Origin of the sequence: Archangium minus (assembly GCF_044360475.1) — a bacterium.
GTDB lineage: Bacteria > Myxococcota > Myxococcia > Myxococcales > Myxococcaceae > Archangium > Archangium minus.
Genome location: NZ_CP043494.1, coordinates 3,215,854 through 3,273,524, shown reverse-complemented (window position 1 = coordinate 3,273,524; position 57,671 = coordinate 3,215,854). Strand labels below are relative to the sequence as shown.

At 67.1% G+C, this 57,671-nt stretch carries 46 protein-coding genes (1 of these 46 running past the window's edge); 17 read left to right on the top strand and 29 right to left on the bottom strand.

The window, feature by feature from the left end; genetic code table 11:
- Together tolB and F0U60_RS13370 are read left to right on the top strand one after the other, a co-directional pair.
- On the top strand, positions 1 to 675 hold the 3' portion of the coding sequence (gene tolB, locus F0U60_RS13375; RefSeq protein WP_395818931.1) for a Tol-Pal system beta propeller repeat protein TolB. It extends 612 nt beyond the left edge of the window; 675 of the gene's 1,287 nt are visible here — the last part of the coding sequence; its start codon lies beyond the left edge, outside the window; it ends in the stop codon at positions 673 to 675.
- A 155-nt stretch (positions 676 to 830) separates the two neighbouring features.
- Positions 831 to 1,583 (top strand): SDR family NAD(P)-dependent oxidoreductase, encoded by a 753-nt coding sequence (locus F0U60_RS13370; RefSeq protein WP_395818929.1) that lies wholly within the window; start codon positions 831 to 833, stop codon positions 1,581 to 1,583.
- Between the two features lie 92 nt (positions 1,584 to 1,675).
- Here F0U60_RS13370 and F0U60_RS13365 read toward each other — a convergent pair whose 3' ends face one another.
- The 3 genes from F0U60_RS13365 to F0U60_RS13355 all read right to left on the bottom strand — a co-directional run bounded on the left by F0U60_RS13365 (position 1,676) and on the right by F0U60_RS13355 (position 4,809).
- Positions 1,676 to 2,491 (bottom strand): sterol desaturase family protein, encoded by an 816-nt coding sequence (locus F0U60_RS13365; RefSeq protein ID WP_395818926.1) that lies wholly within the window; start codon positions 2,489 to 2,491, stop codon positions 1,676 to 1,678.
- Complete coding sequence (locus F0U60_RS13360) at positions 2,488 to 2,793, bottom strand: hypothetical protein (protein ID WP_395818924.1); 306 nt, start codon at positions 2,791 to 2,793, stop codon at positions 2,488 to 2,490. The genes F0U60_RS13365 and F0U60_RS13360 overlap by 4 nt, the downstream gene beginning before the upstream one ends.
- 66 nt (positions 2,794 to 2,859) lie before the next feature.
- Entirely contained in the window at positions 2,860 to 4,809 is a 1,950-nt protein-coding gene (locus F0U60_RS13355; RefSeq protein ID WP_395818921.1) for a lipoxygenase family protein, read from the bottom strand.
- A gap of 153 nt (positions 4,810 to 4,962) precedes the next feature.
- On the opposite strand from F0U60_RS13355, the gene F0U60_RS13350 reads away from it, so the two are divergent.
- From F0U60_RS13350 to F0U60_RS13335, 4 genes are all read left to right on the top strand, one after another.
- Positions 4,963 to 6,147 carry an aminotransferase class V-fold PLP-dependent enzyme gene (locus tag F0U60_RS13350; protein ID WP_395818918.1) on the top strand — a complete coding sequence of 395 codons (1,185 nt, stop codon included), beginning with the start codon at positions 4,963 to 4,965 and terminating at the stop codon, positions 6,145 to 6,147.
- A gap of 13 nt (positions 6,148 to 6,160) precedes the next feature.
- On the top strand, positions 6,161 to 7,090 hold the full coding sequence (locus F0U60_RS13345) for a Ppx/GppA family phosphatase (protein WP_395818915.1): 930 nt from the start codon (positions 6,161 to 6,163) through the stop codon (positions 7,088 to 7,090).
- Complete coding sequence (locus tag F0U60_RS13340; protein WP_395818912.1) at positions 7,087 to 8,346, top strand: spinster family MFS transporter; 1,260 nt, start codon at positions 7,087 to 7,089, stop codon at positions 8,344 to 8,346. Before F0U60_RS13345 ends, F0U60_RS13340 begins: the two co-directional genes overlap by 4 nt.
- 116 nt (positions 8,347 to 8,462) lie before the next feature.
- Positions 8,463 to 9,533, top strand: coding sequence for an NADH:flavin oxidoreductase/NADH oxidase (locus tag F0U60_RS13335; RefSeq protein ID WP_395818909.1), 1,071 nt, complete (start codon positions 8,463 to 8,465; stop codon positions 9,531 to 9,533).
- A gap of 54 nt (positions 9,534 to 9,587) precedes the next feature.
- Here F0U60_RS13335 and F0U60_RS13330 read toward each other — a convergent pair whose 3' ends face one another.
- Positions 9,588 to 10,352, bottom strand: a complete 765-nt coding sequence (locus tag F0U60_RS13330) for an arylamine N-acetyltransferase (protein ID WP_395818906.1) — start codon at positions 10,350 to 10,352, stop codon at positions 9,588 to 9,590.
- Positions 10,353 to 10,404: 52 nt separating this feature from the next.
- Between F0U60_RS13330 and F0U60_RS13325 the strand changes: the two genes are divergently transcribed.
- The 3 genes from F0U60_RS13325 to F0U60_RS13315 all read left to right on the top strand — a co-directional run bounded on the left by F0U60_RS13325 (position 10,405) and on the right by F0U60_RS13315 (position 13,638).
- Positions 10,405 to 10,965 carry a hypothetical protein gene (locus F0U60_RS13325; protein ID WP_395818904.1) on the top strand — a complete coding sequence of 187 codons (561 nt, stop codon included), beginning with the start codon at positions 10,405 to 10,407 and terminating at the stop codon, positions 10,963 to 10,965.
- 96 nt (positions 10,966 to 11,061) lie between these two features.
- Positions 11,062 to 12,891: a Tox-REase-5 domain-containing protein gene (locus F0U60_RS13320; protein WP_395818901.1), complete on the top strand. Its 1,830-nt coding sequence runs from the start codon at positions 11,062 to 11,064 to the stop codon at positions 12,889 to 12,891.
- A gap of 12 nt (positions 12,892 to 12,903) precedes the next feature.
- Positions 12,904 to 13,638, top strand: a complete 735-nt coding sequence (locus F0U60_RS13315; RefSeq protein WP_395818898.1) for an Imm52 family immunity protein — start codon at positions 12,904 to 12,906, stop codon at positions 13,636 to 13,638.
- Between the two features lie 275 nt (positions 13,639 to 13,913).
- Here the strand turns inward: F0U60_RS13315 and F0U60_RS13310 are convergent, their stop codons facing one another.
- On the bottom strand, positions 13,914 to 16,172 hold the full coding sequence (locus F0U60_RS13310; protein ID WP_395818896.1) for a hypothetical protein: 2,259 nt from the start codon (positions 16,170 to 16,172) through the stop codon (positions 13,914 to 13,916).
- 24 nt (positions 16,173 to 16,196) lie between these two features.
- Positions 16,197 to 17,534 carry a lysophospholipid acyltransferase family protein gene (locus F0U60_RS13305; RefSeq protein ID WP_395818893.1) on the bottom strand — a complete coding sequence of 446 codons (1,338 nt, stop codon included), beginning with the start codon at positions 17,532 to 17,534 and terminating at the stop codon, positions 16,197 to 16,199.
- A 171-nt stretch (positions 17,535 to 17,705) separates the two neighbouring features.
- Between F0U60_RS13305 and F0U60_RS13300 the strand changes: the two genes are divergently transcribed.
- Complete coding sequence (locus F0U60_RS13300) at positions 17,706 to 18,446, top strand: expansin EXLX1 family cellulose-binding protein (protein WP_395818890.1); 741 nt, start codon at positions 17,706 to 17,708, stop codon at positions 18,444 to 18,446.
- A gap of 17 nt (positions 18,447 to 18,463) precedes the next feature.
- Here F0U60_RS13300 and F0U60_RS13295 read toward each other — a convergent pair whose 3' ends face one another.
- The 17 genes from F0U60_RS13295 to F0U60_RS13215 all read right to left on the bottom strand — a co-directional run bounded on the left by F0U60_RS13295 (position 18,464) and on the right by F0U60_RS13215 (position 43,292).
- Entirely contained in the window at positions 18,464 to 21,520 is a 3,057-nt protein-coding gene (locus F0U60_RS13295; RefSeq protein WP_395825228.1) for a POTRA domain-containing protein, read from the bottom strand.
- Between the two features lie 35 nt (positions 21,521 to 21,555).
- Entirely contained in the window at positions 21,556 to 25,494 is a 3,939-nt protein-coding gene (locus tag F0U60_RS13290) for a translocation/assembly module TamB domain-containing protein (RefSeq protein WP_395818886.1), read from the bottom strand.
- Between the two features lie 5 nt (positions 25,495 to 25,499).
- Positions 25,500 to 26,441, bottom strand: a complete 942-nt coding sequence (locus F0U60_RS13285; RefSeq protein WP_395818883.1) for an ExeA family protein — start codon at positions 26,439 to 26,441, stop codon at positions 25,500 to 25,502.
- 24 nt (positions 26,442 to 26,465) lie between these two features.
- Positions 26,466 to 29,681, bottom strand: a complete 3,216-nt coding sequence (locus F0U60_RS13280) for a tetratricopeptide repeat protein (protein ID WP_395818881.1) — start codon at positions 29,679 to 29,681, stop codon at positions 26,466 to 26,468.
- Between the two features lie 176 nt (positions 29,682 to 29,857).
- Positions 29,858 to 31,243 (bottom strand): acetyl-CoA carboxylase biotin carboxylase subunit, encoded by a 1,386-nt coding sequence (accC, locus tag F0U60_RS13275; RefSeq protein WP_395818878.1) that lies wholly within the window; start codon positions 31,241 to 31,243, stop codon positions 29,858 to 29,860.
- Between the two features lie 40 nt (positions 31,244 to 31,283).
- Complete coding sequence (gene accB / locus F0U60_RS13270) at positions 31,284 to 31,889, bottom strand: acetyl-CoA carboxylase biotin carboxyl carrier protein (protein ID WP_395818876.1); 606 nt, start codon at positions 31,887 to 31,889, stop codon at positions 31,284 to 31,286.
- A 32-nt stretch (positions 31,890 to 31,921) separates the two neighbouring features.
- Positions 31,922 to 32,500: an elongation factor P gene (efp, locus tag F0U60_RS13265; RefSeq protein ID WP_395818873.1), complete on the bottom strand. Its 579-nt coding sequence runs from the start codon at positions 32,498 to 32,500 to the stop codon at positions 31,922 to 31,924.
- Between the two features lie 104 nt (positions 32,501 to 32,604).
- Positions 32,605 to 32,967 carry a roadblock/LC7 domain-containing protein gene (locus tag F0U60_RS13260; RefSeq protein ID WP_395818870.1) on the bottom strand — a complete coding sequence of 121 codons (363 nt, stop codon included), beginning with the start codon at positions 32,965 to 32,967 and terminating at the stop codon, positions 32,605 to 32,607.
- 41 nt (positions 32,968 to 33,008) lie between these two features.
- Positions 33,009 to 33,671 carry a hypothetical protein gene (locus F0U60_RS13255; RefSeq protein ID WP_395818867.1) on the bottom strand — a complete coding sequence of 221 codons (663 nt, stop codon included), beginning with the start codon at positions 33,669 to 33,671 and terminating at the stop codon, positions 33,009 to 33,011.
- Between the two features lie 36 nt (positions 33,672 to 33,707).
- Positions 33,708 to 36,446, bottom strand: coding sequence for a type IV pilus secretin PilQ (gene pilQ, locus F0U60_RS13250; RefSeq protein WP_395818864.1), 2,739 nt, complete (start codon positions 36,444 to 36,446; stop codon positions 33,708 to 33,710).
- 66 nt (positions 36,447 to 36,512) lie between these two features.
- Entirely contained in the window at positions 36,513 to 37,082 is a 570-nt protein-coding gene (locus F0U60_RS13245; protein WP_395818862.1) for a pilus assembly protein PilP, read from the bottom strand.
- 50 nt (positions 37,083 to 37,132) lie between these two features.
- Positions 37,133 to 37,747 carry a type 4a pilus biogenesis protein PilO gene (locus tag F0U60_RS13240; RefSeq protein WP_395818859.1) on the bottom strand — a complete coding sequence of 205 codons (615 nt, stop codon included), beginning with the start codon at positions 37,745 to 37,747 and terminating at the stop codon, positions 37,133 to 37,135.
- A 14-nt stretch (positions 37,748 to 37,761) separates the two neighbouring features.
- Positions 37,762 to 38,436 carry a PilN domain-containing protein gene (locus tag F0U60_RS13235; RefSeq protein ID WP_395818856.1) on the bottom strand — a complete coding sequence of 225 codons (675 nt, stop codon included), beginning with the start codon at positions 38,434 to 38,436 and terminating at the stop codon, positions 37,762 to 37,764.
- A 30-nt stretch (positions 38,437 to 38,466) separates the two neighbouring features.
- Positions 38,467 to 39,549 (bottom strand): type IV pilus assembly protein PilM, encoded by a 1,083-nt coding sequence (gene pilM, locus F0U60_RS13230; RefSeq protein ID WP_395818854.1) that lies wholly within the window; start codon positions 39,547 to 39,549, stop codon positions 38,467 to 38,469.
- 215 nt (positions 39,550 to 39,764) lie between these two features.
- A complete protein-coding gene (locus F0U60_RS13225) occupies positions 39,765 to 41,183 on the bottom strand; it encodes a sigma-54-dependent transcriptional regulator (RefSeq protein ID WP_395818851.1) in 1,419 nt (472 codons plus the stop codon).
- 50 nt (positions 41,184 to 41,233) lie between these two features.
- Positions 41,234 to 42,355, bottom strand: a complete 1,122-nt coding sequence (locus tag F0U60_RS13220) for a sensor histidine kinase (protein WP_395818848.1) — start codon at positions 42,353 to 42,355, stop codon at positions 41,234 to 41,236.
- 16 nt (positions 42,356 to 42,371) lie between these two features.
- Positions 42,372 to 43,292 carry a prepilin peptidase gene (locus F0U60_RS13215; RefSeq protein ID WP_395825225.1) on the bottom strand — a complete coding sequence of 307 codons (921 nt, stop codon included), beginning with the start codon at positions 43,290 to 43,292 and terminating at the stop codon, positions 42,372 to 42,374.
- A 307-nt stretch (positions 43,293 to 43,599) separates the two neighbouring features.
- Here F0U60_RS13215 and F0U60_RS13210 point away from each other — a divergent pair, with 307 nt between their 5' ends.
- The 4 genes from F0U60_RS13210 (at position 43,600) to F0U60_RS13195 (ending at position 46,991) form a co-directional block, all read left to right on the top strand.
- Complete coding sequence (locus tag F0U60_RS13210; protein ID WP_395818846.1) at positions 43,600 to 44,253, top strand: prepilin-type N-terminal cleavage/methylation domain-containing protein; 654 nt, start codon at positions 43,600 to 43,602, stop codon at positions 44,251 to 44,253.
- A 103-nt stretch (positions 44,254 to 44,356) separates the two neighbouring features.
- Positions 44,357 to 45,256, top strand: coding sequence for a hypothetical protein (locus F0U60_RS13205; RefSeq protein WP_395818844.1), 900 nt, complete (start codon positions 44,357 to 44,359; stop codon positions 45,254 to 45,256).
- Complete coding sequence (locus F0U60_RS13200; RefSeq protein WP_395818841.1) at positions 45,256 to 46,224, top strand: ABC transporter ATP-binding protein; 969 nt, start codon at positions 45,256 to 45,258, stop codon at positions 46,222 to 46,224. The genes F0U60_RS13205 and F0U60_RS13200 overlap by 1 nt, the downstream gene beginning before the upstream one ends.
- Positions 46,224 to 46,991 (top strand): ABC transporter permease, encoded by a 768-nt coding sequence (locus tag F0U60_RS13195; protein WP_395818838.1) that lies wholly within the window; start codon positions 46,224 to 46,226, stop codon positions 46,989 to 46,991. The genes F0U60_RS13200 and F0U60_RS13195 overlap by 1 nt, the downstream gene beginning before the upstream one ends.
- Positions 46,992 to 47,016: 25 nt before the next feature.
- On the opposite strand, the gene F0U60_RS13190 is transcribed toward F0U60_RS13195, so the two are convergent.
- From F0U60_RS13190 to F0U60_RS13165, 6 genes are all read right to left on the bottom strand, one after another.
- Complete coding sequence (locus F0U60_RS13190; RefSeq protein ID WP_395818836.1) at positions 47,017 to 48,411, bottom strand: sigma-54-dependent transcriptional regulator; 1,395 nt, start codon at positions 48,409 to 48,411, stop codon at positions 47,017 to 47,019.
- 22 nt (positions 48,412 to 48,433) lie between these two features.
- The gene (locus tag F0U60_RS13185; protein ID WP_395818832.1) at positions 48,434 to 50,035 is read right to left on the bottom strand and encodes a nitrogen regulation protein NR(II); all 1,602 of its coding nucleotides are present in this window, start codon (positions 50,033 to 50,035) and stop codon (positions 48,434 to 48,436) included.
- A gap of 13 nt (positions 50,036 to 50,048) precedes the next feature.
- Positions 50,049 to 51,308, bottom strand: coding sequence for a type II secretion system F family protein (locus tag F0U60_RS13180; protein ID WP_395818829.1), 1,260 nt, complete (start codon positions 51,306 to 51,308; stop codon positions 50,049 to 50,051).
- A 51-nt stretch (positions 51,309 to 51,359) separates the two neighbouring features.
- Positions 51,360 to 52,469, bottom strand: a complete 1,110-nt coding sequence (locus tag F0U60_RS13175) for a type IV pilus twitching motility protein PilT (protein ID WP_395818826.1) — start codon at positions 52,467 to 52,469, stop codon at positions 51,360 to 51,362.
- Between the two features lie 46 nt (positions 52,470 to 52,515).
- Positions 52,516 to 54,219 carry a type IV-A pilus assembly ATPase PilB gene (gene pilB / locus F0U60_RS13170; protein ID WP_395818823.1) on the bottom strand — a complete coding sequence of 568 codons (1,704 nt, stop codon included), beginning with the start codon at positions 54,217 to 54,219 and terminating at the stop codon, positions 52,516 to 52,518.
- Positions 54,220 to 54,373: 154 nt separating this feature from the next.
- Positions 54,374 to 55,300: a bifunctional riboflavin kinase/FAD synthetase gene (locus tag F0U60_RS13165; RefSeq protein ID WP_395818820.1), complete on the bottom strand. Its 927-nt coding sequence runs from the start codon at positions 55,298 to 55,300 to the stop codon at positions 54,374 to 54,376.
- A 92-nt stretch (positions 55,301 to 55,392) separates the two neighbouring features.
- Here F0U60_RS13165 and F0U60_RS13160 point away from each other — a divergent pair, with 92 nt between their 5' ends.
- The 3 genes from F0U60_RS13160 (at position 55,393) to F0U60_RS13150 (ending at position 57,641) form a co-directional block, all read left to right on the top strand.
- Entirely contained in the window at positions 55,393 to 56,013 is a 621-nt protein-coding gene (locus F0U60_RS13160; protein ID WP_395818817.1) for a tRNA (guanine(46)-N(7))-methyltransferase TrmB, read from the top strand.
- Positions 56,014 to 56,122: 109 nt separating this feature from the next.
- Positions 56,123 to 57,178, top strand: coding sequence for a diguanylate cyclase (locus tag F0U60_RS13155; protein WP_395818814.1), 1,056 nt, complete (start codon positions 56,123 to 56,125; stop codon positions 57,176 to 57,178).
- Positions 57,179 to 57,224: 46 nt separating this feature from the next.
- Positions 57,225 to 57,641: a hypothetical protein gene (locus F0U60_RS13150; RefSeq protein WP_395818812.1), complete on the top strand. Its 417-nt coding sequence runs from the start codon at positions 57,225 to 57,227 to the stop codon at positions 57,639 to 57,641.
- The last annotated feature ends 30 nt before the right edge of the window (positions 57,642 to 57,671 follow it).

Here is a 57,671-nt window from a genome sequence, read left to right as displayed (position 1 = left end):
GGGCCGGATGGGACGCTGGGCTACACCTCGTACCAGCAGGGCAAGCCGGACCTGTACGTGAGGAGGCCCGGCGGTGACACCGTGCGCATCAAGACGTCCGAGGGGCAGATGGCCACTGGCATCTCCTTCTCTCCGGATGGCAAGCGCATCGCGTATGCGCTGGCCGAGGAAGAGAGCGCTCAAATCTGGGTGGCCGAGGTGGATGGGGACAACGCCAAACAGCTCACCGACACGCGCTTCGGCATCAACACCAGCCCCTCGTGGTCGCCGGACGGCAAGCGCATCGCCTTCGTGTCCAACCGGGGCGGCTCGCCGCAGGTGTACGTGATGAACGCGGACGGCTCGGGCGTGAAGCGGCTCACCTTCCAGGGCAACTACAACCAGACGCCGGACTGGTCTCCCCGTGGAGACCTCATCGCCTTCACCGCGCGCGACGAGCGCAACGCGTTCGACCTCTTCACCGTCCACGTGGACAGCGGGAAGATCACCCGCCTCACGCAGGATCAGGCGAACAACGAGGAGCCCAGCTTCTCGCCCAACGGCCGCCTCATCCTCTTCACCTCCACGCGCAACGGCGGGTCGCAGCTCTTCGTGATGACGGCGGATGGCAACAACCAGGTGCCGCTGCCCGCGCAGGAGAAGGCCGCGATCACCACGCCTGACTGGGGCCGCTGAGTCCACTCGCGAGTCCTCCAGAAGAAGCCCTGGGCCGAGGCTGGCTGTGACCAGCTTGACACATGCAGTCCCGGCCCTTGAGCATCCCTCTACCCAGGCACGGAAGTGGAGCCCATTCCCGCGGCTCCCTCCCACCGCCCGGAAAGGGGGAGCACATGTTACTCAAGGACAAGGTCATCATCGTCACCGGCGCCACCTCTGGCATCGGAGCCGCCACTGCAGTCGAGGCGGCCCAGCAGGGAGCAAAGGTGGTGCTTGCTGGCCGCCGCGCTGACAAGGGCGAGGAGCTGGTGGGTCGCATCCGCGCCAACGGAGGCACCGCGCTCTTCGTTCGCACGGACGTCTCACAAGAGGCCGACATCGAGGCGCTCATCGCGCGCACCCTCCGCGAGTACGGCAGGCTGGATGGCGCCTTCAACAACGCCGGCATCCCGGGCCCCATCGGAAAGCTCGCCGACCTCCCCCCGGCGGAGTACCGCCAGCTCATGTCGATCAACCTGGACGCCACCTTCCTCAGCATGCGCTACGAAATCCAGGCCATGAAGAAGAACGGCGGCGGCTCCATCGTCAACTGTGCCTCCATCCTCTCGCACGTCGCCGCGAGCGGATTTGGCGCCTACGTGTCTGCCAAACACGGGCTCATGGGCATGACCAAGGCCGCGGCCCTCGACTATGCGACGGAGCGCATCCGCGTGAACTCCGTGCTACCCGGCCCGATCGATACGGAAATCTGGAGCCACATCGAGCAGGGCGAGCCGACCCGCCAGGCCTTCGTCGCTGGCGTGCCGATGCAGCGCTCAGCCCGCTCGGAGGAAGTGGCGAAGCCTGTGCTGTTCCTACTGTCCGACTGGTCGACGTACATCACCGGCACGGCGCTCGTCATCGACGGCGGATATTCGGCCCAGTAAGCAGTCCCCTCGGCCCATGACATCCGGCTGCTGCCCGCTCGTACCCGACGGGCAGCGGCCCTCTCCATCCATCGAAGCCCTGATTCGCGCCCTCAGGATGGCTGCGTGCGTTCCTGGGCTTTCCTGCCGGGGAACACCAGGTCGCGCAGGGGGAGGAAGAGCTGCGCCAGATAGCCGCGGGGGAACGGCTCGGCAAGCCCGAGCGCCCACCGCTCCTCGCCCGTCGGCCGGTGGTAGGTCCCGAAGAGCCAGTCCATATACGGCGCGAGGTTGGCGAAGTTGTGCCGGGTCTGCTCGACACGCGCGTGGTGCCAGTGGTGCAGCTCGGGCGCGCCGAAAAGGAAACCTAGCGGGCCCAGCGGCAGCCGCACATTGGAGTGGATGAAGATGGCCCACATCCCCCGGAAGGCCGCCACCATGGTCAGCGGCCCCAACGGGATACCCAACACGAAGGCCGGCAGGTTGCACACGAACTGCGTGGTGAGCCCATCCAACGGGTGCTCGCGGTGCGCTGCCATCCAGTCCAGGTGCTCCACCGAGTGGTGCACGGCATGGAAACGCCAGAGCCAATCCACCTCATGGCACAGGCGGTGCCACCCATACACGCAGAGGTCGCAGAGCACCGTCGCCTCGACCACCTGGAGCCACGTGGGCTGAAGGGCCACCGCCGCTCGCAGGCCCGCCAGCGCCTCCGGTTGCAGGAGGGGCCGGGCGACCATGATTGCAAGCACCGAGAGCGGCGCCCACACGAAGTACTGGCCAAGGAAGAAGGCGAAATCCACGCCCCAGGCCGGACGCAGGATGCGCTGGCCGACACGCGCGGAGAACGCCCACTCCAAAGGCCAGAACGCGACGCCCAGCATCACAAACGCCAGCGCCGTGTCCGTCAGGAGTTGCTGGAAGGTCATCGCCTCTGCTCGTCAGACGCGCCCGCCAGGGTTCCCGCGTCGGTCCCCGCATCGGCCTCCAGCTCGTCCCCGAACGCACGCGTTCTCTCGTTGAACTCCGAGATCGTCATCGTCCTCACTCCGCCATCGGCATTGCCCGCCAGCGCCTCGGGCGACGCGCCGAACAGCCTCCGGACCTTCGTTCCAGGCATCAGGGTCGAGCTCGCCGTCAACACCACAATGGCAAGGATGAGCACCGCACCGCAGAGGGCGAGCACCCTGATGATTCCGATGACCACTTTGCCTGCCGCACTCCTGGCCATGTCTTGAATTGCTCCTCGAGTCCGTGAAGCCAGCGGCCCGGTGACCGCTGGCTTCGCACGGGCGTGTCAGATGTTGATGCTTTGGGGGATGTTCGTCGGGATGAGATAGGGATAGGGCCCGTAACGGTTCGCGTTGCGCTGCTCGATCTCCTGGCCGATCTGCTTCAGCTCTTCCTTGAACGTGTGCAGCGCCGCCATCACCTTTAACCCCTTGAACCAGAAGGGCCGGTACTGCCCCAACCGCGTGTAGTAGACCCCACCGAGCAGGGAAAGGAAATCGAGCTGCTCGGCGGCCATGTCCAGCGGGGGGTACTGGTCCAGCGAGGGATTGAGCGCGGCGTCGGCAACAGACAGCGGCGCGGCCCGGTAGGCAGCGCCAGGCGCCAACGGGGTGAAGGTCATCAGCCCCGCCTGCGCGAAGTTCACCGCCGCGTGCTGCGCGCTGGAGGTGAAGAGGATCATGGTCAGCGCCTGGCTCAGGTACTCCACCGTCGACAGCTTGCCCTGACCATCCTCGCCGAAGCCGCGCACCCGGCCGCCGTCCTCCGCCACCAGCTCGGCGCTCCACTGCTGCAGCGCCTGGTCCTGGGTGACGGCCTCGTCCGAGGCGTAGTGAATGCCCACGTAGGCGCGGACCCACCGCTCGATGGCACCCCACACCTGCAGCGCGTCGTCACGGTAGGGGTACTCCAAGCCCGCGTCCGTCACCCCACGCTGCTCGAGCTGCTTGGGCAGCATGCCCCGGTTGAAGTCGTAGTCAGAACCCAGGAGCGACTGGACGGTGAGAGTCCGATCGGCCTGGATGGTTCCTCCCAACAACATGTCCACCTGATGGCCCGGCGCGATGAGCGTGGATTGGGCCGAGTCGTTGATGGACAGGGTGCCCTCGAAGTGCGGGAGCAACAGTTGGCCCACCGGGTGGCCATCCGGCAACTGCCGGTGGGTAGCGATTACAAAGGGCTCGATCAGCAGGTGCGTGCGTCCCAGGTGCGAGAACATCTCGTGATGGTTGAAGTCCGCGACCTGGACGGTTGTCTTGGCCCACTGCCAGGCCTCGCCGTCCTCCGGAGTGAAGAGGGGGTAGGCACGCGGATCCTGCCCGCAGCGAATGGCCACCGGCTTGAGCTGGCGCGCGCCGGTGCCTCGCGGGAGCGCGAACAGGGCCTTGGGGGCGAAGCAGTACTTGGGCCCGTCCGGGAAGTTGCCATTGATCACCCCAGCCAACTCCCGGTAGTCCGCCACGTACAGCCGCCCCTCAACCAGGGCTCGCTGCACCGAGTCTCCCGAGTCCCCGAGGATGCGCTGGAATTGGGCGTCGGTGATGGCGAGGTCCGGATCGAGCGTGGTCAGCTTCTGGATGACGAGCGGATTGAAGCCGGCCACACGCATCCAGGCGAACGTCGCATCCTCCTGGAAGCTGCCCGCGGCCCAGGGCAGGCTCTGCGAGGTGAACAGGTTGAGGTAGTCCTGCAACGAATTGGGGCGCCCCGTCGGTTTGGCGAGCACGGCGTCCACCACCACCTTGAGGATCTCCACAGGGTTGGTGATGTTCATCTGACCCACCCTGCGGGCGATGCGCTCGCTGTGCGCGAGGAACTCGCCCATGTCACCCAGCACGCCCAGGCCCTTGAGGATTTCACCTTCGGCACGCTCCCAGGGTGAGCCGTTCTCCTCGATGGACTCGAGGTTCAGCGCATCCAGGTTGCTGTCCTTCGGTAGGCGGGACATGTCCACCTGGCCAAGGCCGATCTTCCCGAGGTCGAGCGTCAACGCGCTGGCCGGAGCCGGGGCGCTGGAGGAGGACCCCTGCTCTCGCTGCGCCTGCTGCCACTTCCATTCGAGCCGGTTGCGGGCGATTTGGAGCACCTGCCAGATGACCTTGAGGTACCAGGTGAAGGACGGCTTCTGATCCTTGGGAAGCGTCTGCACCATCGCTAGCGGCTTCACGTAGGTGTAGTTGTACTGGTACTCAGAGGCGTTCGGGTTGAGGGGTTGGACGCTGGCTGCAGTGGCCATGAGATCTCCGGTGGAAGAGACGGGCGGAGAGCGAGCGGGAGGACACCGAATCCTCCATGAGTCTGTCCGAGAGGGTCCGGTTTCGTCCATCCACCCCCCCACAGAGCAGGCTCGCTGACATGTCAGCTGTGAGGGTCTACATTCCGCGTGCACATGGACGCGTCCCCCTTCCGCTCTCACTGGTCGCTCGATCCCGAGGTGACCTTTCTCAACCACGGCTCCTACGGCGCCTGCCCCACGCGGGTGCTCGAGGAGCAGTCCCGACTGCGCGCTCGCATGGAGGCCGAGCCGGTGCGCTTCCTCCACCGGGAACTCGAAGCCCTGACTGACGCGGCCCGCGCCTCGCTCGGGGCCTTCCTGGACGCGGACCCAGATGACCTCGCGTTCATCAACAACGCCACCACGGGCGTCAACACGGTGTTGCAGTCGCTGCGCTTCGCCCCCGGCGATGAGCTGCTCACCACGGATCACGAGTACAACGCCTCCAAGAACGCGCTCGACTTCGTGGCCAGTCGCTGGGGCGTGAAGGTGGTGGTGGCGAAGCTGCCCTGGCCCGTGCCCTCGCCCCAGGCCGTGGTGGACGCGGTGCTCGCTCATGTCACCGAGCGCACCCGGCTGCTGCTCATCGACCACATCACGAGCCAGACGGCCCTGGTGCTTCCATTGGCCACGCTCGTGCGCGCGATGCGAGAGCGAGGCGTGGAGACGCTCGTGGATGGCGCCCACGGACCCGGGCAGGTGCCCCTGTCCCTGCGCCAGCTCGGCGTCGCGTATTACTCGGGCAACTGCCACAAGTGGCTGTGCGCGCCCAAGGGAGCGGCCTTCCTCTACGTGCGCAGGGACCTGCAGCCGAACCTCCGCCCCGTCGTCATCAGCCACGGGTACAACTCGCGGCGCAAGGACCGCTCCCAGTTCCGCCTGGACTTCGATTGGCTCGGGACGAACGACCCCACCCCTTTCCTCTGCGTACCCAAGGTCCTGGAGGTGATGGGCGGCATGCTGCCCGGCGGTTGGCCCGAGGTGATGGCCTCCAACCGGGACAAGGCGCTGGCGGCTCGCGCCTTCCTGTGCCAGCGGCTCGGAGTGGCCCCCCAGTGCCCGGAGGACATGGTGGGCTCCATGGCCACCGTGCCCCTCCCGGACGGCTTCCCGGAACTGCCCTCGGTGCGCGGGTTGGATCCTCTCCAGGACCGGCTCTTCTTCGAGCACCACATCGAGGTCCCCATCACCCCCTGGCCCCGGCCGCCACACCGTCACGTGCGCGTGTCGGCCCAGCTCTACAACTCACACGCGGAGTACCAACGCTTGGCGGAGGCTTTGGAGGCGCTGCTAGGCTGATAAGCTCCGGCGGATGCCTCGTTACGCCACCATCGATGTGGGGACCAACTCGGTCCTCCTGCTCGTCGCCGACCGCCAGCCCGATGGCCGCTTCCAGGCCGTTCAGGAGCGCGCCGAAATCACCCGCCTGGGCCGTGGCGTGGACAAGAGCCGCCGCCTCTCGCCCGAGGGCATGGACGCCACCCTCCAAGTGCTCTCCGACTTCGCCACCGAAGCGCGGAACCTGGGCGCGGAGGCCATCGCAGTCTCCGCCACCAGCGCCGCACGCGATGCGGAGAACGGCGCTGAGTTCCTCTCCGCCGCCAAGGCCCGCGCCGGTGTCACGGTGGAGATCATCTCCGGCGAGCTGGAGGCGCAGCTGTCCTTCACCTCGGCGTACACGGACTTCGGGCGCCAGGCCTCTGGGCCGCTGGTGGTGGTGGACATTGGCGGCGGCTCCACCGAGTTCATCTACGGCGACGCGCAGGGCCGCGTGTCCTTCCGGCACAGCTTCGACGTGGGCTCGGTGCGCATGACCGAGCGCTACGTGCACGCGGATCCGCTGACGGCCGAGGACCGGGCCCGCGTGGAGTCGCACCTGCGCGAGACGTTCTCCTCGATGCCCCCCTGCCCTCCGGGCGCGCAGCTCGTGGGCATCGCCGGTACGGTGACGACGCTCTTCGCCGTGCAGCACGCCATCGACCCGTATGACTCCGAGCGCGTGCACGGTGGCACCCTCACGCTCGTGCAGTTGGAGGCGCTGGCGGACAAGCTGTGCCGGCTGCCCCTCGCCGAGCGCCAGAAGCTGCCCGGCCTCCAGCCCAAGCGCGCGGATGTGATTCCCGCCGGAGCGCTCATCCTGCTCGAGGGCCTGCGGGCACTCGGGCTCGAGCGCTGCCTCGTGAGCGACCGCGGCCTGCGCTGGGGCCTGCTCGCGCACCGTTTCGGAGTTCCCCATTCATGAGTCACCCCACCGCCGTGGCCACCCCCACCGCCCCCGCTCCCACCGCCACGCGCACCAGCTATTACGCGCTGCTCATCCTCTCGCTCATCAACCTGGTCAACTACCTCGACCGGTACATCGTCACGGTCGCCCTGCCCTACATCAAACAGGACTTCCAGCTCACCAACACGCAGGCGGGCTACCTGGGCAGCTTCTTCATGCTGGTGTTCATGCTGGCCTCGCCGGTGAGCGGATTCCTCGGGGACCGTCTGCCGAGGCGCTACCTGGTGGCCGCGGGCGTGCTGCTGTGGAGTCTGGCGACGGGGGCCTCGGGGCTGGCCACCACCTTCTTCATGCTGATGGTGGCCCGGGCTGCCGTGGGTATCGGCGAGGCGGGGTACGGCGCGGTGGCCCCGTCCATCATCTCCGACCTCTTCCCGAGAGAGCAGCGCACGCGGGTGCTGTCCTTCTTCTACATCGCCATCCCCGTGGGAGCGGCGGTGGGGTACGGGCTGGGCGGGTGGCTGAGCCAGGCCTACTCGTGGCACATGGCCTTCTTCGTGGGCGGCGCGCCGGGCCTCGTGCTGGGCGCCATGGCCTTCTTCATGCCCGAGCCCCAGCGCGGTGCCATGGACGGGCCCGAGGCCCAGACGAAGCTGCCCTTCCTCGTGGGACTCAAGGGCCTGGCGAACAACTGGGCCTTCTGGTGGACCACGGGGGGCTACACGCTGATGACCTTCGCCATTGGAGGGCTCGGGTACTGGCTGCCCACCTTCCTCGTCAGCGAGCGTGGGATGACCCCGGGCGATGCGGGCTTCACCTCCGGCGCCGTCACCGCCACGGCGGGTCTGTTGGGAACGATCGCCGGAGGCTGGCTGGGCGACAAGATGGACCGGAAGATGGCGGGCGGAGGCCTGCGCATGTCGGGCGTGGGGCTGCTGGTCGCGGCGCCCCTCATGTACCTCTCGACGAAGGTGGACTCGCACGCGCCCATGTTCGCCATCATCTTCCTGGCGCAGTTCTTCATCTTCCTCAACAGCGGTCCCATCAACGCGGCCATCGTCAACGGCGTGCCCTCCGCGTTCCGCGCCTTCGCCATGGGCCTCAACGTGCTGTTCATCCACATGCTCGGCGACGCCATCTCGCCCACCGTCATCGGCAAGGTGGCCGACCTGAGCAGCCTGAGCTTCGCCATTGAGCTCAACGCCGTGCCGGTGCTGCTGGGCGGGCTCGCGCTGCTGATGGCTGGCAAGCTGTTCAAGCACGTCACCACCTGAAGTGTCGCAGGCGCTTCAGAGCGCGAGAGAATCCGCGACATCTCGCTCAAGGCGTCCCAGTATGCCCCGCCCGAGCCGGGCTCTTCCCGACTCGAAGTCGACATGCTGGAGGAACCATGAGCAGCGTGCTGTTCACCCCGCTGACCCTGCGTGGGGTGACGTTCAGGAATCGCATCGCCGTGTCACCCATGTGCCAGTACTCGAGCGAGGACGGTTTCGCGAATGACTGGCACTTCGTCCACCTGGGCACCCGGGCCGTCGGAGGCGCGGGGTTGATCATCTTCGAGGCCACCGCCGTCGAGGACATCGGGCGCATCTCGCCGCAGGACCTCGGCCTCTGGAAGGACGAGCACATCGCGCCGCTCGAGCGCATCACGCGCTTCATCCACGAGCAGGGTGCCATCGCGGGCATCCAGCTCGCGCACGCGGGGCGCAAGGCGTCCACGAAGCGCCCCTGGGAAGGCGGGGGCCCCATCGCCCCCAACGAGAAGAATGGATGGAAGACCGTCGCACCGAGCGCCGTGCCCTTCGATCAAGGCTACTCGGAGCCCGAGGCGCTCGACGACGCGGGCATCCAGCGTGTGCTCCGGGCCTTCGTCGCGGCCGCCGAGCGCGCTCGCACCGCGGGGTTCCGCCAACTGGAGATCCACGCCGCGCACGGCTACCTGCTGCACGAGTTCCTCTCGCCCCTGTCCAACCGCCGCACGGATCGCTACGGAGGCTCGTTCGAGAACCGCGTGCGGCTCACCCGCGAGGTGGTGCAGGCCGTGCGCAAGCGCTGGCCCGAGGAGTTCCCCCTCTTCGTGCGCTTCTCCTGCTCTGACTGGGTCGAGGGCGGCTGGACGCTCGAGGACACCGTCGCCCTCTCGAAGCTGGTGAAGGAGGACGGAGCGGACCTCATCGACTGCTCCTCGGGCGCCATCGTGCCCGGGGTGAAGATTCCCGCGGGGCCCGGCTACCAGACGCCCTTCGCCGAGCGCATCCGCAAGGAGGCCGGAATCCCCACCGGCGCCGTGGGCTTCATCCGCTCGGCGTTCCAGGCGGAGCACATCCTGCGCACGGAGCAGGCGGACATGGTCATCCTCGCGCGCGAGCTGCTGCGCAATCCGTACTGGCCCCTGCAGGCGGCCCGCGAGCTCCATGCGAAGGTGGCATGGCCGCCGCAGTACGAGCGCGCTCAGGACTGAGGCGAACTGGAGACGGCCTGGGAGAACTGGTGGCTCGGGTAGAGCCCTCGTGGGCTACTCGGGCCGCCGCATCCGCGGCATTCCGAAATGTTCGAGCAGGGCCTGCTCGAACTCCTCCGCCCCGAGCATCCGCTCCGTCCGCTGCCCTACCTCGGTGACGATGAGCCGATTCCCGCTCAGGGTCACCCGACCGGTGGCCGTCTTGCGCGTGCACAGCCGGTTCTTGAGGAAGAACGAATCGGGCGAGGTCTGGTGGTAGCGGCACATCCCCGCGAACGCCTCCAGCCGCCTTGGCACGCGCGAGAACACATAGAGGAGCATCCACGCCCCGTCCGGCTTCTGTCTCGAGAGAGCCCAATCGTTCCCGTGCTGCTCCAGACGGAACAGCTGACCTCCGGAAGTCCACTGCCCCGTCGAAAGGGGAAGCGGCTCCGCGAAGCCGTCACCAAAGCCCACGTCGACGAGCCACGGACCGTCGTCCAGGGTGACCTCCAGGAGGAGGTGGTCGAACTCGGGGCCGGTGTCCTGGACGCCATCCGTGGATACCCGTCCGGACAGGTACGTCACCTGGAAGCCCAGGGCACGCAGGAGGGCGGCGAACAGGCCATTGAGCTCGTAGCAGAACCCACCGCGGCGGTGCCGGACGACCTTGTCGAAGAAGGCCGCCTCGTCGAGGACGATGGGCCGTTGGCTGTGGATGTCCAGGTTCTCGAAGGGGACAGATTCGAGGTGCCGCAGGTGCAACGCGCGCAGGGTCTCCAGCCCGGGCTCGCGAGGCCCCTCGTAACCCAAACGCTGAAAGTACTGGCCAATGTCCATGACGCCCCCCGAAGCCGGCTTCGAAGTCCGGCCCGGAGTATAAAATGAGACCATGCTCGAGTCCGCCACGCTCCAATCCGGCATCTCCCCCGATGCACTCCCCGCGCCATCCGAGGGACCCGGCGTGCCGTGCGATCGCTGCGGCACCTTCGTCCAGGGAGCGCCCGAGCAGATCGGCCCGCGCCGGGTCTGTGAAGCCTGCGCCGCACTGCTCCGCAAGGAGATCAGGCTCTACCCCACCTGGTACATCTATCTCTGGGGCGTCCTCCTCAACTTCACCATCGCGGGCGTCCTCTCCGCCATCAACTGGAAGCGGCTGGGCGATAGGACCCGGATGCGGAACTCGGTCCTCGTCGCAGTGTTCGGAGTGGCGTGGACCGCGCTCGTCCTGTTCCTGCAGTTCAAGATGGGTGCCGGGCTCTTCATCAACGTCATCGGCTCCCGGGTGGCAGCCCAGTCCCTTCAGGACGTGTACGAGCAGCACAAGAAGGCGGGAGGCGCCCGCGCCAACCTGCTCTGGCCACTGGTGATCAGCGTGGGAGTCTTCGTGCTGTTGGTCATCGCCGTGACCCTGCTCATCGGCGACGACGAACTGATCCCGGAGCACGACTAAACCTCCTCGAATCTCGTGCCAGTAGCGCCCATGCGCTAAGGCATCCTCTGCATCCTATCCCTATGGGTTGTTTCACCTGGAGGATAGGCCAGCGTCATGGCGAATGAGTACCGAAGTCCTGGGGCGGGGGAGCGCAGCGGTGCGCAGCTAGAGGCTCGGCGGAGCTGGCGGGCCAGGCTGTGGTGGACCTCGCGCTTGGTGGCGCTGGTGGTCCTCGGGCTACAGATGGCGTGCGCGACGGGCTACCCCCTGGGCGGAATGCTGGCTGGCAGCGCACGCCATCGGTGGCGGGAGCAGCGTACGAGTCCCGGGCCACAAGAGGTCGCTGCCCAGGCCCAGGAGGTGTCTGCAACGACGACCGGGGAGGCCATCGAGGACCTGAAGGGCACTGACGCGGGAGCCGAGGAGCGCGAGGCCGGTGTCCCGGTGGTGGTGGGCGCGGCCGAGGTTGCCGGGGCGCCAGAGCGGGCCCGGCGTCGAGCGCCCGGCGCCAGCGAGATGGGCGAGGAGGAGGACCTGGAGGGGAAGGGAGTTGGATGGCCGGATGGAATGGGCGACGGCCGGCCGTACACAGTGCCCATGAGCCTCGACTACTTTCAGGGCTTTCTCGTGCAGGCTGGGGTGCCCAGCACTGCACTACCGAATGACGGGAGAACACTGTCGCCCCAACAGGCGCTGAAGCTGGTGCCGCACCTGCTCTCCACTCCGATCACACTGGGCAACTTCGGGATGCGGCGGATGGCGGCTCACCTCCTCATGGAGGTTGCCACGGGGGGGCAGGTCGTCACGCGGGACGAGTTCCACGCGCGCATGCGGCGCTTTTCGAAGCTCCTGGTACTGCGCCCAGACGGCTACCTGGTGAGGGCCACATCGGGAGTGGCGGTCCAGAAAGCCGGTCAGGTCGTGCTCGCCGAGGACGGGACGCTACGGGCCGGGCGGTTCGAGGTGGGCCCGTTCTACGCCATTGAGGGGGAGCGCCTCTTCCCGGTGGACCAGCAGCTCGCGGTGCCGACGGGGGCGCGTCCAGCGGGCTTGTATGAGCCCGACGACAACCCGGGGCTCGCGGTGGCCGAGGGTGCAGTGCTCGCAGTGGTGGACTTGGTGGAGGGGCTCTACCGGCTCGTCTTCTACACGGGCGAGACGTTGGAGGGGCTTGCGCAGCTCCCAGGGGCGGTGCGGCAGCTCTACGAGAACTCGCCCCAACTCTGGGAGGAGTTTCGTCACAAGCCGTATGCAGAGAAGGTGCGCACCATTTCGCGGTTGGCCACAGGGATAGTCCTGACGGTGGGCACCGCAGGTACGGGAGCTGCGAAAGCAGCGTCGTGGGGAGGGAAGCTCGAGAGCCTGAGCGTTCCATTGTTCTCGCTCTCAGGGGAGGGGCTCCTCGCGGTGCGACTGGTGGCCGTACCAGTAGGCAGCGCGGTGGGCGTGGCTGGGAACGCGCTGAGTGCCACCTACGTCCTGCTGCACATGGCGAACATGGGGGCCCAGGGCGGAGGCAGCGGGGGCGGGTGGCCTCCGATGGGTGGGCCCGGGCAATGGGTGGAGGACACGTCCAGCATGTCGGAGCAGGCCCGGGCCTACCAGGCCCAGGTGACGGGCGCCCCGAAAGGCTGGTGCTACAAGGTGTGCCGGAATGGGAAGTGCGTCGAGTACGACGGCTTTGATCCGACGGAGGGCGTGCTGCTCGAGGGCAAGGCGCGCGGGTACGATCAGTGGTTCGACAAGGACCTCAACCCTACGCACGACTTCTACGGTGGCCTGGACGATATGCTCAGGCAAGCTGCGCGTCAGTATCAGATGGCTGCCGGGCGCCCCATCCGCTGGCACGTCGCCGAGCCGCGGATGGTGACCGTGCTTCGGAAGCATTTCGACGAGGCGGGCCTTGAAGCCATAGAGGTCATTTACACTCAGCCAATTAAGTGAGGGGTGCCGCGCATGAGCGAGAGGTACGGAATCAAAGCGTATTGGGGACACCGGCCGGAATCGGCCGATGAGTGCGCTCGGCGCGCGGAGACATCCTTCCGCCTCCTTGCGGAGTGCCATCCCGACTTCGCCCAATGGTACGAGAAGGGCAACTCCGCCCGTGAGGCGCTGCAGCTCGGCTTTGAGCCCACCCACGAGACTTTCCGGAGGTTCTTCGGCCGGGAGAAGTACCAGATTGCGGATGACGGTTTTTCGTTCGGCGCCTGGACCGGGCACATGGAACAGGGCCAGGGCGGAATGGTCATGCTCAGTTGTGGGTCGAAGGCAGAGTTTTCGCCGAACTTCTTCTGGCTCTTCTTTCCCAGGGAGACCCTGGAGCACGAGCGCCTGGTCAAGGCACCTATTGTCGCCGGCGCTATGCGTGCGATAGCGGCCGCCTGGGAGCCGGAGTGGGCGGTTGCGACGGCGGACGGGCTTTGGGACGAGCTCTCCGGCGGCAGTCGGCTCGGCTGCTTCGTGGGCTGGATGACGTACTTCTCACGGGAACGAGGTGAGGTGCCTGCCCTGCCTGCACCTGTGCGCGTAGAGCCTATGGGTGACAAGGGAACGCTCGTCACGCTCACCCCCGAGCGACTTACCCCCAGCAATCCGGAGCACGTGGCGCTCGCTTGGCGAACGCAGAGGGCGCTTGAGGAGCGTGGGCTGTTCCGATTGATTGTTCCGCCGGCTTCTAGGCGGAAGGCGTGATCGGCGCTCCGGGGCCAGTTCGAGGAGTCTGATCAGCCCCGGGCCATAAGCACCAACACCCCTTAATTCCGGGCCTGCGCGGTCCGTAGGGCGCAGGAAATGAAGGCGAACAACGCCTCGGGGCGGACGCGCTAGTTGTTACCCCAGTCCAGCCAATTCCGGGCCCGGCCGAGCATCTCCCGGGAGGGCCGTTCGAGCACGGCGTCCAGAGAGGTTGGGCGTTGGCCAACATCACGATGAATCCTTGCCTACGTGCTACACCACAACTCCTTGAATCACCGCCCGGTCTTGCGGACGGAGATCTCCACGATGAAGTCCGGGCCCTGTGCCGAATTACCTTCGGCCCGCTCCAACACCGCGGGCCGGTCATCTCCGGTCCACAGGCCCAGCAGATCGTAGGTCATCCACTGCGCCAGCGAGCGCGCTACCCGCTGTGTGCCCTCGCGTGACACCGTCGAGAGCGAGCCCTGTGCATCCATCAGGCCTCGCACCATCCGCGCGGGCACCAGCCAGCACTCGGCGCGCAGCGAGGGCGGAACCAGGAACAGGCAGAAGGAGGACTCGCTCTGCCCGAGCAGCCCGTCCACCTGCTCCCGCGCGAGTCGGATGTTCGGCGCCCACTGCCCTTCTCCTCGCCGCTCCAGCTTCGTCGCCTGCACCAGCACCGCGCGCTTCGTCGTGAGGAAGGAGTCCACCTCGACCTTCAGCACGAAGGCCAGTTCCACGCCTCCAGGCCTCGGGCTCTCCGGGGCGGGCTGTCCCTCCACAGGCTCGCGGGTCCTCCGGTACTGGAGGTCCAGCTCCAGCGGCACGGGCTGCCCCTGCGAGAGGAGGATCGACAGGTCCGAGCGGATGCTCTCGAATTCGTGCTTCAAGTCCTCGAGCAGCCGGGTCACCAGGCGCGCCTCGTCCTCGCGGAAGTGCTCCGGGTAGCGCGCGGAGAAGTCCCGCTCCACGCGGCTGAATGCCCCCAGGAGCAGCTCCTCAAGGTCTCGGTCCCGCAGCCACGTCCTGCCCCCACCGAGCGTCATCGCCCCCGAGGCGCGCAGGTGACGCAGTGCCCCCGTCAGGGTCGCGGGGGTCTGCGGCTCGGGTGCGGACTCGGGCCCGGCCGCGAGCCACGCATTAATGGCCCTCACGCGGAAGCGCACGCGCGTGGAGGGGTGCTCACCCAAGCGTCGCAGGAGCCGCCGGTCCGTGGACGTCTTCACCAACGACAGCGTCACCAGCTCGGCCTCGGAGGCAGCCGCATCCGGCGCGCACCACAGGAAGAACTCGATGGCCGCCTTGCGCAGCACCGGCTTCTTCACGAAGCGGCGGACAACCTCCTGCCTCCAGGCGGACAAGTCATCAGCTCCGGGTCGGCGCTCCGACTCGAAGCGGGGCCACAGGTCCGCGCACTCCTCGGATAGCCAGTACAGCGCCTCCGCTACCGGCAGCTCACGCACCCGCTCACGTGCCCGATTGCGGCGCTCGAAGGAGTCCTCCGCGCCCTGGCGCAGCGCCACCCGGAAGATGCGCTCCTCCAGCCACAGCAACACGAGCGCCAGGCCCGGCTCCTTCTTGGGCTCGAGGTGCTCCCAGCACTTGTCCGCCACGAGCCGGTGCCGCTCGAGCTCCTTGTCCTCGTGAATGCTGGCCACCAGCGCCTGGATGGCGCCTCGCAGCCCCTCCACGGGAGCCTCGAAGTACGCCAGCAGCTCACTGAGGTTCTCGATGACGGCCAACGGTCCTCCCTCTTCGAGGTTCCTGGCGAGCAGCAGACTCGCCCGGGTACACCAGCGCGCCTCGCCCTTCCCGTTCGTGTAGCTGCCCAGGAAGCCACGCAGCTCGCTCCGGCTCTCGGGAGCGGCCACCAGCTGGAAGAGCTTCTCCTCGAGGATGTCGCGGCACTCGCGCCAGGGAATCTTCGCCGCCCGCTCCCGGATGAAGCCCACCAGCTTCTCGCGGCCCTCGCGCAGGTACGGCAGCAGCGCTCGGAGCTGATCCAACCGCCCGATGACTCGCCGCTCCGAGCCCAGGAGGACCTTCAGGTCCACCTCCACGGTGTCATTGAAGCGGAGCACCTTGCCGTCGAACGTGCAGCGCACGCCGCTCACCAGCGTCACCAGCTCCTCCGGGTGACGCTTGAGGTAGCGGGACACGACCTTGGCGAGCTCGGCCTCCACCTGGCGCACGAGCGGCGTCACGGCCTCGTCCTGCCCCCCGTCCTTCAGCGCCTGGACGAGCTGCGCCTGCCGGGTGATGAGCCGCTGGAGCAGCTCCTTCGGCGCCTCCGAGTAGGGCCACAGCAGCTCGCCGCAGTGGACGAGCAGGAACAGCAGCTCGCCAGGAGAGCGGGAACCGGTGTCCAGCCGGGACCAGGCGGCGGACTGCGCCATCTCGCGCTCGTCCAGGGTGGCGTTGCGCACCCACTCGGCGAGCTGCTCCGACCACTGGGGGCGCGACGACAGCACGGCGTCGGGGGCGGAGCCCGCCACCTGCTCATAGAGCGCCTGGATGGACTCAGGCCACTTGTCGTTGCCGGGAAGCATGTCGCGGTCGGTGCCTGCTGGCTCTCAGCGCCCTGCTACCACAGCTAAGGGCGCAATGGGCTGCTCCAGGCGTGGGCGGTACTCCCCGGCCAGCTGGTCCACCTCGGCCGCCAGCCGCTCCCCCTCGTTGAGCAGCCGGGCCTTGAGCCTCACGCGGCTGCCCAGCGTGAAGAACACGGACACGTCCCGCAGCACCTCCCCCCACCGCTCGGAGAAGTACAGGGTGAAGAGCGACAGCGGCGGCACCGCCAGCAGCACTGGCAGGCCCAGCGCCGGCCCGCGCCACAGCCACGCGCCCACCGTCAGCACCCCCCACCACGCCACCGACACCACCAGCGCCGCGAGGAACTTCACCGTCGCCTGCACATCCAGCTCGGCCTTGCGGCTCATCCACCTCGGGAAGAGGTACGGCACGTAGAACAGCCCGAGCCCCAGCGCGAACAGCGGCAGCCCGAACACGAGCAGCGCCAGGTTCTTCAGCACGAACCGCGTCACCGGGCCCGCCTGGTACGTCAGCGCCAGGTCCGTGGGGTCCGCCCGCCCCAGCGCCAACCGGCGATGGAAGGACATCAGGTCCGCGCGCATCCGCTCGAAACGCTCGGGCTGCTCGGAGCGGAAGAGCTGGAGCCCTCGCGCCCAGTGCCGCAGCCGCTCGGGGTCCATCGCCTCCTTCTGACGGAACGCGTAGAGCCGCTCGGCCATCTGGATGAGCGGCAGGTCCTCCCACTGCTCCAGGTTGAGGGTGACGGAGCGGAGTCCTCCGGCGATGTGCTCGGTGAGCTTGCGCACCGACTCCGTCTCACTCGCCGCATCCGCCGGGAGGAAGTCCTTCACCTCGATGGGCACGCCCATCTCGATGAGCACCTCGCTGCGGAACAAGTGCTTATCCGCGTACGTGAGGCCCACGGGCACGATGCGCACCGCCGCACCCTGCTTCGCCGCCCCGAGCGCGATGCGCGCCGCCCCCGTCTTCAGCTCCGCCAGCGAGGGCTCCGAGTGGCTCTTGCCCTCGGGGAAGAGGGTGATGGCCCTGCCCTGCACCAATGCCCCGCGCGCCGCGTCCAGCGTCCCCTCGTTCTTGCCCATCTGAGAGGGGTCATCCTGCTTGCGGTACACCGGCAACGCGCCCAGCCCCTTGAGCAGCCAGCCGATGACGGGAAGGCGGAAGAGCGGCTCCTTCGCCAGGAACGTCACGTGCCTTCGCGTGAGAATGAAGACGAGCGCGGGATCGATGAGCCCATTGGGGTGGTTGCCCACGAACATGACCGGGCCCTCGGGCTCGGCCGAGGGGGCATTCACCTTCACCCGGTAGAAGAGCCGAAGCGCCAAGGCCACGACCGCACGTACGAAGCTGTAGAACACACGAGCAGTGTACACCGGGCAAGGCGCGGACGGACCCGTCCCCGGCCAGGGCCGGAGCCAAGCGCCTCTCCGAGGCCGCCTGCCTGGTCACTGGCACGGCTCGGGATGGAGTATCGAGCGCGCCCCGGGCGTTCCCGCGCATCGACAACCTCCTCTTCAGGAGCACACCGCATGCACAGAACCCCCCATGCCCTCGTACGCTCGTCCGTCATCGTCCTGCTGCTGTCCCTGGCAGCCTGCGGGTCCGAGTCACACGTCGAACCGAAGACGGAAGAAGGAACCGGCCACACCGGGGAAGCGCTGGCCTCGACTCCGCTCGGTGACTACAAGAGCGGCATCATCACCTTCTACGACGCGACCGGCGCGGGGGCTTGCAGCTTCGATGCGAGCCCGGAGGACCTGGACGTCACCGCCATCGGCGAGCCCGACTACGCGGGCAGCGGGGCGTGTGGCTCGTGTGCCGAGGTGCAGGGGCCGCAGGGCACGGTGAAGGTGCGGATCGTGGATCTCTGCCCCGGCTGCGCGGCGAGCCACCTCGACCTCAGCCGCCAGGCCTTCGCGAAGATCGCCAACCCCATCGATGGCCGCGTGAACGTGCGCTGGCGCTACGTCTCATGCGCCGTGACGGGCCCCATCCGCTACCACTTCAAGGACGGCAGCAACCCGTGGTGGACGGCGATCCAGGTGCGCAACCACGCCCTGCCCATCCAGAAGCTGGAGTGGTTGAACCCCGAGGGCAAGTGGGTGTCGGTCCCGCGCCTGAGCTACAACTACTTCGTCCAGGCCACGGGCATGGGCTCGGGTGCCATCCGAGTCCGGGTGACGGCCTCGAACGGGAAGGTGCTCGAGGACACCCTGCCGGGCATCCAGGCCGGACAGACGTTCTCTGGTAAGGCCCAGTTCACGCTGTAGCCCACACGCCCGCTGGCTCAGAAGGTGCCAATGCTGAAGTGGAGCTGCCAGAGGGGTTCGTTGAGCGTCTCGTCTGGATCCAGGTTGAAGCCCACGTCGAAGGCCAGCGGGCCCACCGGTGTCACGTAGCGGAAGCCAATACCCGTTGAGTAGCGGAGCGCGCTGAAGTCGAGGTTCGTCCGGTCCAACCAGAGGTTGCCCGCCTCCAGGAAGAGGCCCAGGTTGAACGAGGACTGCACCGGGATGCGCAGCTCCGCCTTCCCCAAGGTGAAGAGCTCGCCACCTTCACTCACGGGCGCCTGACCTCCGAGGATGGTCAGCTGCTCCAAGCTGCAACCCGACGGGTGGATGAGCGAGCGGCAGTCGGCTATCTGGCGCCGCAGCTCGGTGCGCTGATCCTCGCTGAGGATGCCGTCCTCACGGAAGCCACGCAGGCTGCTGGAGCCGCCCAGGAAGAAGCGCTTGGAGCCGATGACCCGCGCGTCCTTCTCCAGCGACACGATGGTGCCAGCGCGCACCGACAGCGCAAGCACCGCTCCCGACGTCAACGGCGCGTATGCGCTCACGTTGCTCGAGATCTTCACGCCGTTGATGGGCAGCGCCGCCAACGGCTCACCCGTGCTGGTGGTCTCGTACGAGCGCAGGTCTCCCATCCACTCGGCGCTGGCGGACACCAACAGGCCCTTGCGCGGGTTGGCCGGATCATCCCGCAGGTCCACCGTCGCCGACGAGCGCACCGAGTGCAGGATGAAGAAGCCGTAGGGGAAGCGCAGCCGCTCCTGGTCCGCGCGGTTCGGAGAGATGAGCACCCGGTCCCCCGACTCCAGCAGGTTGCCCTCCAGTTCGTACTGCAGCGCCAGGTTCAACCAACGCATCGCCGACCAGTCCAGGCCCGTCACCGCCGCGACTCGGGAGGACAGGTACGAGGGCCGGTGCACACGCTCGCCGATCAGATCCAAGCGCGCGCCCACCTCCAGCGGCAGCAGGCCATAGAGCCGAGGTTGCACCGCCGACAGCACGGCGCGGCCGTCGAAGTCGCGCACCCAGTCATACGGACCCGGCTGGACGCACTCCTCCGGCACGGTCTCGCAGCGGACCCGGGCGAACGCCGCCCTGTCGATGCCCTGCGTGCTCAACCCCACGTAGTTGAGCTTCAACCGGCCCAACAGGTTGAGGCCGCGCCCGTCCACGTTTGTCCGAGACACGTCCAGCACCACGCGTGGGCCTTCCGACAGGAAGTACCCGCCGGCGACCTCACCCTCCCAACGGGGACGCTCGCGCACCTCCACCACGACGTCCTTGCTGGCCTCCGGCACATCCGGCTTCTCCAGCCGCACCGTCACCTGCCGGAAGATGTTGAGGAGCGCGAGCCGACGCTGGCTCTCGAAGAGCTTCTCCGGATCCACCACCTCGTCTTCCTTGAGGCGCACATTGGCTCGAACCACCTCTTCGTCGGTGCGTGACGCCCCACGGACGAGGATGCGGCCCACCGTCACCCGCTGTCCCGGCTCCAGCCGGTAGAGGACGCTCACGCCCTTGCTCCCCGGCGTCGGAGCCGCATCCACGCGGGCGAAGAGGTAGCCCATGCGGCCCAGCTCCGTGACGAGCGCCTGCCGCCCGCGCTCCACCGCGTCGAGGCTCAACGGCTCACCCGACTTGACCGGCACCAGCGCGTGGCCCTCGAAGCCCTCAGGGCCACCCTCCACGCGGACCTCGGCCACGCGCATCTGCGTGCCCTCGTGCACGTCGAACCACGCCACCGCCGTGCCCCGCGCCACGTTCACCCGCAGCCGGGTGAAGCGCACCTGCGCCTCCAGGAAACCCCGCTCGCGGTAGGCCTCCGTCATCAGCTCCGCGGCGTTCCGGTAGGCCTCCTCGACGAAGATGGTGGCCGGCTCGTGCACCCACTCGGGTGGACCCATGCGGCGGTTGCCGGGCCCCATCTCCATCACCTCGCTCAGACGTGCCGACGAGACGGGCTGGGGCTCGTTGGCGCGAATGTGCTCGGTGAGCATCTCGCGCAGCGTCTCGTTGGAGAGCAGCGTGTTGCCCCGGAAGATGACCCGGCGCACGCGCAGCGGACGGCCCTCTTCGATGTCGAAGGCGAGCACCGCCTCCTCGCCGTCCGGGCGGTGCACCTCACGCGTCTCCACGTGGACGTCGTTGAAGCCCCGGTAGCGGTAGAAGGACTCCAACTGCCGGACCAGCCGAGCCACCGTCGAGGCGTCCAGCGGATCCTGGCCGTCGTAGGAGAGCACGCGCGAGAGCAGCATGTCCGCGAAGTGGTGGTTGCCATGAAAGTGGAAGGTGAAGCGCGGCCCGGCGGAGATGGGCACCACCACCGTTGCCGCCTCGCCCTCCTTCTCGAGCAGGGGCTGCCCCACGTTGGCGCGGAAGTAGCCGCGCTCGCGCAGCAACGTCCGCAGCCGCTCCAAGCCCGAGTCCAGGCCTCCACGGTCCAGCACGCCGCCCACCCGCAGGCCCAGCGTGGCGAGCAGCTCGGACAGCGGCAACCCGGGACTGCCCGTCACCGAGACGGCCGCCAGCTGCGTGGGCCTGCCCTCGAAGATGGTGAAGGCCAGCGCCACGCCTCCAGGTACCGGCTCGCGCGTGAGCTGGATGCGCGCCTCGTTGTAGCCCTGGCGCCCATACGCCTGGGACAGCCCCGCCTGGGCCGCCTGCAGCGCCTCCTCCTCGAGTCGCTGGCCCACGGCGATGCCCCGCCTGCTCAGCACCTCCAGCAGCGCCTCGTCGCTCAGGACGACGTTGCCCTCCACGTCGATGCGCATGACGGGCAGCATGGGCGTGAGCTCGAACACCACGCGCACACCCCCGTTGTCCTCCACGGTGCGCACCACGATGTCGCTGAAGCGCTCGCTGGCCCACAGCCGCTCCACCGAGCGCCGCACCGCGCGGGCTGACAGCGTCTGGCCCTTGCGCACCGCCACCAACTCCACCAGCCCCGCCAGGTCCATGTCCTCGGGCAGGTGCAGCTCCACCGCCACCACCGTTGGACCCGAGGGCGGTACAGGGACACCGGGCACCGGCACGACGGCCCGCTCTGGCTGCGCCATCACGGGGAACGCCAGCACCAGGACAAGCGCCAGCGCTACTCGGACTCCCAGCTCAACTTGAGCTCGAGTCCAAGGTTTCCCAGGTTGCCAAAGGTGTTTTCGGTACGCTCGTTGTCCCACTGAAGCTGCGCGGAAAGGCGGTTGTCGAAATTGTACTCGGCTCGCGCGCGTGTTCCGCGCCCGCTGACGGGTTGCGTCAATCCAATCTTAAGCTGCTCCGTGAGGAACTTCGACTCCAACCGGGCGGTTGGTTCCGCCTGCTGGGTCGCGTCGTTGTAGGTGGTGGAGATCTGGAGGGACAGGTCCTTGAGGACCGGGTTGTTGGGTAGGAAGCGCTGCACCTGCCGATCCAACCCGGACATGTTGAAGAAGGCCTCGGCGGCCAGACCCACGCTGGCCGAGGCCGCGGTCTCCCTGTCCGTGCTCGTCAGACCCAGGGTGAGGAGGGAGATGACGTCGCCCTCGGGCAGGCCGGGCTCCGAGGTGAGGAGCACCTGAGGAGCGGCCGGGCGGCCGAAGGCATGCAGTTTCACCTGGTATTCACGCACCTGGGCCTGGGCGCGCAGGTCGAACACGGGATCGATGCCGTAACGGTCCTGGAACTCAATCTGCCCGCGGTTGATGGTGAACTGGTTGTTGCGGAAGAAGGCCTGGCTGCCTTCGTCGGTCTCCACGGTGCCGAGGATGCCCGGGCGGACATTGGTGCCGGTGAGCCGCAGTGACCCGAGCAGTCGCGCACGGGCCAGGTTGTTGTCCACGCGCACGTCGCCCAGGTGCATGCCGACGTCAAAGGTGAGGTACTCGCGGGGCTTCTCCGTGGGCGTGGGCAGCACGGTGCGCCGAGCGAGCCGCTTGAGGATGTCGTCCAGCTCCAGACCTCGGCGGTAGCGCAGGTTGCGGATGTCCAGGGCGCCGCCCAGCCGCAGCGCGTCCGGGTTACCGGTGAGCCACAACTGCCCCGTGGTGGTGAACGGCAGGTCCTCGTGGAAGCGCGTGGCCATGTCGGTGAGGGAGACGTTCAACTTCACATCCGAGGGACTGAAGTCGACCAGGTGCACCTCGCCGTTGGCCAACATACGGCCCTCGTTGAGCAGGCCCTCCAGAGACTCCAGGAGGATGTGCTGCGCGGTGAACTCCACCCGTCCGGACACCTCCCGTGCCGACAGGGGCTGGTCACGCAGGGACAGCTTCGCGTCGGAGATGCGGGCCGTTCCCGCCAGGGACGGTTTGCTCGGGCTGCCACCGGCCACGGCGTTGAGCTCCACACGACCGCCCGTGCGCACCAGCATCGGAGAGAGGGACTCGAGCAGGCGCAGGTCCATGGCGCCGCGCAGCAGCAGCTCCATCTTCTCGAGCCCCACCCACCCCGCCGCGGACAGCTCGGTGTCCGGCCCTCGGAAGGTGAAGGAGGGCACGTCCAGCCGTCCATTCGCGTAGCTCAGCGAGATGGGGCCATCGTTCTCGCCGGAGAGCTCACCGCGAGACAGGGTGAGCCGCTCCACGGTGGCGTTCATCTGGATGGCCTGCGCGTTCATCAACGCGCCCTGCGCCCGCACCACCGCCTTCACCGAGCCGGACAGCTCCTTGGTGAAGTCGTTGGCGGGCAGCAGCGGGCGGATTTCCGGCAGCTCCAGCGTCACCGCCGCGTCGAAGGGGTATGGCTCCTTCACGCGCATCCAGAGAATGCCGCTCGTGTCGCGCGAGGGGCGACCGGCCACCTGCAGCTCGCGCCCTTCCAGACGCGCCTCGAGCCCCATGTTGCCCAGGTTGCGGTCGGCGAACGTCACCTGCGGCCCCCACACTCGGGCCGTCGTCACGGGCACGTCCGTGTTCCCCGACACCGTGCCTTCCAGGGACAGCAGGCCCTGCACGCCCAGGCGCTTCGCCGACTCCGGACCGAGCATCTCCGCCAAGGACAGGTTCTCGCCGCCGAAGCGGTAGTCCAGGGCGCCCTCGTTGGGCCCGGAGAAGAAGAAGCTCCCATCCACCCAGGTGCGGCCCAGCGGGCCCTCGAGCACGGTGCGCTCCAGCACCATGGCCTTGCCGTCCTCGAAGCGCAGCCGGGCCGAGCCATCACCCATGCGCCGCCCGTAGTACGTGGTGTCTTTGAAGTCGAGCGCCACCAGTCCTTCGAACTGCTCCACCGGGCTGTCGATCTCCACCCGTCCGGAGACCTCGCCCTGCACCGGCCCCTGCACGACGGAGATGGTGGAGCTCAGCGGAGCAATGATGTCGATCAGATCCTCGGTGCGTCCCCGCGGCACCACCACCTCGGCCCGCGCGTGCAGCGAACGACCGAAGGTGAGCGCCGCGGTCCCGAAGTACTGGGTGCGCCCCTTCTGACCTGAGAGCGTGGGGAAGCCCAGCACCTTGTCCGCGTACGTCACCTTGCCCTGCACCACACCCAGGTCGAAGCTCCAGAACTCGAAGTCGCGCAGCGACACGCTCGCGCCGATCTTCACGTCGCCGTATGGCCCTTCAATGTGGGTGGTCGTCGAGCCGCGCCCCGACCACTCGAGCCCCGCGATGTGGCCGAAGTCGGACAGGTCCACGTCGCCGTGGGCATTCACCAGCAGGCCCTTCTGCGAATCGTAGAAGAGCGTCACCTCGCCGCCGATGCGCGAGCGGCCCGAGTCAATCTGGATGTCGGTGAAGGTGACGCGGTCCGACAGCAGCGACACGTGGGTGCGCACGTGGCCTCGCTCGTAGGTGAGCAGGGTGCTCCCGGTGTCCACGGGCGCATCGAAGGCGCGCGAGGCCAGCATGAAGCGGCCGTGACGCAGGTCCAGGTCGCCCGACAGGTTGAGCCGGGGCAGCAGCGTGCCGGACAGGTGGGTCTTCGCTGAAGCCGGGAATTCCACCCACGAGCCGTCCAGTCCCGCCTTCTCCAGGATGCGCCCAAACGAGGCGTCACGCGTCTCCAAGTCCACTTCCACCGGAAACCCTGGACGCAGCGCGAGGGAGCCGGTGATGCGAGCGTCTCCCGAGCCGATGGGGAGGGTGAGCTCCTCCACCGTCACCATGTCGCCCGCGTAGGCCAGCCGCGCCGTGAAGGAGCCCGGGACGAACTTGTCGTAGACGAGCCCGCTGCCCGACAGCTCCACGGAGACGCTGGGCGCCGCCGGGCGGCCATTCATCGTGAGGCGCGTCCAGAGGTGCCCCTGGGCGGGCTTGGGCAGCAACCCCGCTCGAGACAGCGTGCGCAGCGGCAGGAACACCTGAGCGTCCAGCGCGAGCACCGGCTCGCAGAGCTGCTCCACGCGGCCGGAGATGTTCACCGTCACGTCATCCAGCGCCACCTCGGCGCGGTCCAACTCCAGCAGCTCCTCCTCCACATCCAGCCCGCCGGAGAGCGCCAGCCGACCCAGGGCGAGCTCCTGTCCGGGGCCCAGCCGCACCAGGCCACGCCGGGCCTCCACCTCGAACTCCTCCTCGCCCCAGCGCTCGCGCAGGCTCACGTCCAGCTCGGACACCTCCACCTGCCGCCCCTCGGGCAGCACCAGCCGCACCTCCGCGCCGGTGATGGCCAGCCGGGACAAGCGCAGCCGCCGCAGTGGCTTCAGCGGGCACACACCCGGCTCCTCCTTGGGAGGAGCTTCGCGAGGACGAGACAAGTCCAACGCGAGCCGCGGCCGGTTCACCTGCACGAGGTCGATGGCGAGCTGGCCTGAGAACGGGTTGGGCAGACCGAGCTGCACCTCGGCCAGGTCCGCGGCGAGCAGAGGCGTATCCGCGCCCTTCTCGAAGACGGACACGCCGCGGAGGATGAGCCGCTGGCCGAGCGGATCCACCTCACACTGCCCGATGCCCACCTCCAGCCCGAGCAGCGCGGGCAACTGGCGCCGCGCCTGCGTGCACAACCCATCCCAGGCGGTACGCGTGCGCAGGAACAGCACCGTCCCCAGCACGAGGGCGAGGACGATGAACCATAGGGGCGCCTTGCGTGCGCCCTGCTGCCTGTTCCTTGGGGCCAAAACCGCTACAGCTTACCCAGTCCCTCGAGGTAGCGGTCGATCTCCGCGAGGTCCACCTTCGCACTGCCGCCTGCCCGACTGCCCCCATTGGCCGCCAGGGCGGGCTTCTGTTGGCTCTCGGTCTGCGTCGAGCCCTGCAACCCCAGATTGTCGGCGATGCGATGGATGAGCTTGTCGCCGATGAGCTGCTCACGGGCCAGGAAGGCCTCGAAGAGGGCGTTGTCGCAGATGCTGTTGATGACGCGCGGGGTGCCTCCCGAGCGCTGGTGGACGGCCACCAAGGCCTCGGCGGTGAAGGGCAGGCGCGGGGAGCCGGCCAACCGCAGGCGGTGCTTGATGTAGGCCTCGGTGGACTCGGAGGTGAAGGGCTCCAGCTTGTAGCGGAGCGCCACCCGCTGGGCCAACGGCGGGTCCAGCTTGAGGTTCTTCTCGATGTCCGGCAGGCCGAAGAAGACGAACGAGATGAGCTTGCGCTCGGGGACTTCCAGGTTGAGCAACCCCCGGAACTCCTCCATGAGCTCGCGCGTCTCCAGCATCTGAGCCTCGTCGATGAGGACGACGGCCTTCTTGCCGGACTCGTAGATTTGGAGCAGCCGCTGGTAGAGCTGGGACAGGAGGGCCAGCTTCTCCTGGGCCGGGTTCTCCACACCCAACTGCAGGGCGATGCGCCGCAGCAGCCAGTTGGCGGTAATACCCGAGTGGATGATGACGAGCAGCGCGGCCTCGTACTCGGACTCGGGTAGCGAGTCGAGCATGCGGCGCGCCAGCGTCGTCTTGCCCGCCCCGATGTCACCAATCAGGATGGACAGGCCCTTCATGTAGCTGACCGAGTGCATGAGCCGGGTCAGCGCCTGAGAATGCTGGGCCGAGTTGTAATAGAAGCGGCTCACCGGAGCGTTGGAGAAGGGCTCCTGGGTGAGTTCGAAGTAGTCGAGGTAGGTGGTCATGGGCTCGGCGAACCTCGGACTGCGCTAGACGTAGCCTACCTTACGCGGCTTGGCCGCACCCGCTGGAGCCGGAGCCGCGGGAACGGGCATTCGGGCACCCGAGGGGGGAGCCCCATTGGATGCCGCCTTGGGCAGTGGATCCGCCACGGGAGACGTGGTGGCGGCCAATCGCTCCACGTGGCCGGAGACCTCGCGGAACTTCGGGTCGAGCGCGGCTACGCGCTGGAAGTGGTAGAGGGCCTTACCCGCGTCGCCCACGGCCTCGTGGGCCATGGCCAGCTCGAAGCCGATGGCCTTGGCCACCTCGCCGGTGGCGTGCTCGCTGGCGAGCGCCTGCTTGAAGGTGACCACCGCCGCGCCGGCATCACCCCTCTGCGCCTGCAGCAGGCCGATCATCGTGAGGCAGTCCACCTCACGCTTCTTGCCCATGCAGCCCTCGCGCGCCACGGAGAACTCGTTGAGCGCGTCATCGATGAGGCCCATCTCTCGGTAGGCGATGCCCAGGTCGTAGTGGGTGTCCACATCCTCGGGCTTGACCACCTTGGCGAGGCCCTTCTTGAACTCGGCGAAGACCTCCTCGACCGAGTACTGGAAGTCCTCCTCGACGGCGGACGCCGCGGGCTGCTCTCCACCCAGGTCACCGAACTCGCCGGCCAGCTCCGCCGCCAGATCGAACGCGTCGCGCTCGGCGGGGGACTCGCCCAGGGCTGGCACCGCGGGCACGGAAACCGACTGAGTCTCCTCCTCGGGCTCCTCGGCTTCCGGGGAACCGCCGGACTCGAGCGTCTCGAGCCGGGCCATCAGCTCTTCCGCGCGCGCATGGCCCGGGAAGGCGATCATCACCGTCTCGAGGATCTCCCGAGCCTCCTCGAGGAGGCCCTGATCCAGGAAGAAGCTGGCCTCGTCGCACTCCTCGCCGGCCGGCTCCTCCTGCGGCTCCTCGACCACGGGGGCGGGCTGCGGCTTGGGCGCAGCCTTCGCAACGGGAGTTGGCGCTGCCTTCGCAGCGGGCGCGGGCTGGGCCTTGGCGGGCGCTGCTGGCGCCGCCTTCGCAACGGGCGCGGGCTGGGCCTTGGCGGGCGCTGCTGGCGCCGCCTTCGCAACGGGCGCGGCGACCTGAGGCTGCGCCTTGGGAGCAGCGGCCTGCGGCGGAGCCTTAGGCGTAACCTGCGGCTGAGCCTTGGGAGCAACCACCACGGGCGCGGGCTCGGGCTCTGGCTCCTCGAGCTCGTAGGACCCGAGCGCCGGCGTGTCCACCGGGGTGCCCTCTTCCGCGGAGTCGAACGGATCCGTCTCCAAGGGGAGCGGCGACACCCCCATGGACATGTCGTCGTCCGGCTCGGGGAAGGAGGAAGCGTCCGAGAAGGAGTCCTGGAGCAACTGCGCCGAGGGCTGCGACACCTGCGTCGGCAGCGGCTCGTCGTCGCCGAGCGACAGCGGAGCACCGGGGTCCGCCAGCAGCGGCTCGTCGTCCTCGGCGGAGGCGACCACCAGCGCGGCGTCGTCGTCCTCCGAGCCGACCGGCTCCATGAAGACCGTTGTGGCCTCCTCGGGCTCGTCACCTGCACCGAAGAGCGGCTCGTCGCCAGACACGTCCCCGACCGGCTCGTCCGCGAGCACCACGCCCTCGTCGGAGTCCGCGGGAATGCCGAACTCGCCCGAGAGGATCTGCCCGTCCTCCTCCTCCGCGCTGCTCGCAGAGACAAGGGCCAGCTCGTCTCCCGGCGGATGCTCCAGGGCATCCGCGGGGGCGTCGGCGACGAGGACCTCGTCGTCGTTGGAGTCCACGAGGATGGCGTCCTCGCCCACCGTCTCCACCTGCGCACCCGCGACAGGCGCCGCCGAATCCGACTGCAGCACAGCCAGGAAGGCGGGCACCTCGGGGTGGCCGGGGTTCTGCTCGAGGATGGTGGCCAGGTACGGCTGGGCGCGCTGCACCTCCGCGCGGCGCGTGCACAGACGCAGCACGTTCAGCAACTGCTCGCCGGCCTGGGCCGCGTTCCCGGAGGCGACATAGATGTGGTACGCCTTCTCGTGCGCGTCGAGGTTCTCCGGGTCCACCGCGAAGATCTTCCGCAGGTGCTCGAGCGCTTTATCGTGCAGGCCGTACTTGACGTAGACTTCCGTCTCCGTCAGCAGCTTGGAGAACTGCTCCTTACCAGTCGGGGCCGGAGCTGCCGCCTGAGCGGGAGCAGGCGCGGCGCTGCTCGGAGCAGAAGCCGGAGCGGGCGCAGCCGCGGCCACCGGAGCCTTCGCAACAGGAGCGGGCTGGGGCGTGGGAGCCGGAGCCGGCGTGGGAGCGGGAGCCGGCGTAGGCGCCTGGACCGGCGCCGGAGCGGGGGCCGCGCTGGCGCCCTCCGCCTTGTACGCCGCCAGGTCCGCATCGGAGGGATCCAGCTCGGCAACGCGGTTCCAGATGTTGGCCGCGTCCTGGTTGCGACCCCGCTCCTGGTAGACCTTGGCCAGCTCCTTGTAGACGGAGATGGTCTTGGCCGTCTGCCCGAGCCCGTGGAAGGCCTGGGCCAGCATGTTGAGCGTCTCGACGTCGCGCCCATCCGCCTTGAAGCACACCTGGAGCCGGGCCAGCGCGCGCTTCTGATCTCCACGCGACAGGTACTGCTGGGCCAGATCCTTGGCCAGCGCGACGTTGTCTGGATCCAGGGTAGAGAGGCGCTCGGCCACCCGGAACCAGTCATCCATCCGGTTGTTGCGCTTGAGGTACTCGGCGGCCTTCTTGAACTCCTGGGTGGCCTCGCGCGTCAGGTTCTCGCGCGCGTACAACTCGGCGAGCTTGATCTTCGACGCCACGTTCTCGGGGTCGAGATCCACCATCTTCTTGAGCGTATCCAGGGAGTTTTTGACGTCGCCGGCCTTCTCGTAGTGGTTGGCGACGATCTGGAAATACGCCATGGCCTCGGACATCAGTCCGAGCTGCTGATGGAGCTCCGCCAGCTTGAGGTTGACGTCCAGCAGGTTGGGATTGAGCTTGAGAACCTGCTTGTAGAGGGCAACGGCCTTCAGGAAGAAGCCGTCGGCCGAGTAGCCCTCGGCGACCTTGGTGAAGTAGTGGGCCGCTTGAACGTTGTCGTTCTTCTTCTGGTACAGCTCCCCCATCTTCTGGAGGACACGACCGTCCTTCGGATCTACTTCCAGGACCTTCTGGTATTCCTTGATGGCCTTGTCGTAGGCGCCCTTCGCGACGAGCTTGGCGGCGGCTTCGATGATCTTGTTCTTGTCCATCGAGCGTGGGCTTCCTGCCGAGCGAAACCCCCGGAAAGTCTGGGGTTTCTGCTTCCTTCAAGGAGACTACGAGGGAGGCCCGAGGCTAGCGGAATCATCCCTCGCGGGTCAAGGAATCCACCCGCCACAACCCCCTTTAGGATCAGGGGGTTGCGCGATGGGCAGGCAAGCGGCCATCAGGGCGTTTCTTCGATGGCCTTCCGCAGCCGATGGGTGCCCGTCTCGGACGCCAGCAACCGCTCCACGAAGCGGGTGTCGTAGTTGCCCTCGACGAAGGACTCCTCGGCCAACGCCGCCCGGTGGAACGGGATGTTGGTGCGGATGCCCTGCACCACGTACTCGCCCAGGGCCCGCTGCATGCGGCGGATCGCCGTGGGCCGATCCTCCGCGTAGACGATCAGCTTGGCCAGCAGGCTGTCGTAGTACGGCAGCACCGTGTAGTTCTCGTAGGCACTCGAGTCCACACGCACGCCATAACCACCGGGAGCGCTGTAGGCGGTGATCTTCCCCGGCCAGGGCGCGAAGGTGACAGGGTCCTCGGCGTTGACGCGGCACTCGATGGCGTGGCCGCGCATCTGGATGTCTTCCTGCTTGCGCTTGAGTGGCTCACCCGAGGAGAGCTTGATCTGCTCGCGAACCAGGTCGACACCGGTGACGAGCTCGGTCACCGGGTGCTCCACCTGGATACGGGTGTTCATCTCCATGAAGTAGAAGCGCCCGTTCTCGTCGAGCAGGTACTCGATGGTGCCCACGTTGTTGTAGCCGAGCTTCTCCATCGCGCGGATGGAGACCTCGCCCATCTGCTGGCGCAGCTCGGGGGTGAGCGCCGCCGAGGGGCTCTCCTCGATGAGCTTCTGGTGGCGCCGCTGGACGGAGCACTCACGCTCACCCAGATGGATGATGTGCCCGTGCTCGTCGGCCACGATCTGGATTTCGATGTGGCGCGGCTTCTCCACGTACCGCTCGATGTAGAGGTCCCCGTTGCCAAAGGACGCCACCGCCTCGGCCGCCGCCGTGGAGAAGGCCTGCGCCAGCGCGTTCGGCTCGCGGACGATCTTCATGCCCTTGCCGCCACCACCGGCCGCCGCCTTGAGGATGACCGGGAAGCCGATCTCCCTGGCGAAGGCCTCGGCCTCCTTGGGATCCTTCACCGTCCCGATGCTGCCGGGCAGCAAAGGCAGGCCCGCCTCGCGCGCCGCATTGCGCGCCCGGACCTTGTTGCCCATCAGCGAGATCATCTCGGGCCGAGGGCCGATGAAGTGAATCTTGCAGTCCCGGCACACCTTGGCGAACTCGGAGTTCTCCGAGAGGAAGCCGTAGCCCGGGTGGATGGCGTCCGCGCGAGTGATCTCCGCCGCGGAGAGCAGCTGCGGGATGTTGAGGTAGCTCTCCTTCGAGGGCGGTGGGCCGATGCACACCGACTCGTCGGCGAACCGCACGTGCAATGCATTAGCGTCTGCCGTGGAGTGCACCGCCACGGTGGCGATGCCCAGCTCGCGGCAGGCGCGGATGACCCGCAGGGCAATCTCCCCGCGGTTGGCGATCAGCACCTTCTTGAACACGATGTCGTGCCTCCGCGGGGCGTCAGACCGCCCGCGTATGTCAGACCGGCTCGATGCGGAACAGCGCCTGGCCGAACTCGACCGGCTGCCCATTCTCCACGAGGATCTCCGCCACGCGACCCGCCACGTCGGCTTCGATCTCGTTCATCAGCTTCATGGCCTCGATGATGCAGAGCACCTGCCCCTTCTTCACCACCGACCCCACATCCACGAAGGCGGGCTGGTCCGGGGCGGGCGTCCGGTAGAACGTCCCCACGAACGGGCTGGTGACGAGGTGGCCGGGCTTCTCGGCCGCCGCAGCCGCGCTGGCCGGAGCCGGAGCGGGTACGGAGACCGGAGCCGGAGCCGCCAGAGAAGGAGCAGCGGCCACCATGGGGGCTGCTGCCACCACTGGAGCAGGGCTCACCGAGGGCGAGACCGGGGCCGCGTGCACGATGGTGGGCGCGGGCACCGGGCCGCGGCGGATGAACAGCCGCTCCTCCCCGCGCTGCCACACGAGCCGCGTCACCTCGGAGGCCTCGAGGATGTTCACGATCTCCCGGAGAGCATCCACGTCCAAGGACGTGCTGTTGCCCTCCACGCGGACGCTACCCGCCTCCTCGGTGGGCGCGGACTGCGTTCGAACTGCCTTGCGCTTGGTTGCCAATTCCGTCCCCTCCCTGAAGCGCGATGAACCGCTTAGCCCGCGGTGGCCACGCGCGTGAGGTACTTGCCGTCGCGCGTGTCGATCTTGAGGATGTCACCCTCGTTGATGAAGAGCGGCACGTTGACGACGTAACCCGTCTCCAACGTGGCGGGCTTCAGCGCGCCGGACACCGTGTCGCCACGCACGCCCGGATCGCACTTGGTGACCTTCAGGTCCACCGAGTTCGGCAGGGTCACGCCAATGGCCTTGCCGTTGTAGAACATGATGGCGGCGTTGACGTTCTCCTTCAGGAAGTTCTTCGACTCCCCGAGCACGTCCGCGCTGATGAACGTCTGCTCGTAGTTCCGGGTGTCCATGAAGTAGTAGTCGCCGCCCTGCTCGTAGAGATACTGCATGTCCTTCTCTTCGATGTCGGGCTTGCCCACCTTGTCGCCGGACTTGAAGGTCGGCTGGAGCACGCGGCCCGACAGCAGGCTGCGGATGGACGTGCGTACGAAGGCCGAGCCCTTGCCCGGCTTGACGTGCTGGAACTCGACGATTTCGAACGGCTCACCGTCGACTTCGATCTTCATGCCTTTGCGGAACTCGGACGTATCAATCACACCGGCCATAAACGGCTCCTTCGGACAGCTTGAAAAGTCCGGGGTGTCTAGCCGATGGGGCCGCGCCTTGCAAAGTGGAAAGGCGCGGCGCGCTGCGCCGTCAGCCTTCCAGGCTACAGCTCAGCGCGAATCTTGGGGGCGGTCACCCGGAGGACGTATCTGCCCTTTCCATAGTTACCGTCCGCCCGGAGCGCCAGCACCAGGAAGTATTCCGGAGAGATGAGGCGCATCAGCGTCAGCACGTGCTCGCTGTTGACGCTGACCTCCTGCACCTCTCCCGTCTTCAGGGTCTCGGCGGCCTGGCGGAGCTGACCCAGCAGGTTGGCGTACTCCACCCAAGCGCCGTTGAGCTCCAGCTCGGTTGCTTCCTCCTTCTGATGGGTGTCCACGGCGATGCCGTCGAAGCCCATCACACTACAGGCCAGGGCCCCGTCTACCTGGTTGACCACCGACTCAAGGTGCGTGCGGAAGGACATGGCTGCTGGCTTGTAGGAGGCTCAGGAGAGCGGGTCAAGGGTCAGGATCCACCTTCTACGCATCGGATGGGGATCGAATCCTGACCAGGGAACCCACAGACTCCGGTGGCAATCGTATCGGCCGGGCAACCAGCCCACCCAGAGTCGGCCACGGTCACGGGGAAGGTGATCTCATTGGTCTCCACCGTCTGACCACCGCTCATGTGACCCCGGGCCTTGATGGTGGCGAGCACGGTCACCTCGCGATCGGAGCCCCCAATCTGCGCCCTCAGCTGCTCCAACGCCTTCGGACCAAACGCATACACGAAGAGATAGCTCTCATCCGGGTTCGTCTCCGGACGGAAGACGGCGTAGATGGGGGTACGATCCACCTCGTCCGCGGGCAGCGACACGCCCGACACCTGGTAGGAGTAGACGAGCTCCGTCAGGGTGACGTCACCAAGTCCTTCACCCGACACCGTCTCCTGACCGATGACAACGGGCTGCACAAAGGTGTTGGTCTCGACGCTCAGGGCCAACAGGTAGTTCTGCCCACCGGACAGGTCGAGGCCTCCACTCGAGATGAACTTGTCATTCGAGGCCGAGCAACCATCATCCAGCTCCAGTGCGCGGGCATTGAGGAAGCGCACGGAGGCATCACCCTGATTGGCCACACAACTCACGGACGCGACCGCCAGCGCCGCAATCACCATCAATCGCTTCATGGACATCAACTCCTTCGATGGCTCAAGAGATACCGGCTACAGAGACTGAGCAATCGTCTGCCGGTTGAGGATTCGCGGCGTGATGAAGATGAGCAGCTCCTGGCGCTCATCACGCTCGCGGTGGTTCTTGAAGAAGAAACCCAGCACCGGAATCTTCGACAGGAAGGGCACCTGGTTGCTCTGGCTGCTGCCGCGGCGGACGTAGATGCCGCCGATGACCGTGGTATCGCCGTCCTTCACCAACACCTGGGTGTTGGCCTCCTTGCGCTGGATGGCGGGCTGGCCATTCGCACCGGTGTTGGACGGATCCGGTTGGTTGTTCTGCGCGTTGATGGTCATCAGGATGCTGCCGTCCTGGGTGATGTGCGGCGTCACCTCGAGAGACAGACGCGCTTCGACGAAGGTGGTGTTGGCACCGGACGCGGACACCTGACTGAACGGGATGGACACACCCTGGCTGATGCGCGCGGTGTTGTTATCCAGCGTCGTCACCTTGGGCGCGGAGATGGTCTTCACCACACCCTCGGCCTCGGCGGCCGACAGGCGCAGGTTGAGGGTGAGCGCACCACCAGCGGAGCCGAAGACGAAGCCCAGCGCACCACCGAGGCCCTGGCCCGTACCCACCGGCAGGTTGACGGCGTAGTTGGGAACATCCGAGGTACCCGTCGTGGGTCCACCACCCGCGCCACCTGTCACGACGGCGGTGTTGGGGAAGATGAGCCCGGTGGCATTACCCGTGGCCGGCGCGGCCGCGGCCTGACCACCCCACTGCACACCCAGTTCGCGGCTGAACGAGGTGTTGGCCTCCACGATGCGGCTCTCGATAAGCACCTGCGGCGTCTGCGTGTCCAGGTTGCGAACCAGCGCCCGCGCCTTCTCGATGTTGGCGCGCACGTCCTTGACGATGAGCACGTTGGTGCGCGTGTCCACCGTCACCGAGCCACGCTCGCTCAGCACGTCCTTCACTCGGGAGGACATGTCGCCAGCGGTCGCGTAGTTCACCGGGATGAGGTTCACCAGCAACTCCTCCTGCGCGATGAGCGACTTCTTGCGCTCCTGGCGCAGCTTGGCCTCCTCCTCCAGCGTCTTCAGCGGGGCCACGCGGAGGATGTTTCCAATCTCCTCCTTGCCCAGCGACTTGGTGCGCAGGATGAGATCCAACGCCTGATCCCAGGGCACGTTGCGCAGGCGGATGGTCACCTTGCCCTGCACGTCATCGGCGACCACGATGTTCTTCTTGGAGATCTCCGCGATGACGCGCAGCAGGTTCTGGATGTCGATGTCCTTGAACTCGAAGGACACCTTCTTGCCGCGGTAGCGGGCCTGCTGGGGCGCACCCTCGGAAGCGTAGGTAGGCGCCTCGGCGGTGAAGCCGGCAGTGCGCTGGGTGACGGTCACCTGCTCCGTCTTCACGCCCTTGACGTTCAGCCGCCAGGACAGACCACCCGCCACCTGGCTCACGTTCTCATCAATGGCGCCGTCCGCGGCCACCACCAGGCGAACCCGGTTGCCCTCGCCGGGCACCGAGAAGGCGCTGATCATCTTCACCGGCGTCTCCAGCGCGCTGGTGTCCAGGCTGCGCTCGAGCCGCCGCGGCAGCTTCGCGTTCTCCAGGGTCAGCACCGCGCTGCGAGGATCCGGCCGCTCCACCTTCCAGGCCACCGCACCCGACAGCTTCAGGTTCACCCGACCACCGGACTCATTCTCGTCGAAGGTCACATCCTTGACGTCCACCGGCGCCAGCCGCGCATCCACGGGCGTGGCGCGCAGGGGCTCGTTCTCGGCCACCACCTTCTCCGGCGTATCGGTCAGCGCGGCGGGCTTGCGGGCCACCTTGCCCCCGAACACCACCGACAGACCGCGGCCGGTGCGCTCCACGCGGTACGCGGGCATCTCGTCGCGCACGTCGAGCACCAGGCGCACCTTGTCCGAGTGAGCGCCCACGCGCAGGTCCTTCAGGGGACCCGAGCGCACGCGGGGCGCACGCGCGGCCAGACCCACGCCGTACACGTCCACCGCGAGCCGCGGAGGATCCGCCAGCTCCAGCACCTCGTAGCGGGAGACCTCGCCATCCGCGCGGATGCTCAGCGTGTCACGGGCGAAGGACAGTCCGGTGATGCGGCGGGCCGGGTGCGCCACGTCGCGCTCGTCCGCCTCGGCCGCCACCACATTCTCGGGCAGCGCAGCGGCAGGCTTCTTCTCACGCGGCTCAGCCACGGCAGCCGGCTGCGGCGCAGGCGCCACCACCGGAGCGGACTCGGCCTTGGCCACAGCGGGAGCGGGCTTCGCCTCCGGCTTCGGCTCAACCGCCGGCTCCACCTTCGCCTCGGCGGCCTTCGCCTCGGCCGCGGGCGCAGAAGCCGCCGCTCCGTCCACGGAGATGATGACCCGATCACCCTCGGCGCGCACGTCGTACTGCGCGGCCTGGTGCAGGGCCACCAGCACCCGGCCGACGCTGGCGCGCTCGTCCGAGAACTGGGAGGCCACCACTCCGGCCACCGGTCCCTGTCCGTTGTGGTGCCCCTTGATGCCCGTGGCGTCCGCCGACGAGAGATCCACCACCAGCCGCTCCGGGCCACTCAGCCGGAAGACGGTGAAGGTGGGTGCCCGTGTGCCGGTCACCACCACCTGCGCGCCCGATCCCGTCTGCGTGACCTTCAGGTCCCGCAGCGTATTGAGCTCGGCGGCCTGGGCCCCGACACCCACGATGGCGACCATGATTGCGGCCACCACGTTCATGAACTTGCCCCTCGTCACAACGCTCACCTCGAGCATGCTTCCCCTCAACAAGTCGCAATGGGGCACGGGAACCCATTCTTTGGCTCCCGGCTCGCCGGGCGCCTACGGCTCCCAGTTCTTGCCCGTCATCAGGTCGTAGGCAGGATCCACCCGGCCTTCCTGCTTCAACTCCATCTTCACCGGGTTGTAGACCACCCGCTCCGGCGTGGTGATCGTCTCCGTGACGATGACCTCGTCGCGGAGGATCTGCGTCACTTTTCCGCCCGCGCGACCCAGCCGGGTGTTGCGACGCACGATGTGGCCACGCCCCATCGGGTCCTCCACCATGGCCATCGGGTTGGCGTCACCGGTCACCACCGCCACCAGCTTGAGCTGGTCAATGTCCCACTGGCACAGCGGCTCGTTGCAGGCCGACACCGCCTGGCCAGCCTGCGGAGCCTCACGCACCATGTCCTCAACGGGGCTGCGGAACGGATCCCTCTTCCCCACTGGGTTGTAATTATAGACGTAGGTGGGCGCGGCAGCCACCGGGGTCTCCGCGGCCTTCTCTTTGGGGGTCTCGGCCTGGGCGCGCTTGGGCGCGACCGCAGGGCGAGGCGGCGCATCCTCGCCGCAACCCACCAGCGCGAGGGCCAGTGCCCCCGAGATGAACATGGAATGGAACGTCTTCATCCTCTGATCCCCTTGTCGCCCCATTTCCAGGACCGATCAAGTTTCTGCGGCTACTTCTTCTTCTTGGATCCAGCCTTTGGGTCGACCGGCTTCGTCGCGACGAAACGGAACGTGGTGGCCAGGAACGAGCTGTTGAGCATCACCTTCTCGTTCTTCAGCTTGGCACCATCCAGCTTGATGTTGTTGACGTTCACGATACGCCGCATGGTCGAGACCTCCTGCAGGAACATGGCGATCTCGTGATAGTTGCCGCTCACCACCATCTTGATGGGGATGCGCGCAAAGAAGTCGTTGCCGCCCACCGTCTCTGGGCCCGGCTCCACGCGGGCAATCTCCAGCCCGGCCTTCTTGCCAATGTCGTTGAGCTGCGCGAGCAGCTCCTCGACGTCCTTGTTCTCGGGCAGCTCAGTGAGGGCCTCGGCGAGCTTCTGCTCCAGCACGTCCATCTCGCGCCGGCGCTCGTTGAGGTTCTGGGCAATCTCACTCTTCTCCGCCAGCTCCAGGTCCAGCTTGCGCTGAGCCGCGACCTGCGACTCCATCTCCAGCTCCAGCGGCTGAATGACGAAGAAGAAGTTGGCAGCGGTCATCAACACCACCAGGGCCGCCAGCCCGCCGAACTTCACCGCGGGGGGCGCCTTCACGATCCTGTCGAGGTACTTATCCATCGCGCCGGTTCCTCTCAGATGGCGTAGTTGGCGGTGAGGGTGATGTCGAAGTCCACCGTGGACAGTTCACCCGACTTGGTGCCCTTCTGCTCGGTCTTCTTCAACTCCACGTTGGAGAAGAAGGGCTTGATGTCGCCCACCGGGAACTCCTCGATGGCAGCCTCGGCCGCCACGAGTTCCACGCGGGACGTCTTGGCCTCGCGGCGCTGCTCCACCAGGCGGCCAATCCCCTTGGGCGTCCACACCATGCCGTTGAGGTTGCGCATCAACTCGGCCACGTCGTCATGGCTGATGGCCGACCCCACCAGCTTCACACCGCCGCGCTCCTCGTTGAAGGTCCTGATCCACGCCTTCTTCGGCAGCGACGTGGACAGGGCGTCCAGCATGCGAACGGGACCGGAGCGGCCCTTGCGCAGCTCGTCCAGCACGGCCAGCTTCTTCTCCACCTCGACCTTGCGGGTGTTGATGTTCTTCACCTCGCCAATGGTCTTGTCCAGGTCAGCGATGCGCTTGCGGGTGGAGGCCAGGGCCGCAGCCTGCTTCTCCACCACACCATTGCGGTCCGAGTACCAGAAGAAGTTACCCACGCCCGCGGCAAGGATCACCAACGCGAAGAGGGCCAGGATCTGCCGGCCCATCTCCCGCTGCACTTTCTTGCGGACGGGCAACAGGTTGATGCGGATCATCATGTGAGTCGGTCCTTCGAAAATGGGGAGAGATCAGCCGAGCTTGTCACCCGGGCGGCGCAACGCCAGACCCACGGCCACCGCTGCCATCGGCGCCACCTCCATGATGAAGGCGGGGTCGAACTTGCGGTTGTCCACGTCGATCTTCCGGAAAGGGTTGAGGATCTCCACCGGCACGCCCACGCGCGTTTCGATGGTCTTGAACAGCGCCGGAATCTTGGCGGTTCCACCGGAGAGGTAGACCTTGGTGAAGTTGGCATCCACCGCGGTGCCCGCGTAGAAGTCCAGCGAGCGCTGGATTTCACCGGCCACCTGCTCGGCCACGCTCAGCAGCACCCGCTCCACCTCCTGGGGGACGACCGCGTCCGAGTCGCCACGGGTACCGCCGATCTTCAGAGCCTCCGCCTCTTCATAGGAGACGTTGAGCTGCTTCTGGATCTCCTCGGTGAACTGGTTGCCACCGATGGTGACGTCACGGGTGAACACCGTGATGCCGTTGGAGATGATGTTGATGTTCACCACCGAGGCGCCCGCGTTGATGAGCACCACCGTCTCCTTGTCGGGGACGTCGTAGTTGGAGGCGAACATGTTCTGGACGGCGAAGGCGTCCACGTCCACCACCACCGGCTGCAGCCCCGACTCGGAGACCACCGTGGTGTAGTCGTTGATCATGTCCTTCTTGGCCGCGACCAGGAGCACGTCCATCTGGCCGGTGGCGTCATTGCCCCCCGCGTCCAGGATCTGCGTGTCGATGTTCACGTCCTTGACGTCGAAGGGGATGTACTGCTCCGCCTCCCACTGGATGCTCTCCTCGAGCTCCTCCTGGCTCATCCGGGGCATCTGGATCTTCTTGATGATGACCGAGTGGCCGGAGACGCCGATGGCGACCTCCTTGTTCTTGATCTTCAGCTCGGTCATCAGCTCCTGCAGCGCCTGCACGATGGCGGTGGAGTTCATGAGCGCGCCGTCGACGATGGCCTCGGGGGGCAGCGGCTTCATGCCAAAGCTCTGCAGCGCGTAGCTCACCTGGCCACGCTTGCGCTGCTCCTTGAGCAGGATCATCTTCACCGAGGTCGATCCGATATCGAGACCGAGAGCCAGCTTTCCCTTCGCCATACAGTCGTTGCTCCGTGGAGGGGCCACCAGCGTAGCACCGGCCCGCGAGCCCTCCTAAAAAGTGCTCCGCGCCTGCCCGCTCAGCAGGCGGCCAATCTGTCCCCCGAACGTCTACGGCGGTGCACCCACGCCGCTCTGACAGGCCGATTTTCCGGCCTGGGACGCATTTCGTCAAATCGCCCTACCCCGCGCCTCGTCCACTGCCATACGGGCAGTCAGCCTCGCTCACCCTCGGCGTCCGCATCGATTCCGTACTCCTTGATTTTGTACAGCAGGGCCCGATGGCTGATCTCCAGAACTTCGGCGGCCCGGGTGCGATTGCCCCGAGTCCGGCGCAGGGCGGCGCGGATGTAGGACTCTTCCAGGTTCCGGATGGCCTGTTTGAGTGACAGGTTCGTATCAGCCGCGGGGTGGGAGGGGACTGAGGCAGGTACGACAGCCGGAGGAGGAGGCCCGGACCAGAGCCGCTCTGGCAGGTTCTGCGGGAGGATCAGCTCTGCCTCGGCCAGCAGGACCGCACGCTCCATCGCGTTCTCCAGCTCCCGCACGTTTCCAGGCCACGCATAGGAGGCCATCAGCGCCTCGGCCTCGGGAGTGAGCCCCCGAACGGGAGGCTCACGGTTGAGCTCGCGGTTAAAGCGCGCGAGGAAGGCCTGGGCCAGCAGCGGAATGTCTCCGGAGCGCTCGCGCAGAGGGGGAACGCGCACGTTCACCACGTTGAGCCGGTAATAGAGGTCCTCGCGGAACTCGCCTCGCTCCACCAGCCGGCCCAGGTCGCGCAGCGTGGCGGCGATGACGCGCACATCCACCTTCTCCGCGCGGTTCTCCCCCAGCGGGCGGATCTCCCCCTCCTGGAGCACGCGCAACAGCTTCACCTGGGCGGGAGGGGGCAGTTCCCCTACTTCGTCGAGGAAGAGCGTGCCGCCATCCGCCTCACTGAAGAGGCCGCGCCGGGCTGTGCGCGCGTCCGTGAAGGCGCCCTTCGCGTGGCCGAAAAGCTCGCTCTCGAGGAGGCCCGCGGGAATGGCTCCACAGTTGACGGCGACAAAAGGCATGGCGGCCCGGGGCGAGCGCGCGTGCAGGGCCCGCGCGACGAGCTCCTTGCCCGTTCCGCTCTCTCCCGTGATGAGGACGGTGGTGCCCACCGGCGCCAGCCGCTCCACCTGCCGCATCACCACGCGCATGGGCTCGCTCTCGCCGAGGATGCCCTCACCGGGCGCGGCGCCACCGGCCCCCTGCAGGCGCCGGTTCTCCCGCAGCAGCCGCTCGCGCTCCTCGGCCTTGCGCAGGACGAAGACGATCTCCTCGGGCTTGAAGGGCTTGCGGACGTAGTCGTACGCGCCGGCGCCCACGGCCTCGAGCGCCTGGGCCTGAGAGCCGTACGCGCTCATCACCACCACCGTCAGTCCCGGGTGCTCGACGAGCGCCTGGCGCAGCAGGGACAGGCCGTCGCGCTTGGGCATGCGCACGTCGCACAGCAGCACGTCATAGCCGCGCACGGACAGCTCGCGCAGAGCCTCCTCGCCATCGGCCACGGCCCGTACCTCGTAGCCCAGCCCGGACAACACCAGCGTGAGGACGTGACGGACGGAAGGCTCGTCGTCTGCGACGAGGATGCTGCGGAAGAGGGCCATGGTGCCCCTTTAGAAGTAGCCCACTCCGGGGCTCACGGCCAACTTCCACCTCAGAGGCCTGGCAGGCGCACTGAAAAGCGAGCACCACCGCCCGGGGCATTCTCCGCCGTCAGCCGCCCCCCCATCCTCTCCGTCAGGTGCAGCGACACAGCCAGTCCCAGCCCTGTGCCCTGCCCGGGTGCCTTGGTCGTGAAGAAGGGCTCAAAGAGGTGCGGCATGACCTCTGCCGGGATGCCAGGCCCCGTGTCCTCCACCACCAACAAGACGTCCCCGCTCTCACACCGGGTGGAGAGCCGCACGCTCCCCTGCCCTCCCATGGCCTGCACCGCATTGAGCAACAGGTTGATGACGATCTGTGACAGCGGGCCGGAGTCCGCCCGCGCGAGCAGCCCGGGCGTAAGCGCCAGGCTCACCTCCACCTGCGAGAAGTCCCGCCCGGCCTTGACGAGCTGCACGCACGTCTCCACCACGTGCCCCACCTCCACCGGCCCCAGCTGCTCCAAGCCCGGACGGCCAATCTCCAACAGGCCCCGCACGATGCCGTCGATGCGCTGCACCTCATGATCGATGCGCGCGAGGTACTCCTGCACCTCGGAGTCCTTCACGCGGGCACCGGCCAGCGAGAGATAGCCGAGGATGCCCGCCAGCGGGTTGCCCACCTCATGAGCGACGCCCGCGGCAAGCCGGCCCACGGTGGCCAACCGCTCCGCCGAGACGAGCTCTGTCTGAGCCTGGGCCAGGCGTGCGTTGGCGGCACGCAACGCTTCCATCTGGCGCAGCGTGGTCTCCTGCTCTCCCTGGAGCGCCACCATCATACGAGAGAGCGCCCGCTGGATGCGCGAGAGCAACGGCCCCGGGCTCTCCGGCAACGATACGTCCAGCTCCAACCGGCCGAGCTGCTCCACCACGTCCTCGGTCCGCCGCAGGGGCCGGCCCACCATGAAGTCCAAGACGCCGTACGACATGACGGTGAGCAGCAGCAGATCCCACGCCAGCAGGAACGGCAGCGAGCCCACCGTCCGGGCCAGCGCGGAGGCCTCCGGCGAGCCCTGCGCCGCGCACTGGCGCCCCGCCTCCATCAGCGCCAGCAACGGCCGCTGAAGGGTGAGCCAGGTGAGGCCCGTCCCCACCACGCTCAGCAAGAAGGCGACGCTGGCGATCCGCCACTTCATCCGCGCCCGCCCTCCCTCACCGCACTCCCGACAGCAGCAGATCCAACGGCACCGGCAGCACCTCGCTCAGCCAGGGACCCAGCAGCATGATCTCGAGGGCCGCAAGCGACAGCCAGGGACCAAAGGGGATGTTGGTGGGGCCCGGGACCCAGTCGTCCTCCTCCTCGCCCTCCCCCTTCTCTGCTTGTGCGTGCTCCGCACCCACGGCCTCCGGCGCAGCTCCGGGCTCGCCCTCGGGAGCCACCTGCGGACTTGGAGGGGTGGCGGGTGGCGGCTCTGAGGCCTCGGGCTCCGGCGCCGGTCCCGCCCGTCCGTGGATGAGCAGCATCAGCGAGCCCACCACCGCGCCCTGCAGCGAGGAGAGGAAGATGATGCCAAGCAGCGCCTTCCACGACAGGAAGGCCCCGAGCAGCGCGAGCAGATCCTTATCACCCGCCCCCAATGCCTCCTTCTTGAAGATCTTCTCTCCTATCCACTCCATCGCCCAGAAGATGAGGAAGCCGGCCACCGCACCGATGACGGAGTCGCGCAGCCGATCCAGCCCCTGCGTCGCCGATAGCACCACACCCGCGGCGATGCCCGGCCACGTCAGCTCATGCGGGAGGATCCAATGCTCCAGATCAATGAAGGAGAGCGGCACCAGCAGCAGCACCAACACCAGGCCGGACACAAGCTCGGGGCTCCACCCAAAGCGACGCTGGCAGGCGAGGAAGAGCAGCCCTGTCAGCAGCTCGATGAGCGGATAGCGCCAGGAGATGGGCAGGCCGCACGAGCTGCACCGCGCGCGCAGGGCGATCCAGGAAAGGACCGGAATGTTTTCGTACCAAGCGAGTTGATGCCCACACCGAGGGCAACGCGAACGGGGATGCACGACGCTCTCGCCCATGGGCACGCGAGCGATCACGACATTCAAGAAACTGCCGAAGATCAGGCCCATGACGAAAACCAGCGCCACGGCCACGCCTTCCACCGCCTGGAGAGTCACGTTCTGCGTCCCTTCATCCGCGAGAAGCTCAGAACCGCGCAGCATAGGGCCCAGACAAGAACCGCGGGCAGACGATTCCTGTCACCCTGGTGACAAAAATTGGCACCCCTTTTTTGTCACTGCGCCGCGTGATCCAACGCAAGTGCTTGGATCTCCGTGGGGGGGTGGCTCGTTTGACCGTGGCATCGTTCGTGCTATTCCTCATCACGGCTTCGGCCGCAACCCACGGCTTCGGCCGCAACCCATCGAAGGGAACCCCATGACCCGTCTGTTCGCCCGGAAGAACCGTGGCTTCACGCTCATCGAGCTCATGATCGTGGTGGCCATCATCGGCATCCTCGCCGCCATCGCCATCCCGAACTTCATCAAGTTCCAGGCTCGCTCCAAGCAGGGCGAGGCCAAGGCCAACCTCAAGGCCTGGTTCACCACCGAGCGCGCCTTCCTCCAGGAGAAGGACCGTTACGAGGAGGACATCAAGATCATCGGTTACGCCCCCGAGCGCGGCAACCGCTATGCCTACTGGTTCTCCTCCTCGCAGAACGAGTGCGAGGTGCGTGGCGAGGCCGGTATCGACACCAACCAGGAGTCGGCGTTCTGCATCGAGGTCGACGTGGGTAAGTTCAAGGGCGCCACGGCCAACCCGACCTACTCGTCGGGTGCTCCCAACACCCTGACCTTCGTTGGCGCGGGCGAGGACCCGGGGCAGCCGGGCCGCACCGCCACCTGCCCGGGTTGCAACATCTCCGCGTTCGCCGTGGGTAACGTCGACAACGAGACCAACGGTAACGACACCTGGTTCATCGCGACCAAGGATGCCCAGGCCGAGGCCAAGTGCGGCAACAAGGACGAGACCATGGCCGTCGCCGGTACGCCGTACATCAGCTACAACGACGTGGACTGCGACAGCAACTGAGTCTTGACATCTTGTTCGCTGGCCAGGCTCTCGAGCCACCAGCGATCAGGTACAAGGGACATCCGGGCATAATCCGGGTGTCCCTTCTGTTTTGAGGCTGTCCATGATGTCGCGAACCTCCCTGCCCGCCCTGCTAGGCGGTTTCGTCAGCTTGATCGCCCTCGTCCTGCTCGCGACCCCTCCTCGAAAGCCCCCTCGCGGACCCCACCAAGAGCCCCTGCTCCCCCGACAGGAGGTGCTGCGCGTGGCAGGCCGAGGCTACATCGAGGTGATCGCGGACTACTTCTGGCTCCAGCTCGTCCAGGCCACGGGCCGGGCGAGAGATGCCGAAGAGTACCGGGACATCTATCCCTACGGAGAGCTCATCACCGATCTGGATCCCCGGTTCGGCATGGTCTACCGGTTCGCCGCCGGAGCGCTGCCTACCAACCTCGGGCGTGAGACGTGGGTCAACACGCAGGAGTCCACCCGGCTGCTGCGCAAGGGCCTGAAGCTGTTCCCCAACGATCTCAAGATGAACATCCTGCTGGCCTACAACCTGAGCGCCTTCCACAAGCAGTACCAGGAAGCCGCCGAGGTGTTGGAACGGGCCTCAAAGCTACCGGGAGCGCCCGCCTATCTGCCCGCCCTGGCCACTCGCCTCTATGCCCAATCCGGCAGCGTGAATGCTGGCCTGGTGCTGGCTCGCTCCCTCGCGGAGTCCGAGGATCCCGAGACGCGAGAGCTCTTCCAGCAACGTGTGCGGGACCTGGAGATGGAGGCGGAGCTGCGGCGCGTGGACGCCGCCATCGAGAAGTTCCGCGGCGCTTTCGGCGTAGCCCCGCCGGACGTCCACACGCTGCTGTGGCTGGGCTTCCTGAAGCAGCCCCCGAAAGACCCCAAGGGAGGCGGCTTCTACATCGGTCACGACGGGCGCGCCTACTCGGAGACGCAGCAACGGCGCCTCGAGATCTTCACCCCCGACAGCCGTGGCTTTCACTGGACGAAGGCAACGGAGAATTGATGCACATGGACTCTCCCGCCCCCATCGAGATCCGAAACCTCTCCAAGACGTACAGGCTCGGCTTCTTCATGAACCGGCAGGTCCGCGCGCTCCAATCGCTGGACCTCTCCTTGATGCCGGGTCAGGTCTACGGACTGCTCGGGCCCAATGGAGCCGGCAAATCCACCACCATCAAGATCCTCTTGAACCTGGTGCAACCCACCAGTGGTGAGGCGCGGCTCTTCGGCCTGCCTCCGAATGAGCGCGAGGCGCGCCGCCGCGTGGGCTACGTGCCAGAGAATCCGGCACCCTACGAGTACCTGACCGGCCGGGAGTTCGTCACGCTGTCGGGACGGCTCGCGGGCATGAGCGGCAAGGAGCTGGACGACCGGGTCTCCGAGGTCCTTGGCATGGTGCAGATGACTCGCGCCGCCAACCTCCAGATTCGCCGCTACAGCAAGGGCATGGTGCAACGCGTGGCGCTCGCGCAGGCCCTGGTCTCCAAGCCGGACCTGCTCATCCTGGACGAGCCCACCTCGGGATTGGATCCCGTGGGCCGTCGGCAGATCCGCGATCTCATCCTCGAGGAGCGCCACCGCGGCACCACGGTGCTCTTCTGCACGCACATCATCCCGGACGTGGAGGCGCTCTGCGATCGGGTGGCCGTGTTGGTGGGCGGCCGGCGCGTGCGCGAGGGCAGCGTGGCGGAGCTGGTGAGCGCGCAGGCCACGCATATGGAGATGACGGTGGAAGGGCTGCCCCTGGAGCGCATCCAGGCGTTGGGCATCGAGCTGGAGCAGGCCCGGACGCTGGAGAACCGGGTGCTGCTGCGCTCGCGCGACGTGGATGCGCAGAGACTGCTCAAGCAGTTGGTGGAGCAGGGTGGACGAATCACCCAGGTCCAGCCCGCCCGCTTCTCATTGGAAGACCTGTTCCTGCGTGCGCTCGAAGAAGCGCGGCAGGGCCCCGTTGGAGGAGAGATTTCGTGATGGGTCCGTTCGTCGCCCTGGCGTTCAACGGCTTCCGGGAGGCCCGGCGCAACCGGGTCACCCTGCTGGTGGCCATCTTCGCGCTGGCCATGCTCCTGTCCACCACGCTTGTGCTGGAGGTCACCGTCGGCACGTTCGACCGCGTCCTCACCGACGTGGGCCTGGGGGCCATGAGCGTCATGCTGGTGCTGCTCACCATCTTCCTCTCCAGTGGACTCATTTCGCGAGAGATAGAGCGGCGCACCATCTTCCTCATGGTGTCCAAGCCCATCTCGCGTGGCGCGTTCCTGGTGGGACGCCTGCTGGGCAACATGCTCACCGTGACGGTGCTGCAGCTGACCATGGCCGCGCTCTTCTTCCTGCTGATGCGCTTCTATGGGAGCCCCATCAGCCCGGCGCACCTGGCGGCCGTGGGCATGCTGTGGTTCGAGCTGTGGGTGCTCAGCGGCGTGGGCTTCCTGATGTCCAGCTTCTCCAGCCAGATGGTGTCGGCCTTCGTCACCGTCAGCATCTATGTCGCCGGAAGCCTGGCGCCGGACATCTACTCGCTGGCCGGCAAGTCCAAGAGCGAGGCGGTGCAGTCGCTGGGCAGGGCTGTGTACTACCTGCTGCCGGACCTGTCGCGCTTCAACTACCGGCCGCACGCGACGTACTACGCCGCCGTCTCCTCCTCCGAGGTGTTGTCGGCCGCGGGGTACGGACTGGCCTACACCGGCGTGCTGGTGGCGCTGGCCATCATCCTCTTCAACCGGCGCGACTTCCGCTGAGGCGCCCGGCGCGGGGCGGCGAGGCTCAAGCCTCGTCGTCTCGGTCGGAGAGCCCGTGCTTGGCCATGCGGTAGCGGAAGGAACGGAACGTCAGGCCGAGCAGCTCCGCCGCACGCGTCTTCACCCCACCCGCCTGGGACAGGGCGGCCACCAGGTGGCGCCGCTCGGCATCATCCAGGTAGTGCTCCAGGGAGAAGCCGGCGCCGAGCGAGACCTGATCCGAGGTCGAGGACTCCGCGACGGTCTGCGCTGACTCGCCCCGCAACGTGGGTGGCAGTGAGGCCAGTGTCAGCACGTCCCCATCGGCCAGCGTGGCTGCGCGCTCGACGATGTTCTCCAGCTGGCGCACATTGCCCGGGAAGGAATAGGCGGCCAGCACGGACAGCGCCTCGGGAGAGAAGCGCAACCCCGGCCGCCCCAGCTCCTTGCGCTGCCGCTCGAGGAAGTGCTCGGCCAGCAGCGGGATGTCGCCCGCCCGCTCGCGCAGCGGCGGCAGCTCCAGGGTGATGACGTTGAGGCGGTAGAAGAGATCCTCTCGGAAGCGCCCGGCCTTCACCTCCGCCTCCAGACGCCGGTTGGTGGCCGCCACCACCCGCGCATGGAAGGGAATCTCCGCCGAGCTGCCCACCGGCTTCACCTTCCGCTCCTGCAACACGCGCAGCAGCTTCACCTGCGTGGCCAGGGGCACCTCGCCAATCTCATCGAGGAACACCGTCCCCTCCCCCGCATGCACGAGCAGGCCCGGCCGCTCCTGCGTGGCACCGGTGAAGGCACCCTTCACGTGGCCGAAGAGCTCGCTCTCCAGCACGCCCTCGTTGAGGGCCGCGCAGTTGACGGGCAGAAAGGGCTGGCCGGCACGCGTGCTCTTGAGGTGAATGGCCTTGGCGATGAGCTCCTTGCCCGTGCCGCTCTCCCCATGGATGAGGACGGTGGAGCGTGTAGGCGCCACCTTCTCCACCAGGCTCCACACCGCGCGCATCCGCTCGCTGCGGCCCACCCCCATCACCCCCGCGCCAGGCACCAGGTGCTCGCGCAGCGACTCGTTCTCGCGGCGCAGAGTGCGCTTCTCCAGCGCCTTCTGCACCAGCAGCTTCAGCTCTTCGTTGTCGAAGGGCTTGCCGATGTAGTCGTACGCTCCCTCGCGCATGGCCTCGACCGCCGAGGCCGCCGTGCCAAAGGCGGTGATGACGATGACCTCGGGCGGCTCGGGCAGGGCCCGCGTGGCACGCAGCACGTCCATGCCACTCTGCGAGGCGCCCAACCTCATGTCGGTGACGACCAGGTCCACCCGTACCGAGCCCAGAATCTCCTTGGCCGCCCGCACACCATCCACGCACGTCACCTGGTAGCCCGCTCGAGTGAGCAGCACCTCCAGGAACTCGCGCATCGACAGCTCATCGTCTACCACCAGGATGTGCACGACCAGGCTCTCCCTTTCCCCCTCAACCCTGCAGCGGCAGCTGGATGAGGAACTCGGTGCCCTCTTGCGGAGAGGAGGACACTCGGATGTTGCCACCATGCGCACGCACGATGGAGTACGCCGTAGATAGGCCCAGCCCCGTACCACCCTCCCGGGTGCTGAAGAAGGGCTCGAAGATGCGTGTCAGGTCCGCCGCGGGAATGCTGCCGGCCGAGTCCCAAATGCGCAGCCGAGCCTCCTCGCCTACCGCCTCCAACATCACACGCACCCGGCCCTTCTTGCCGGCCGCCTGGAAGGCATTGCGCAAGATGTTGATGATCACCTGCCGGAGCTGATCCGCGTCCACCGGCACGCGCAAGGGGGCGAGCGCCATCTCCACCTCCACCTGCTGGGCGAGGGGGTCCACCCGAAGCATCTCCACCGTCTCCGCCACCAGCACCTCCAGCTCCTGCTCCTGCTTGATGGGCGGAGGCGGGCGGGCAAAGCGCAAGAATTCCTCCACCAATTTGGAGAGCCGGTCCGACTCCCGCAGGAGGATCTCCACCAGCTTGGCTGAGCTCGGGTCTGTGCTGGGATCCTGCACGAGCAGCTGTGCCGAGCCCCTCATGGCCGCCAGGGGATTGCGGATTTCGTGTGCGAGCTGGGCGGCCAGCGTTCCCAGGGCGGCCAGCCGGTCCGCACGCTTCAGGTCCTCCTCGATGCGGCGCAGCTCGGTGAGATCCTGGAAGACGATGAGCGTACCCCCGCCATCACCGCTCTCCAGCCCCGTCACCGACAGCCCGAGCGTACGCATGCCGGAAGGCGTCTGCACCGCGATCTCCCGGCGGCGCAGGCGGGCGTCCGCCCCCAATGCACCTGGCAGCAGGGACTCCACGTCCAGCCCCGGCGGCAACCGCGGCTCCAGAGACAGGATGGCGCTGGCGGCCCGGTTCACGAAGGTGACACGCCCGGCCGCGTCACAGGTGATGAGCCCCGAGGGCATGCAGGCGAGGATCTGCCGCTGCAGATGGTCCAGCTTCTTGAGGTCCGCCTCGCGCTCGGAGAGCCGTCCACCCGTCGCCGACAGCTGGCGCGTCAGGTAACCCGCCAGCGCGGCAATGAGGAACAGGGCCAGTACGTTGCTGCCCAGAAGGAAGAGGAGGCGCTGACGGCTGAGCTCCCCTACCCCCAGAGGCGGCTCCAGCCATTGGAGCTTCACCGCCACGAGCAGCGTCGCATAGGCGAGCGCACTGGCCCCGGCGGCAATCAGCGCGCCTCGACCATCCAGCAGGATGCTCGCGCCAATGACGGTCAGCAGGTAGAGGAAGGTGAAGGGGCTGTCTCCCACGCCCGTGAGGAAGACAAGCACCGAGGCGATGAGCAGGTCGCCCACCACCTGCACCACCGCCGCCGCACGGTCCGCCCGGCCCCCGCGCAGCATGAGGCCATAAACAAGCGTGAAGAGATAAACGAGCCCGATGGCCACGAACGACAGCGTGTCCACACGGCTGAGCTCCTCCATGGGCTGGAGGAGCAGCCGGGCCGCGACGGCCACGAGCGACAGGCTGACGGCCACCGTGCGGAACACGGTGAGCCAGACCAGCCGCGTCCGCAGCGCGTCGGCCTCCGGCGGAGCGGCGAGCACGAGGCTGCCGACGCTACTTGATGGCACCGGCGATGGAGAAGATAGGCAGGTACATCGCGATGAGGAAGCCACCGACCACGCCGCCCAGGAAGACCATCATCAGCGGTTCGATCATCGCCGTGAGGCCCGCGACCGCCGTATCCACCTCGTCATCGTAGAAGTCGGCGATCTTGTTGAGCATCGTGTCCATGGCGCCGGTGGCCTCACCCACGCCGATCATCTGCACCACCATGGGCGGGAACACCTTCGTCTCCAGCAGCGGGCCAGCGATGTTCTTACCCTCGGCGATCTTCCCTCGCACGAAGTAGATGGCCTCTTCCACGGAGCGGTTACCGGCCGTCTTCGCCGTCACGTCCAGGGCGTCCAGGATGGGAACACCCGAGGAGATCATCGTGCCGAGCGTACGGGTGAAGCGCGCCACCGCCACCTTGCGGATAACGGGTCCGAAGATGGGCGCCATCAGGAACACCCGGTCGAAGAAGCGCCGGCCCTGGGGTTGGGCGTACGTATAGGAGAAGGCCACCGCGATGGCGATGACGCCCATGAACGCGTAGCCCGCGTAGGCCTGGGCCCATTTCGACAGGTCCACCACGAACTGGGTGGGCGCGGGCAGCGCCTGACCAAAGTCCGAGAACATCTTCTCGAACGTCGGCGTCACCTTGAGGAGCAGCAGCGCCGTCACGCCGAAGGCCACCAAGAGAACGATGGCCGGGTAGGTCATCGCGCTCTTGACCTTGCGCTTGAGCTTCTCGTTCTTCTCACGGTAGGCCGCGAGCCGGTTGAGGATGTTGTCGAGGATACCGCCCACCTCGCCTGCGGCGCACAGCTGGACGAAGAGCTCGTCGAACACCTTGGGGTGATCTCCCAGCGCGTCCGCGAAGGTGGAGCCCTGCTCCACCTTGTTCTTGATGGCGAACACGACCTTGCGGAAGGCCGGGTTGTCCATCTGGGTGCCCAGGATGTCGAGGCACTGCACCAGCGGAAGGCCGGCGTCGATCATCGTGGCGAACTGACGGGTGAAGACGAGGATGTCCTTGCCCGTGACGCCCGTGCCGATCGCGAGGTTGAGCTCGGAATCGAAGAGCCCCTTGCGGCGGACCTTGACCGGGTTGAGACCGAGCGACTTGAGACGGGCGTTGACGGCCTCGACATCCGAGGCCTCCATCTCACCCTTCTTGGTCTCGCCAGACTTGGTCTTGGCCTCCCAGAGGAATTGGGCTGTGTTCTTCGACGACTTTTGAGGTGCCGACTTCTGGGTTGCCGTTGCCGCCATACAGGCCTCCGAGGGGGACGCGAGTCTATCCCCGCGGTTGAATTTCGCGAATTAGCGTGCACCAGGACCGGCTGGCCGCTGACCAGGCGCGCCGCCAGGCCCAGCACCCGCCAGGAGATTGCGGAGCTCGTCCGGATCGCTCGAGCGTCCAAAGGCCTCTTCCTGGCTGATGAGCCGCCGCATCAGCAGCGCAGCCAAGGCCTGGTTGAAGGTCTGCATGCCGAACTTGGCCTGACCCACCTGCATCGACGAGTAGACCTGGTGGATCTTGTCCTCACGGATGAGGTTGCGGATAGCGGAGTTGGGGATCATCACCTCCAGCGCCAGCACGCGGCCCGGAGAGCCCTGCTTGGCGATGAGCGCCTGACTCATCACGCCTTCCAGCACGAATGACAGCTGGGCGCGCACCTGCGGCTGCTGGTACGGGGGGAACACGTCCAGCACGCGGTTGATGGTCTGCACCGCGCTGTTGGTGTGCAGCGTGGCGTAGCAGGTGTGGCCCGTCTCGGCGATCACGAGCGCCGCTTCGATGGTCTCCAGGTCGCGCAACTCACCCACCAGCACCACGTCCGGGTCCTGGCGGAGGATGTACTTGAGCGCCGTCTTGAAGTTGCGCGTGTCGGCTCCCACCTCGCGCTGGTTCACCAGGCAGTTCTTGTGCGGGTGCAGGTACTCGATGGGGTCCTCGATCGTCATGATGTGCTCATGACGGTCGGTGTTGATCTTGTCGATCATCGAGGCCAGCGTGGTGCTCTTGCCCGAGCCCGTGGGACCCGTCACGAGGATGAGGCCACGCGGCTTCTTCACCAGCTCGGCCACCACCGGAGGCAGACCGAGCTCCTGGAAGGTGAGGATCTTGAAGGGAATGGTCCGGAAGGCCCCGGCCACCGCGCCGCGCTGCATGTAGATGTTGGCGCGGAAGCGCGAGAGGCCCTTCACGCCGAAGGACAGGTCGAGCTCGTTCTCTTCCTCGAACTTGTGCTTCTGAGCGTCCGTGAGGATGGAGTAGCAGAGCTGCTTGGTCTCCACCGGGGTGAGCTGGGCCGTCTTGAGCGGCACCAGCTCGCCGTCCACGCGGAGCTGGGGCGGGGAGCCGGTGGTGATGTGGAGGTCGGAAGCGCCCTTCTCGACCATCGCCTTGAGCAGCTGATGCAGATTCACGAAAACCGTCCTTCGGGTAGGGGGTGTAGGCGGGTGGTGGAGCGGATTAGAAGTTGTCGGGCGCGGTGTTGGCCACCACCTCGTCCAGCGTGGTGACGCCGTCCATCATCTTCGCCAGGGCCGACATGCGCAGCGAGCTCATGCCCAGGCGGATGGCCTCGGCCTTGAGCTCGGCCGCGGAGGCGCCGTTGATGACCAGCTCCTTGAGGCCGTCCCAGAAGGGCATGACCTCGTAGATGGCCACGCGGCCACGGTAGCCACGATCGTTGCAATCGCGGCAGCCGACCTTCTCGTACATGGTGAAGGTGCCGAGCTTCTCCGGAGGCACGCCCGCGTTGATGAGGGCCTGCTCGTCCACGTTCTCCGCCGGCCGCTTGCAGGCGGGGCACAGGCGGCGCGCCAGACGCTGGGCCAGAATCAGGTTGAGCGAGGCCGTCACGAGGAAGGGCTCGATGCCCATGTTGAGCAGACGGCTCACCGTGCCTGGCGCGTCGTTGGTGTGCAGCGTGGAGAGCACCAGGTGGCCCGTGAGCGCTGCCTTGACGCCGATTTCGCCCGTTTCGAAGTCGCGGATCTCACCGATCATGATGATGTCGGGGTCCTGACGCAGGAAGGAGCGCAGCGCCGCGGCGAAGTTCAGGCCGATGTCTTCATGCATCTGCACCTGGTTGATGCCGGCGAAGTTGAACTCGACCGGGTCCTCGGCGGTGGCGATGTTGGTGTCGATCTGGTTGAGCGACGAGAGCGCCGAGTAGAGCGTCGTCGTCTTGCCGGAACCCGTGGGGCCCGTCACCAGCACCATGCCGTAGGGACGCTCGATGGCCTCCTTGAACCAGGCCAGCGGCTGCGGATCGAAGCCCAGCTTCGTCATGTCCAGCTGGAGGTTGGACTTGTCCAGGAGGCGGAGCACCACCTTCTCGCCGAAGAGCGTGGGGCACACGCTGACGCGGAAGTCCATCTCCTTGCCACCGCCGAGCTTGATCTTGATACGGCCGTCCTGGGGCAGGCGGCGCTCGGAGATGTCCAGGTTCGCCATGATCTTCAGGCGGCTGGTGATGGCGTTCTTGAGCTTCATCGGCGGACGCATCACCTCGTAGAGGGAGCCGTCGATGCGGAAGCGGACGCGGAAGTCCTTCTCGTAGGGCTCGACGTGGATGTCCGAGGCGCGCTTCTTGATGGAGTCCTGGAGGATCAGGTTCACCAGCTTGACGACGGGGGCGTCGTCCGCGGCGCGGGCCATCTCCTCGACGTTGCCCTCCTCCTCCTCCTTGGCCACCTCGATGTCCTCGGCCATCTCCTCGACGAGGGCGTTCATGTCCGGGCCCTTCTCGGCGTAGTAGCGCTCGATGGCCTCGCGGATGGAGATTTCAGACGCGACCACCGGCTCCACGTTGTAGCCGGTGAGGAACTTCAGATCGTCCACCGCGTAGATATTGGACGGATCACACATCGCCACGATGAGCGAGGGGCCGGCGCGGTTGACGGGGATCACCAGGTGCTTCTCGGCCACTTCCTTCGGCACGAGCTTGATGATCTCCGCGTCGATGTCGAAATCCTTCAGGTTGATGGCCGGGACGCCGTACTGCTTGGAGAGGAAGTCGGTGAGCTTGGACTCCTCGATGGCTCCCGTCTTGATGAGGGCAGTGCCAATGCGCGTTCCCGTCTTCTGCTGCTCTTCTTGGGCCTTGCGCAGCTGCTGGACGGAAATGAGGTTCTCGCGAACCAGCAGTTCACCAAGTCGACCGGACATTCAGGGGCCTCGAACGTTGGAAAAACGAAAGATGCGCGGACGTACGCGCGCATGAGACTTTGAGAACGGATTAAAGAAAGGGACGCGCGGACCTGTCAAGGCGGCCCACTGGAGCCGCTCTCCCGGCAACCTGTTGAATCCACTCGGGAAAGTTTCAGTCGGACGCCCGGGCGATCACCGCTCGGGCAGCCTCAACGTCCCGCTTGATCTGCCCCACGAGTTCCGCCACGGAGCCAAAACGGCGCTCGGCGCGCAGGCGCTCCAGGAACTGCACCCGCAGCTCCTTGCCGTACAGGTCTCCATTGAAGTCGAGCAGATGGGCCTCGATGGTGACCTCGTTGACCCCGAAGGTGGGTTTGACGCCGATATTGGCCACCCCGGGAAGCCAGGTGGCGTCTGGCGTCCCACGGAAGCTGACGCGAATGGCGTACACCCCGGCAGCGGGCCGCAGCTCGTTCTGGGTGTCCACGTTGGCGGTGGGGAAGCCGATGCCCCGGCCCCGCCCATGGCCCGTGACGACAGTGCCATCCAGGTCGAAGGGCCGCCCCAGCAGCCGCTGCGCCGCGCTTACCCGCCCCTCGAGGATGTACTCGCGAACCTTGGAGGACGAAGCCACCACCCCATCCACCGTGACGGGAGACACCACGTGCACCTGGGCGCCCCGAGCGGCGGCGGCCTCGCGCAAGGTGTCCACGTTGCCGGCGCGGGCGGCCCCGTAGGTGAAGTCATGACCGACCACGAGGTGGCGCGCGCCCACCTCGTCCAACAGCGAGGCCTCGAAGTCGCTCGGCGAGTGGCGGGCGTACTCGCGCGTGAAGGGCTGCACCACCGCTGCATCCAACCCCAGGGCCTCGAAGAGCTCCAGCTTGCGCGGCAGCAGGGTGATGAGCTTGGGAGCCAGGTCCGGCTGGAGCACCTTGCCCGGATGGGGCTGGAAGGTGAGCGCGGCGGCGGGAACCCCGTGACGCCGGGCCTCAGCAAAGAGAGCCTGGTGGCCCAGGTGCACACCATCGAAGTTGCCCAGCGCGAGCGCGCACCCGGCCAGCTCCCGCGCCTCCGACACACTGTGGAAGACCTTCATGGAGCGCCGGTATAGCGCCAAAACTGTCGCTTTGCCCTGGCCAGACTGCCCCAGCCCGTGCGAAGAGGCCCCCTCAGCGTCACGCATCCGTCATGGCCCGCCCCCGTCTCCTTCCCGACCCTGTCGGCCTGCACCTGGCCGCTCTCGAATCCCCTCCCGATTGGGACATGGAGTTCGGCTTCTCCGGCCCGCTAGAGCTAGAGATCGGCTCCGGCGCCGGTGGCCACGCGCTCGAGTACTGCCGACGCCACCCCGAAGTGCGCTTCGTCGCCTTCGAGTGGCGCAAGAAGTACGCGCGCGACACCCTGGACCGCGGCAACAAGATGGGCCTGCGCAACCTGCGCGTGCTCGAGGCTGACGCGCGCTTCGTGGTGCCTCGCATCTTCGCGTCGGGCTCGCTGGACGCCGTCCACCTCCAGTTTCCCGACCCCTGGTGGAAGCGCTCCCACTTCAAGCGCGCCGTCATCCAGCCCGAGTTCGCGAAGCTGCTCCTGGACCGGATGAAGCCCGGCGGCCTCTTCGACATGCGGACGGATGTTCAGGACCGAGGCGTCTCCATGCTCGCCATCCTGGAGGATGCCGGCTTCCTCAATCCGCTCGGCAAGGGTGTGTTCCATCCTTATGACCCCGAGGAGGTCCCCTCCACGCGCGAGCGGCGCTACCTGGCCAGCGGAGAGCCCGTGTACCGCGCTCGGCTGCGCAAGCCTGCCTGAGGAGCACCCGGACGGGCGGCTGGCTTGGCAGCGGTGCCGCTTCCGGGAAAGAATCAGGGGCCCCCCGGACACCCCCGGACAAGGGGGGTCATAGGTGGATGGCAGCGACATGGCGGACGATTCGATCAGAAAAATGGGAGAGGCGCCCCGCCGCACCCTGGCCACACCCGCACTCGCCGACCGCACCATCCTGCTCGTCGACGATGACCCCGCCAACATCCAGCACGTGCGCGAGGGTCTGGCCTCGCACGGCTACCGCTTCCGCGAGGCCCATGATGGCACCGAGGCGCTGCGCTCGATCCGAGAGGTGAGGCCGGACCTCATCATCATGGACGTGGAGATGCCGCGGCTGGGCGGGGTGGAGGTGTGCCGCATCATCAAGGCCAATGGCGGCGAGGGAGGCTTTGGCTTCATCCCCGTCATCCTGGTGACGGCACGGCAGGCGGCGGGCAAGGTGGAAGGGCTCGAGCTGGGGGCGGATGACTACCTGGTCAAGCCCTTCGACATGCTGGAGCTCTCCGCGCGCGTGAAGTCCATGCTGCGCCTCAAGGTGCTGCAGGACGCGCTGGTGGAGAAGAACCGCGAGCTGGACCGCGCCAACAAGGAGCTGGCCCAGAAGCGCGAGGAGTTGCTGGCCCTCACCCGTATCGACGCACTCACCGGCCTCTATAACCGCCGCTACTTCGAAGAGCGGCTGACCGAGGAGTTCATCCGCTCCACGCGCTACCGCTCGCCGCTGTCGCTGGTGATGCTGGACATCGACCACTTCAAGAAGCTCAACGACAACTACGGCCACCCCTTCGGAGACGAGGTGCTGCGCACGGTGGCGCGGACGGTGCGCAGCAAGCTGCGCGAGGTGGACTTCGTGGCACGCTATGGCGGCGAGGAGATCATCGCCCTGCTGCCCGAGACGGGGCCCAAGGAGGCGCTCGGCGCCTGCGAGCGCGTCCGGGAGGCCATTGCCTCGCTCCAACTGGAGCACCGCGCCCAGGACGGGACGCGCCAGCAGGTGCGGTGCTCGGCCTCCCTGGGAGTGGCCAGCGTGCCCGCCAAGAGCATTCTCGCTTTGGAAGAATTGCTGCGCGTGGCCGATGTCTGCCTCTACGAGGCCAAGGGCGCCGGCCGCAATTGCGTCCGCCAGCACCAGGAAGAGCCTCCCGAGTGATTCAGCCCCTTGGCGAGCGCGCCGCTTTGGCCTAGATGGCAGGACCATGCGCCTGCTGCCCGCGATGCCGCTCCTCCTGCTGGCCCTGCTGGCCCTCGGTGGATGCAACCGACCCAGCTACGAGACGCCCGTGAAGGCCTACCAGACCTTCCACCGGGCCGTGCAGCGTGGCGATGAGAAAACCGCCTATGCTGTCCTCTCCCAGCCCACCCAGGAAGCACTCAAGGCTCGAGCCCAGGCAGCGGCCGACGCTTCGGGAGGCGCGGTCAAGGCAGATCCGGTAGCCTTCTTCTTCGCGAATGTTCCACCCCCTGCGGATGTTACGGAGGTCTCGCTTTCGAGCGAGGAAGGGGACGTGGCGAAGGTAACCGTGGTTTCCTCCAATGGAAAAAGTCAGGTCCGGATGGTTCGTGAACCCGCCGGATGGAAGATAGACCTTACGCAGTCCCTCCAGCAGCCGTGAGGACAGGCCTCCCCCAGGCCGCTCGCGCAT

Excerpts from the sequence above, each read along its gene's own strand:
- F0U60_RS13370 (WP_395818929.1), top strand. The coding sequence starts at position 831 with ATGTTACTCAAGGACAAGGTCATCATCGTCACCGGCGCCACCTCTGGC.
- F0U60_RS13365 (WP_395818926.1), bottom strand. The coding sequence starts at position 2,491 with ATGACCTTCCAGCAACTCCTGACGGACACGGCGCTGGCGTTTGTGATG.
- F0U60_RS13360 (WP_395818924.1), bottom strand. The coding sequence starts at position 2,793 with ATGGCCAGGAGTGCGGCAGGCAAAGTGGTCATCGGAATCATCAGGGTG.
- F0U60_RS13355 (WP_395818921.1), bottom strand. The coding sequence starts at position 4,809 with ATGGCCACTGCAGCCAGCGTCCAACCCCTCAACCCGAACGCCTCTGAG.
- F0U60_RS13350 (WP_395818918.1), top strand. The coding sequence starts at position 4,963 with ATGGACGCGTCCCCCTTCCGCTCTCACTGGTCGCTCGATCCCGAGGTG.
- F0U60_RS13345 (WP_395818915.1), top strand. The coding sequence starts at position 6,161 with ATGCCTCGTTACGCCACCATCGATGTGGGGACCAACTCGGTCCTCCTG.
- F0U60_RS13340 (WP_395818912.1), top strand. The coding sequence starts at position 7,087 with ATGAGTCACCCCACCGCCGTGGCCACCCCCACCGCCCCCGCTCCCACC.
- F0U60_RS13335 (WP_395818909.1), top strand. The coding sequence starts at position 8,463 with ATGAGCAGCGTGCTGTTCACCCCGCTGACCCTGCGTGGGGTGACGTTC.
- F0U60_RS13330 (WP_395818906.1), bottom strand. The coding sequence starts at position 10,352 with ATGGACATTGGCCAGTACTTTCAGCGTTTGGGTTACGAGGGGCCTCGC.
- F0U60_RS13325 (WP_395818904.1), top strand. The coding sequence starts at position 10,405 with ATGCTCGAGTCCGCCACGCTCCAATCCGGCATCTCCCCCGATGCACTC.
- F0U60_RS13320 (WP_395818901.1), top strand. The coding sequence starts at position 11,062 with ATGGCGAATGAGTACCGAAGTCCTGGGGCGGGGGAGCGCAGCGGTGCG.
- F0U60_RS13315 (WP_395818898.1), top strand. The coding sequence starts at position 12,904 with ATGAGCGAGAGGTACGGAATCAAAGCGTATTGGGGACACCGGCCGGAA.
- F0U60_RS13310 (WP_395818896.1), bottom strand. The coding sequence starts at position 16,172 with ATGCTTCCCGGCAACGACAAGTGGCCTGAGTCCATCCAGGCGCTCTAT.
- F0U60_RS13300 (WP_395818890.1), top strand. The coding sequence starts at position 17,706 with ATGCACAGAACCCCCCATGCCCTCGTACGCTCGTCCGTCATCGTCCTG.
- F0U60_RS13295 (WP_395825228.1), bottom strand. The coding sequence starts at position 21,520 with ATGGCGCAGCCAGAGCGGGCCGTCGTGCCGGTGCCCGGTGTCCCTGTA.
- F0U60_RS13285 (WP_395818883.1), bottom strand. The coding sequence starts at position 26,441 with ATGACCACCTACCTCGACTACTTCGAACTCACCCAGGAGCCCTTCTCC.
- F0U60_RS13280 (WP_395818881.1), bottom strand. The coding sequence starts at position 29,681 with ATGGACAAGAACAAGATCATCGAAGCCGCCGCCAAGCTCGTCGCGAAG.
- efp (WP_395818873.1), bottom strand. The coding sequence starts at position 32,500 with ATGGCCGGTGTGATTGATACGTCCGAGTTCCGCAAAGGCATGAAGATC.
- F0U60_RS13260 (WP_395818870.1), bottom strand. The coding sequence starts at position 32,967 with ATGTCCTTCCGCACGCACCTTGAGTCGGTGGTCAACCAGGTAGACGGG.
- F0U60_RS13255 (WP_395818867.1), bottom strand. The coding sequence starts at position 33,671 with ATGAAGCGATTGATGGTGATTGCGGCGCTGGCGGTCGCGTCCGTGAGT.
- pilQ (WP_395818864.1), bottom strand. The coding sequence starts at position 36,446 with ATGCTCGAGGTGAGCGTTGTGACGAGGGGCAAGTTCATGAACGTGGTG.
- F0U60_RS13245 (WP_395818862.1), bottom strand. The coding sequence starts at position 37,082 with ATGAAGACGTTCCATTCCATGTTCATCTCGGGGGCACTGGCCCTCGCG.
- F0U60_RS13240 (WP_395818859.1), bottom strand. The coding sequence starts at position 37,747 with ATGGATAAGTACCTCGACAGGATCGTGAAGGCGCCCCCCGCGGTGAAG.
- F0U60_RS13235 (WP_395818856.1), bottom strand. The coding sequence starts at position 38,436 with ATGATGATCCGCATCAACCTGTTGCCCGTCCGCAAGAAAGTGCAGCGG.
- pilM (WP_395818854.1), bottom strand. The coding sequence starts at position 39,549 with ATGGCGAAGGGAAAGCTGGCTCTCGGTCTCGATATCGGATCGACCTCG.
- F0U60_RS13225 (WP_395818851.1), bottom strand. The coding sequence starts at position 41,183 with ATGGCCCTCTTCCGCAGCATCCTCGTCGCAGACGACGAGCCTTCCGTC.
- F0U60_RS13220 (WP_395818848.1), bottom strand. The coding sequence starts at position 42,355 with ATGAAGTGGCGGATCGCCAGCGTCGCCTTCTTGCTGAGCGTGGTGGGG.
- F0U60_RS13215 (WP_395825225.1), bottom strand. The coding sequence starts at position 43,292 with ATGGGCCTGATCTTCGGCAGTTTCTTGAATGTCGTGATCGCTCGCGTG.
- F0U60_RS13210 (WP_395818846.1), top strand. The coding sequence starts at position 43,600 with ATGACCCGTCTGTTCGCCCGGAAGAACCGTGGCTTCACGCTCATCGAG.
- F0U60_RS13205 (WP_395818844.1), top strand. The coding sequence starts at position 44,357 with ATGATGTCGCGAACCTCCCTGCCCGCCCTGCTAGGCGGTTTCGTCAGC.
- F0U60_RS13200 (WP_395818841.1), top strand. The coding sequence starts at position 45,256 with ATGCACATGGACTCTCCCGCCCCCATCGAGATCCGAAACCTCTCCAAG.
- F0U60_RS13195 (WP_395818838.1), top strand. The coding sequence starts at position 46,224 with ATGGGTCCGTTCGTCGCCCTGGCGTTCAACGGCTTCCGGGAGGCCCGG.
- F0U60_RS13180 (WP_395818829.1), bottom strand. The coding sequence starts at position 51,308 with ATGGCGGCAACGGCAACCCAGAAGTCGGCACCTCAAAAGTCGTCGAAG.
- pilB (WP_395818823.1), bottom strand. The coding sequence starts at position 54,219 with ATGTCCGGTCGACTTGGTGAACTGCTGGTTCGCGAGAACCTCATTTCC.
- F0U60_RS13165 (WP_395818820.1), bottom strand. The coding sequence starts at position 55,300 with ATGAAGGTCTTCCACAGTGTGTCGGAGGCGCGGGAGCTGGCCGGGTGC.
- F0U60_RS13160 (WP_395818817.1), top strand. The coding sequence starts at position 55,393 with ATGGCCCGCCCCCGTCTCCTTCCCGACCCTGTCGGCCTGCACCTGGCC.
- F0U60_RS13155 (WP_395818814.1), top strand. The coding sequence starts at position 56,123 with ATGGCGGACGATTCGATCAGAAAAATGGGAGAGGCGCCCCGCCGCACC.
- F0U60_RS13150 (WP_395818812.1), top strand. The coding sequence starts at position 57,225 with ATGCGCCTGCTGCCCGCGATGCCGCTCCTCCTGCTGGCCCTGCTGGCC.